This is a genomic window from Paraburkholderia phosphatilytica (assembly GCF_003443895.1).
GTDB classification, from domain to species: Bacteria; Pseudomonadota; Gammaproteobacteria; order Burkholderiales; family Burkholderiaceae; genus Paraburkholderia; species Paraburkholderia phosphatilytica.
Genome location: NZ_QQOA01000026.1, coordinates 56,870 through 108,019 on the forward strand (window position 1 = coordinate 56,870; position 51,150 = coordinate 108,019).

Annotated in this window: 38 protein-coding genes and 1 pseudogene (1 of these 39 running past the window's edge); 22 read left to right on the forward strand and 17 right to left on the reverse strand. The window is 66.7% G+C overall.

Features of this window, described 5'->3' with window-relative positions:
* The 8 genes from DVS29_RS24475 to DVS29_RS24510 form a co-directional block, all read right to left on the reverse strand.
* Positions 1-63: the start of a glycosyltransferase family 2 protein gene (locus DVS29_RS24475; protein WP_118183107.1), read on the reverse strand. 900 nt of this gene lie to the left of the window's left edge; 63 of the gene's 963 nt are visible here — the first part of the coding sequence; it begins with the start codon at positions 61-63; its stop codon lies beyond the left edge, outside the window.
* Positions 60-1,325: a glycosyltransferase gene (locus DVS29_RS24480; RefSeq protein WP_118183108.1), complete on the reverse strand. Its 1,266-nt coding sequence runs from the start codon at positions 1,323-1,325 to the stop codon at positions 60-62. Before DVS29_RS24480 ends, DVS29_RS24475 begins: the two co-directional genes overlap by 4 nt.
* Positions 1,326-1,332: 7 nt before the next feature.
* Positions 1,333-1,902: a methyltransferase family protein gene (locus tag DVS29_RS24485; RefSeq protein WP_118183109.1), complete on the reverse strand. Its 570-nt coding sequence runs from the start codon at positions 1,900-1,902 to the stop codon at positions 1,333-1,335.
* A gap of 1 nt (position 1,903) precedes the next feature.
* The gene (locus DVS29_RS24490; RefSeq protein WP_205962513.1) at positions 1,904-2,818 is read right to left on the reverse strand and encodes an alpha/beta fold hydrolase; all 915 of its coding nucleotides are present in this window, start codon (positions 2,816-2,818) and stop codon (positions 1,904-1,906) included.
* Positions 2,819-3,196: 378 nt separating this feature from the next.
* Entirely contained in the window at positions 3,197-4,411 is a 1,215-nt protein-coding gene (locus DVS29_RS24495; RefSeq protein ID WP_118183110.1) for a polysaccharide pyruvyl transferase family protein, read from the reverse strand.
* A gap of 72 nt (positions 4,412-4,483) precedes the next feature.
* On the reverse strand, positions 4,484-4,756 hold the full coding sequence (locus DVS29_RS24500) for a CppA family protein (RefSeq protein WP_118183111.1): 273 nt from the start codon (positions 4,754-4,756) through the stop codon (positions 4,484-4,486).
* A gap of 120 nt (positions 4,757-4,876) precedes the next feature.
* A complete protein-coding gene (locus tag DVS29_RS24505) occupies positions 4,877-6,007 on the reverse strand; it encodes an aminotransferase class V-fold PLP-dependent enzyme (RefSeq protein WP_240655782.1) in 1,131 nt (376 codons plus the stop codon).
* Positions 6,008-6,109: 102 nt separating this feature from the next.
* Positions 6,110-7,417 carry a dicarboxylate/amino acid:cation symporter gene (locus tag DVS29_RS24510; RefSeq protein WP_118183113.1) on the reverse strand — a complete coding sequence of 436 codons (1,308 nt, stop codon included), beginning with the start codon at positions 7,415-7,417 and terminating at the stop codon, positions 6,110-6,112.
* A 371-nt stretch (positions 7,418-7,788) separates the two neighbouring features.
* On the opposite strand from DVS29_RS24510, the gene DVS29_RS24515 reads away from it, so the two are divergent.
* On the forward strand, positions 7,789-8,598 hold the full coding sequence (locus DVS29_RS24515) for an IclR family transcriptional regulator (RefSeq protein WP_164707981.1): 810 nt from the start codon (positions 7,789-7,791) through the stop codon (positions 8,596-8,598).
* A gap of 13 nt (positions 8,599-8,611) precedes the next feature.
* Here the strand turns inward: DVS29_RS24515 and DVS29_RS24520 are convergent, their stop codons facing one another.
* Positions 8,612-9,577 (reverse strand): LysR family transcriptional regulator, encoded by a 966-nt coding sequence (locus tag DVS29_RS24520; RefSeq protein WP_118183115.1) that lies wholly within the window; start codon positions 9,575-9,577, stop codon positions 8,612-8,614.
* A gap of 140 nt (positions 9,578-9,717) precedes the next feature.
* Between DVS29_RS24520 and DVS29_RS24525 the strand changes: the two genes are divergently transcribed.
* The 3 genes from DVS29_RS24525 to DVS29_RS24535 all read left to right on the forward strand — a co-directional run bounded on the left by DVS29_RS24525 (position 9,718) and on the right by DVS29_RS24535 (position 11,074).
* The gene (locus DVS29_RS24525; protein ID WP_118183116.1) at positions 9,718-10,260 is read left to right on the forward strand and encodes a hypothetical protein; all 543 of its coding nucleotides are present in this window, start codon (positions 9,718-9,720) and stop codon (positions 10,258-10,260) included.
* A gap of 202 nt (positions 10,261-10,462) precedes the next feature.
* Complete coding sequence (locus DVS29_RS24530) at positions 10,463-10,675, forward strand: DUF1059 domain-containing protein (RefSeq protein WP_118183117.1); 213 nt, start codon at positions 10,463-10,465, stop codon at positions 10,673-10,675.
* Positions 10,676-10,780: 105 nt separating this feature from the next.
* The gene (locus tag DVS29_RS24535; RefSeq protein ID WP_118183118.1) at positions 10,781-11,074 is read left to right on the forward strand and encodes a GYD domain-containing protein; all 294 of its coding nucleotides are present in this window, start codon (positions 10,781-10,783) and stop codon (positions 11,072-11,074) included.
* A gap of 67 nt (positions 11,075-11,141) precedes the next feature.
* Here the strand turns inward: DVS29_RS24535 and DVS29_RS24540 are convergent, their stop codons facing one another.
* From DVS29_RS24540 to DVS29_RS24550, 3 genes are all read right to left on the reverse strand, one after another.
* Complete coding sequence (locus DVS29_RS24540) at positions 11,142-12,809, reverse strand: ankyrin repeat domain-containing protein (protein ID WP_118183119.1); 1,668 nt, start codon at positions 12,807-12,809, stop codon at positions 11,142-11,144.
* A gap of 223 nt (positions 12,810-13,032) precedes the next feature.
* Positions 13,033-16,353 carry a hypothetical protein gene (locus DVS29_RS24545; protein ID WP_118183120.1) on the reverse strand — a complete coding sequence of 1,107 codons (3,321 nt, stop codon included), beginning with the start codon at positions 16,351-16,353 and terminating at the stop codon, positions 13,033-13,035.
* A 163-nt stretch (positions 16,354-16,516) separates the two neighbouring features.
* The gene (locus DVS29_RS24550; RefSeq protein ID WP_118183121.1) at positions 16,517-17,368 is read right to left on the reverse strand and encodes a helix-turn-helix transcriptional regulator; all 852 of its coding nucleotides are present in this window, start codon (positions 17,366-17,368) and stop codon (positions 16,517-16,519) included.
* Between the two features lie 116 nt (positions 17,369-17,484).
* Between DVS29_RS24550 and DVS29_RS24555 the strand changes: the two genes are divergently transcribed.
* Both DVS29_RS24555 and DVS29_RS24560 read left to right on the forward strand, forming a co-directional pair.
* Complete coding sequence (locus DVS29_RS24555; protein ID WP_118183122.1) at positions 17,485-18,417, forward strand: helix-turn-helix transcriptional regulator; 933 nt, start codon at positions 17,485-17,487, stop codon at positions 18,415-18,417.
* A gap of 293 nt (positions 18,418-18,710) precedes the next feature.
* Positions 18,711-30,791: a LysM peptidoglycan-binding domain-containing protein gene (locus DVS29_RS24560; protein WP_118183123.1), complete on the forward strand. Its 12,081-nt coding sequence runs from the start codon at positions 18,711-18,713 to the stop codon at positions 30,789-30,791.
* 37 nt (positions 30,792-30,828) lie between these two features.
* On the opposite strand, the gene DVS29_RS24565 is transcribed toward DVS29_RS24560, so the two are convergent.
* The 4 genes from DVS29_RS24565 to DVS29_RS24580 all read right to left on the reverse strand — a co-directional run bounded on the left by DVS29_RS24565 (position 30,829) and on the right by DVS29_RS24580 (position 34,479).
* Positions 30,829-31,716, reverse strand: a complete 888-nt coding sequence (locus DVS29_RS24565; protein ID WP_118183124.1) for a lytic transglycosylase domain-containing protein — start codon at positions 31,714-31,716, stop codon at positions 30,829-30,831.
* Between the two features lie 102 nt (positions 31,717-31,818).
* Positions 31,819-32,478: a type III secretion system export apparatus subunit SctR gene (gene sctR, locus DVS29_RS24570; protein ID WP_118183125.1), complete on the reverse strand. Its 660-nt coding sequence runs from the start codon at positions 32,476-32,478 to the stop codon at positions 31,819-31,821.
* A complete protein-coding gene (sctQ, locus tag DVS29_RS24575; protein ID WP_118183126.1) occupies positions 32,471-33,613 on the reverse strand; it encodes a type III secretion system cytoplasmic ring protein SctQ in 1,143 nt (380 codons plus the stop codon). Before sctQ ends, sctR begins: the two co-directional genes overlap by 8 nt.
* Positions 33,610-34,479 (reverse strand): helix-turn-helix transcriptional regulator, encoded by an 870-nt coding sequence (locus tag DVS29_RS24580; protein WP_164707982.1) that lies wholly within the window; start codon positions 34,477-34,479, stop codon positions 33,610-33,612. Before DVS29_RS24580 ends, sctQ begins: the two co-directional genes overlap by 4 nt.
* Positions 34,480-34,710: 231 nt before the next feature.
* Here DVS29_RS24580 and sctV point away from each other — a divergent pair, with 231 nt between their 5' ends.
* The 13 genes from sctV (at position 34,711) to DVS29_RS24645 (ending at position 47,389) form a co-directional block, all read left to right on the forward strand.
* On the forward strand, positions 34,711-36,846 hold the full coding sequence (gene sctV / locus DVS29_RS24585; RefSeq protein ID WP_118183128.1) for a type III secretion system export apparatus subunit SctV: 2,136 nt from the start codon (positions 34,711-34,713) through the stop codon (positions 36,844-36,846).
* A 41-nt stretch (positions 36,847-36,887) separates the two neighbouring features.
* Complete coding sequence (locus DVS29_RS24590) at positions 36,888-37,166, forward strand: flagellar biosynthetic protein FliQ (protein WP_118183129.1); 279 nt, start codon at positions 36,888-36,890, stop codon at positions 37,164-37,166.
* Positions 37,167-37,267: 101 nt separating this feature from the next.
* On the forward strand, positions 37,268-39,178 hold the full coding sequence (sctC, locus tag DVS29_RS24595) for a type III secretion system outer membrane ring subunit SctC (protein ID WP_118183130.1): 1,911 nt from the start codon (positions 37,268-37,270) through the stop codon (positions 39,176-39,178).
* On the forward strand, positions 39,165-40,616 hold the full coding sequence (locus DVS29_RS24600) for an FHA domain-containing protein (protein ID WP_124800712.1): 1,452 nt from the start codon (positions 39,165-39,167) through the stop codon (positions 40,614-40,616). The genes sctC and DVS29_RS24600 overlap by 14 nt, the downstream gene beginning before the upstream one ends.
* 96 nt (positions 40,617-40,712) lie before the next feature.
* The gene (locus DVS29_RS24605) at positions 40,713-40,913 is read left to right on the forward strand and encodes a hypothetical protein (RefSeq protein ID WP_124800713.1); all 201 of its coding nucleotides are present in this window, start codon (positions 40,713-40,715) and stop codon (positions 40,911-40,913) included.
* Between the two features lie 109 nt (positions 40,914-41,022).
* Positions 41,023-41,469, forward strand: coding sequence for a hypothetical protein (locus tag DVS29_RS24610; RefSeq protein WP_124800714.1), 447 nt, complete (start codon positions 41,023-41,025; stop codon positions 41,467-41,469).
* A 61-nt stretch (positions 41,470-41,530) separates the two neighbouring features.
* Positions 41,531-42,346, forward strand: a complete 816-nt coding sequence (gene sctJ, locus DVS29_RS24615; protein WP_118183134.1) for a type III secretion system inner membrane ring lipoprotein SctJ — start codon at positions 41,531-41,533, stop codon at positions 42,344-42,346.
* Between the two features lies 1 nt (position 42,347).
* Positions 42,348-42,998: a SctK family type III secretion system sorting platform protein gene (locus DVS29_RS24620; RefSeq protein ID WP_118183135.1), complete on the forward strand. Its 651-nt coding sequence runs from the start codon at positions 42,348-42,350 to the stop codon at positions 42,996-42,998.
* Positions 42,980-43,594 (forward strand): type III secretion system stator protein SctL, encoded by a 615-nt coding sequence (gene sctL, locus DVS29_RS24625; RefSeq protein ID WP_118183136.1) that lies wholly within the window; start codon positions 42,980-42,982, stop codon positions 43,592-43,594. The genes DVS29_RS24620 and sctL overlap by 19 nt, the downstream gene beginning before the upstream one ends.
* Complete coding sequence (locus tag DVS29_RS24630; protein WP_118183137.1) at positions 43,591-45,018, forward strand: FliI/YscN family ATPase; 1,428 nt, start codon at positions 43,591-43,593, stop codon at positions 45,016-45,018. Before sctL ends, DVS29_RS24630 begins: the two co-directional genes overlap by 4 nt.
* Entirely contained in the window at positions 44,990-45,553 is a 564-nt protein-coding gene (locus DVS29_RS24635) for a hypothetical protein (protein WP_118183138.1), read from the forward strand. The genes DVS29_RS24630 and DVS29_RS24635 overlap by 29 nt, the downstream gene beginning before the upstream one ends.
* Positions 45,537-46,328 carry a type III secretion system export apparatus subunit SctT gene (gene sctT, locus DVS29_RS24640; protein WP_118183139.1) on the forward strand — a complete coding sequence of 264 codons (792 nt, stop codon included), beginning with the start codon at positions 45,537-45,539 and terminating at the stop codon, positions 46,326-46,328. The genes DVS29_RS24635 and sctT overlap by 17 nt, the downstream gene beginning before the upstream one ends.
* A gap of 32 nt (positions 46,329-46,360) precedes the next feature.
* Entirely contained in the window at positions 46,361-47,389 is a 1,029-nt protein-coding gene (locus tag DVS29_RS24645) for an EscU/YscU/HrcU family type III secretion system export apparatus switch protein (protein WP_118183140.1), read from the forward strand.
* Between the two features lie 133 nt (positions 47,390-47,522).
* Here the strand turns inward: DVS29_RS24645 and DVS29_RS24650 are convergent, their stop codons facing one another.
* Positions 47,523-48,824, reverse strand: coding sequence for a UDP-N-acetylglucosamine 1-carboxyvinyltransferase (locus DVS29_RS24650; protein WP_118183141.1), 1,302 nt, complete (start codon positions 48,822-48,824; stop codon positions 47,523-47,525).
* 578 nt (positions 48,825-49,402) lie between these two features.
* On the opposite strand from DVS29_RS24650, the gene DVS29_RS24655 reads away from it, so the two are divergent.
* The 3 genes and pseudogenes from DVS29_RS24655 to DVS29_RS24670 form a co-directional block, all read left to right on the forward strand.
* A complete protein-coding gene (locus tag DVS29_RS24655) occupies positions 49,403-50,158 on the forward strand; it encodes a hypothetical protein (RefSeq protein WP_118183142.1) in 756 nt (251 codons plus the stop codon).
* A 96-nt stretch (positions 50,159-50,254) separates the two neighbouring features.
* Positions 50,255-50,713 carry a hypothetical protein gene (locus tag DVS29_RS24660; RefSeq protein ID WP_118183143.1) on the forward strand — a complete coding sequence of 153 codons (459 nt, stop codon included), beginning with the start codon at positions 50,255-50,257 and terminating at the stop codon, positions 50,711-50,713.
* A gap of 222 nt (positions 50,714-50,935) precedes the next feature.
* Positions 50,936-51,150, forward strand: a pseudogene (locus tag DVS29_RS24670) (ISNCY family transposase); the annotation flags it as partial.

Below are 51,150 nucleotides of genomic sequence, written 5' to 3' on the forward strand. Positions count from 1 at the left end.
GTGTTCCGCGAGCGGACGAAACAGCACGACGAGCGCACCGATCTGCAAGACGTCGTCCGTCATGCCGACACCTTTTCGTGATGCGGGACGAACCGCTCGATATACCTTGCCGCTTCGATACACGCGTCGGGCGCGCGCTGCAACCGTCGCTTTGCTTCCTCGCATCGGATTGCGATTACACGGTCGCGGCTGACGTGATCGATCGCTGCCGCAAGCGCGTCCCCGCTCGCAAGCGCTTTCAGCCGCACGCCGCAACCGATGCGAGCCACGCGCGCGGCGTTGTCGAACTGATCGTGCGCGAAGGGTGTCACCACCTGCGGAATACCGCCCGCGAATGCCAGCGCAGCCGTGCCGATGCCACCGTGATGCGCGATCGCCGCGCAGCGCGGCAGCAACGTGCCGAGCGGCACGAAGCTGCGCGCGAGCACCTGCGGTTGACCGCGAAACGCAATGGCCGCATTGCGTGCAATGACGATGGCTCGCGTTTTCGTCCGCTGTAACGCGTGTTCGATCGAACCGAACCACGCGCGTTCGTCGAGCAGCGTCGAGCCCGCGGTGAAGACGACGGGCGGCGGACCGGACGACAGAAAGCGCTCGAGTTCCCGATCGGGTGCATCGTCGGCCCGCTCATCGTGCGCGAGCGGAAAACCGCACATCGCGCGATTGCGCGGCCAGTCGGATTGCGGCGGCGCGAACCATTCGGGAAAGAGACACAGCACGCCATCCGTCGAATGCAGCCACGTGCCGAGGATATGATCCGCGGGCGCGAGCCCGAGCTCGGTGCGCACGCCGTTCAGCACCGGCCCGAGCGCGCGGTCGAGCAGCTTCGTTTCCAGCAGATCCATCAGCGAAGCGCGCGCAACACGCGGCAGCCACGCGGGAATCGTCATGCGCGGATGCGTGGGCGGCGCATCGGCGGAGAGCAGGGTGGACGGCGATACCTGTACCGACACATACGGCGTGCCGCGCACCTCCTGCATCAGGCGCGCGGACAACGCCCAGAGCGAGCCGACCAGCAGCGTATCGCGCGTGGCGAGCGATGCGAGCACGTCGAAATGCGAACGGATCGTCGGCGCAATCACACTCCACAACACGCGAAAGGACGTGCGCGGATTCCATAGCGCAGGGTTCGCAATCGCGGATTCATACTCCGGTGCCGTGCCGATGGGAACGAATGCGAAACGTGCGTTCGTCACGAGCGGCTCGAACGGCGGATGCGTGCAGAACACGATGCGATGTCCGCGCGCGGCCAGTGCGCGACCGATGCCGATGAACGGATGGACGTCGCCGGCGGAGCCGATCGCGGTGATGACGATGTGTGCCATCGCGTGCTCAATAGAGACCGGGCACCAGCGCGCGCACGACGCGGCGGTACGCGTGATACGACTCGCCGAAGTGGCCGGACAGCCAGCGCTCCTCGACGCGGACCTTGTACGCAAGCGACGCGAAGATCAGCGCGAAGCCGATCACGCCGATCGGGCGCGCCTGAATCAGCGCTGAGCCCGCGATCGCTGCGAGACAACCGGTATAGATCGGATGCCGCACGAGCGCGTATGGGCCGGTGCGGATCAATTCGTGCGTGTCCTTGAGCGTGACCGACACGCTCCAGTTCGTGCCGAGATGCAGCCGTCCCCAGACCGAAAACGCAAGCCCCGCGATGACGATCGCGAGCCCCGCCCGTTGCGTCGGGCCGAAGAAAGAAGGTGACGCCGCGCTGTCGACAGCCACGGGCCATACGATCAACGCACACCCTACGATGAGCGGCACCGACTGCAACGTGCGCGACCAGCCGCTCTCGCGACAGATGGTCTGCTTCGCGCCGGCTGACGCGTGAATCCAGTACGCAAGCCAGAGCAGCCACGGCACGAGTATCGCAGTTGAACGGATCAGCGATGCGGTCATGTCAGGCTCCCAGAGGACTTGCGAGCATGGTGCTCGCAAACGTTTGCGCGACGGTGGCGGGAAAGGCCGGAGCCGGTTTTGCCACGCTTTCCAGCTCGCCGAAGAACGACAGGATTTCGCCGCGCACGGCGGCCGCCTGCTCGCGTCCTTCGAGTTCGAGGAAATGGCCGGTGCCCGGGACCGTTGCGAACTGCGCGTGCCGGACGTACGGCGCGATCTGGCGGATATCGCGTGCGCTCGTATGCTGGTCCAGATCGCCGTTGATGAACTTCACGCGACAGTCGATTGCGGCAAGCTTGTCGAGCCAGTCGCGCGGGTCGAGTGCGAGGATCTGCTCGGTGTGAAAAAGTATCTGTTCGTGATATTCCGCGCCGAGCGCCGTCAGATAGCGGTAGTTCATCAGCTTGACGATGCGCGGCAGGTGCGCGCCGACCGTGTCGTTCAGCAGTTGCGCGGCCGCCATGTGGTTGCCGGCCGCGAGAAAGTCTCGTGCGGAGCCGACGTAATCGAGCATCGCGACGTTGAGATGCGGCGAAAACGAACCGATCACCGCGCGCTCGATGCTGGTACGTTCGCGCGCCAGCGCGAGCAGCGCCGCGAGACCGCCCCACGACACCGAATACATGAACTTCGGTTCGAGCAGCCTCGCCACGTCGAGCAGGATGTCGATCTCGTCGTCCTTGGTCAGGACGAACGGTTCGCGATTGTGCTGCCGCGATTGACCCGCATAAGGCAGGTCGAAACAGATCACGTTGTAGCGCTCGCCCATGTACTTGACCGTCTGCCCGAACGACGCCGTCGTTGCCAGCGCGCCATTGACCAGGATCACGCTGGCGGCGTCCCGATGAAACCGGTGCATTTCCACATGCACTTTCAACTGCTTCGTCACACGAACGACAAGCTTTTCGACACTCATGCCTACCCCCGGAAAGCGAACGACAAAAAGATCCCCAGCCGCACGAAAAACGTGCAGCGACGTGACAGAACTCATGCAATGGAAGAGGGACGACGGTCTGTCGCGAGCCTTGCCGGGAGTGCGACGGAGCGTGGTGCGGTGCAGCGATGTGAGTGGACTATAGTCTGAGGAATAGAGAATTTTCAAGCACGCGATGAAAATTATGCGGGCTGATTTCTACCCTGATTTTCACGCTGTTTTTGCGTTAAATGCGTGTGAATCGATGCGCCAATTCAGTGCGGGAAGTCATGGAATCGACATTGCGAACCGAAAGAATCGGGAAGATGTTTGAATAGTTAGTACTACGGCGTTTGAAACATTTCTAACGAAGCATTCCTGCTAAAGACCGGATTCTTCGAATGCGTCCCGATAACGACATGCGAGACCGGCAGCCGTATCGCGCATCAGTGTCGCGTCAGTCTGCAATGCGGCGCCGATCGCGTCTGCGACGCCGTCCACGTCAGTTGTCGCCGCGATGTGTTGCGGTTCCCATGTCGCTGCGAAGGCCGCCTGTTTTAACGTGTGCTGCGCGCCGTTCATAGGGACGAGATTGACGCGCGGCCGCGCGAACGCCATCGCGACGATTCGTCCGTGCAGGCTTCCGCCGCAATAGACGCGAGCGTGTGCGATCAGCGCGCAGATGTCCCAGAGATTCAGCGAAAGGAACAGGTGAAACGGTATGCCATACAGGAGCGTGTCGAGCCGGCGGTAGACATCGAGATCGTCGTGCCACGGCGCGGCGCCCGCGCGAAACATCACGATGCCGAGTCCTTCTGTTTTAGCGGTGCGCCGGATCTGATGGGCGAGGGCGTCGAGCGTGGCATCGTAGCCGAAGGTGGCGTCGAATTGCAGGGCGACGTAGCCTCGCGGAAACGCGTGGAGCACCGATTGCACTTCGCCGTGTGCAGCCCGTGCGCGAATCTCGTCGCCGAACAGCTCGGCGACCATCACAGCGGAATCCGGCACGAGCGGTGCATCGATGCCCGCGGCGCGCAACTGCGCCTGCGTCTGCCGATCGCGCACGCTGATGTGGCTCGCGTGCCTGATTTTGTCGATCACTTCGTTGCGGAACGCCGGCTCACGCTGGTCCAAACCCGCGCCGCCAACGGCGTGAAGAGCGATATCCTGCACCCGTACCTGCGGAAACGAATCAGCCGAAATCACATATGGCGCACGCGATGCCGTACCGAACTTTGTTCGCGCCCATGCAAGCGGATCGCGTCGCCATTGATCCTCTTCCGCGATCACTGCGTGCACCTGCTCTGGCGGTGCGAGCATGACCGCGGCTTCCCACGCGTTGCAGGTGAGCAGTTCGCCGCCGGCATGAATGACGTTCAGCTGCTCTTGATGCGAGCGCGCGGCGAGATCGCCGAACGCGCAGACGGCGTGGCCACCCCATGCGCGCAGATCGCGTGTGACGAGTCCGGCATGAAGCACACGTCGACGCGTAAGCATCCGTTCGACGATATGCGGAAACAGCAGGTCGCCGAAATTGTGACGGTCGAATGCGCCGAACAGGACCGTGCGTGTCCGGCGGTTTGAATGATCGGGCATGAGGGGCGAGTGCGGCGCAACCACAGGAACTGACCGCATTCGATGGTACCGCTGCAAGCCAGCCCGCGTCGCTCAACGCGCGAGCGTCGAACTCACCCTGATCGCGAGAATCGCGCGGATCGCCGCGAGCGACTGTCTGGCGACATCCGTTGGCGTATGCGGGAGCACGTCTGGAAACGCGGGCGGCACGACACCCAGGCGTCGGCACACCGCGGAGAGCCACGGCTTGTCGGGCCCTTCGCATTGCGACACCGCGGCGGCGATCGCGGCATCGCCGACCTGCCGCCGCAGCCATTCGAGCGTCTGCCGATCCTTCTCGTTGACCACCCTGACCAGATGTTCCATGAACGTCCCCGGGTACCACGCACATGTCGTTGTTGACGTGGATGATCGGTCAGTAACGGGGAACGGCGATGGGCGGTAACGCACATTGCGAATGCAAAAGCGGCAGAAGGATCGGGCGCGCTAGTCGATCGCGGCCCTCGCCGCGGGCGTCTTGTCCTTGAGACCGGTTCGCACTATCTCGATCAGCCGGTCGACGTCATCGATCGTGTTGAACATCGCGAACGACACGCGGATGCCGCCACGCTCCGGCGTCACACGAACGTCGTTGCGCGCGAAGTAGTCGGCCCATTTTTCGACCGGCAGCGCCATCACGTAGATGTGATTGCGCCGGCCGCGTTCGCGCGGGCCCACGACCTTGACGTCGAGGTCGTCCAGCCGGGACAGCAGACGGTCGCCCAGTTCGTTCACGTGCGCCTGGATCTCCGCCACGCCGACGCTTTCGATCAGTTCGATCGCGGCCTCCAGCGCATGGAGATCCGGCAGGTTCAGGTTGCCGGTCTCAAAGCGCAGCGCGTCGTTGCGCGTCGCCATATCGTCCGCGCGAGCGATGTAGTCCGCGGGCGGATGCGCCATGCTCGACATCGCCAGATACGCGGGCTGCAGTTCGTCGAGACCGTCGGCCACATACAGCACGCCCAGCCCCTGCGGAACCAGTAGCCCTTTGTGCGTCCCCGCGGCCAGCACCGAAATGTTGAGCGCTTTCACGTCGACCGGAATCACGCCGACCGACTGCATCGCATCCACCACGAGGTAGAGGCCGCGCTCCTTGCACAGCTTTCCAATCGACATCAGGTCGTGCACCTGACCGGCGTGAAAGGTCACGTGCGACAAGGTCACGACCTTCGTGCGCGCATCGATGTACGGTTCGAACGTCTTCGCGGTCGCGATCTCGTTGTCCTTCAGCGGCGCGAAGCGCACTTCGACGCCCTTGCGGTGCAGGTTGAGCCACGCATAGGCGTTGTTCGGATGGTCGCCTTCGATCAGCACCACGTTGTCGCCAGCGGTGAGGGGCACCGCGTTCGCCGCGATATTCAGACTTTCGGAGGTGTTCTTCGTGAACGCAATCTCCGAAGCTGACGCGTTGAAGAAACGCGCAACACGCGCGCGGGTTGCCTCGGCGCGGCGCAGCCAGACGGGTTTAGGGCCGGCGTTCTGGAAACCCTCCGACAGAAACGCGGCAAGCGCGTCGCGCACCTTGAGCGACAGCGGCGTCTGGTGTGCGGAGTCCAGGTAGAGCTGGCGTCTCGTCACGGGGAACTGTTCGCGGAGGACAGTGAGTTTTTCGGGCGAAATCATGGGTAGTCTCACTTCAGGGTGTGCTCAATGAGCGATCGGCAAGTGACCAAAGCGCGCTCAACGGGCTTCCGGCCTCGGTTGATCGAGCACGACATCGACAACATGGCGTTCGATGACCGGCGCCGCGCCGCGAACGGCGGCGCGCTTCGCTTCCCACCTCGCGATGACCGCGGACGCGATGCTGTTGCCGACCACGTTCGTGACCGTGCGTCCCATGTCGATGAAGGTATCGGCCGCGAGCAGCAGCGCGACGCCTTCCGCGGGAATGCCGAACAGCGGCAGCGTGGCCGCGACGACGACGATGGACGCGCGCGGCACGCCGGCAATGCCTTTGCTCGATACGAGCATCACCAGCAACATGCCCAGCTGCTGCGCGAACGACATGTGGATGCCATAGGCCTGCAGCAGGAATACCGACGCGAACGCCTGATACATCATCGAGCCGTCCGCGTTGAACGAGTACGCAAGCGGCAGCACGAACGACGTGATCCGGTTCGGGATGCCAAATTTCTCGAGCTGTTCGAGCATCTTCGGAAAGGTGGCTTCGCTGCTCGACGTCGAGAACGCGATCAGCATCGGTTCCTTGACCATGCCGAGCAGGCGGAACACCTGCGGGCCGAGGAACGCAAAGCCGATTGCGATCAGCAACGCGATGAGCAGCAGCATGCCGCTGTACACGCCGCCGATGAACTTGCCGTAGGTGGCGAGCACGCCCAGGCCTTGCAGCGTAATGGTGGATGCGACGGCCGCGAATACGCCGACCGGCGCGAACCGCATCACGAAGTCGGTCACTTTCAGCATGACCTTGAACGCCCCTTCGATGGTGACGGCAAGGCTCCGGAGAGTCGGCTCCCTGTCGCCGAACGTGGCGATCGCGAAGCCGAAGAACAGCGCGAACACGAGGATCGCGATGATGTCGTTCTGCGACATCGCGAGGAAGATGCTTTGCGGCACGATATGCGACACGAAGTTCTTCAGGCTGAACGCGGCCGTGCTGACTTCCGGCGCGCCGGCTTCCGCGTGTGGCGGCGCGACGCCGAGGCCAAGCCCCATCGCGTTGGACAGGACGAGACCGAGCACCAGCGACAGCACGGAAGCGGCGACGAACCAGAGGATCGCGCGCACGCCGATCCGGCCCACGTTGCCGGATCCTTCGCCGTGGCCCATTCCCGCCACGACCCCGGTGAACACGAGCGGCGCGATGACCATCTTGATGAGCCGCAGGAACACGTCGGTCAGCATCGACAGGTAGCCGGCGACCTGCTTGTTGACGTCGGGCCCGGTGGTGCCGTGCACGATCGCGCCAACCGCGAGCCCCGCGACGAGGCCAATGAAAATCCAGGTGGAGAGCCGATTGCGCTTCATGGTGCGAATCCTGCGTCGAGAGGTTGGTGTGGGCCGAACCAGGCCGATTAATCGAGAGGCTGGCTTGTTGGTTCCGATTTTTGGTTCTTAAAATTCCACTGTCAAGGACTCTTCCGGGACGCGAGCGACGGTCCGCATTTTCGCGATTGCTGCGAAGAAGCCCGAGGAATAAGCGAATCGAGCGGATTTCGATGTAACGTCACCCCACCGATCGCCAGGGATAACACCTGGCCCGATCGCTGGAAGAGCCAAATTAGCAAGTTCCATTTTTCGGAACTAACCTGCTACCATACGGCTACTGCCCAAAAACTGGAACCGTGCAAACCGCCATGCGCAAGTCAGACTCCCCAGCTCCGGATGCCTCAGAACCGATGGAATCGCCGACGGAGCGCGCGTTTCACATCATCGAAATGACCGCGCAGCTTGGCCGTGTGTCGACCGCAGACGTCGTCACGGCGCTCGGCATTCCGAAGACCACCGCGCATCGGCTCGTGAGCAATCTCGAAGAGTTCGGATTTCTGGAACACGGCATGGAGCGGGGCCGCTATCAGGTCGGGCCGCGTCTGCTCGAGCTGGCCACCCACATCTTCGCGGCGTCGACTTCGCAAGGGCCGATTCATGCGCTGCTGATGGACCTGTCGCGCCGCACCGCGGAGACGGTCAGCCTCGGCGTGATGCGCGGCTCGGAGGTCGTGTATATCGACAGCGCGATCGGCAATTCGCCGCTCACGCTCAATTTCCAGAAGGGGCATCGGGCGCCGGTGCACTGCACGTCGAGCGGACGCGTGTTTCTCGCCAACATGGACCGCAAGCAGCTGGACGCGTACATGATGAGCGGGCCGTGGGAGCCGATCACGCCGTTCACGATCGTCGATCCGGACCGTCTGCGTCAGCAGATCGAAGCGGTGCGCAAGCAGGGTTACGCCAGCAACGATTCCGAGTTCGCGATCGGCGTGGTCGGGGCGGCGGTGCCGATTGCCGGTCCGAGCGGCCGCGTCGTGGCCTGTCTCAGCATCTCGGCGCCGAAGGCGCGCAAGTCACTGGAAGAGGTGACGATGCTCGTACCGACGTTGCAGGCCGCTGCAATGCGGATCACCCGCATTCTCGGCGTGCTGGATGAAGACACAGAAGAGGTGGCGCCTTCGAACAAAGGCTCGCGTTCGAGCAAATCGCACGCGTAGAAACCCGCACGCGTTATCGCGTCTCCGCGTGTCCCGAATCGTTCCGTGCCGGCATGCTGCGAAGATTCGCGGGCGCGTGCTGCTTCACGTGATCGATGAACGCGCGCAGCTTCGGCATGACCTGCCGGCGGCCCGGATAGTAGAGAAACACGCCCGGTATCACGGGCGCGAACGGCTCGAGCGCCTGCGCCAGTTTCCCCGTTTTCAACCCGTCGGCCACCATCGGCTCCGGCAACTGCGCGAGGCCGATGCCTTCGGTTGCCGCGCCGAGCATCGTCGGAAAGTCGCTCGCGATGAGCGGTCCCGACGCGGCGATCTCGAGCGTGCGCCCCTGATCCTGGAACGACCACGGCGCGAGCGCGCCGCCGGAACGCCGCCAGCGCAGACACGCATGCTCGCGCAGATCGTCGATCTGATCCGGCACGCCGCGTCGCGCGAAATACGCGGGGCTGCCGACTACGACAAGACGGAACGGCGGCGTCAGCGGTACCGCGACCATATCGGCATCGATGAACTGACCGAGCCGGATGCCGGCGTCGAACCCTTCCGCGACGAGATCGATCAGCTTCTCGCTTGCGGCGATTTCCACTTCGATTTCCGGATACGCGTCGCAGAAAGACGCGAGCAGCGGTTCGAGCAGGATCGGCACCACCGCGCGCGGCACCGCGAGACGCAGCAGGCCCGTGGGCCTTTGGCCGAGTTCGCGCGCCACCTCGCTCGCGGCGACGAGTTCGTCGAACGCAGGTTGCGCGCGCGACAGAAAACGCTCGCCGGCTTCGGTCAACCCGACACTGCGCGTGGTGCGCGTGAACAGCGCAGCGCCGATGCGCGCTTCGAGCACCCGCACCGCCTGGCTGATGGCCGACGGCGTCACCCCGAGGTCCGCGGCCGCGCGGCGAAAACTGCGATGCCGTGCCACGCTCAGGAACGCCTCCACGCCATCGAGCGCACCCTGTCTGACTGTGAAGTTCTGCTTCATAGCCTGTCAACGTTGTGAGGAATAGTCGCACGCCGCTCACGATGGTACACCTGTCATCCTGCGGCGCGCGCCTGCGCGGCCGCATCGTGCGGTGCTCATTCCGGCCGTCAATGCGACAGCCGACACTGACAGGAGGCGACATGCCGGTGGTCCATCTTTTTCAGTTGCATCTGGTGCTGGGGTACGTGGCCTGGCTGCTGTGTTTCCGCGTGTATATGTGGCCGAAACTCCGGTCGATGGACGCGTTCGACGCGCAGCGCGCGATCGCCACGCTGCACAGCTTCCGTTTCTTCGGGCTGGTCTTCCTGGTGCCGGGCGTCGTCAGTCCGGATCTGCCGGCGAGCTTTTCCGTATTCGCCGCTTACGGCGATTTCGCCACGGGCGTGCTCGCGATGCTAGCATTACTCGTCGCGCTGCTCCTGCCTCGGCAACGGCCGCTTTTCTGGCTGTTCGTGGTGGCGTACAACGTGGTGGGAATCGTCGATCTCCTCGTCGACTACTACGATGCGATCGCCGCGGATGTACCCGCGCACGCCGGCCAGTTCGCCGCCACGTACGCGATTCCAGTGATCTACGTGCCGCTGCTGATGATCACGCACGTGGCCGCGTTTTATCTGCTGCTGCGCCCTCAGCTGAAGACGGCGTGGCGGCGAGCGACGCCGGGCCCGACGTCATCATTCTGATGAACTTCGGATGAACGCGCGGCTGCCAGCTAACGCTATGTAGTTCAGCAAAGTGAACCTCGGATTCACTAGCCGCGACCTATACTTTCAGCGTGTTTTCACTCGCGGAAAGGAGGCGCAATCGTGTTCGTCATCCACCGCGCGGGACGCCGCGCGGTCGTTCATTGAAGTCATGTGACTGCTTTCATCCGAGGAGAACATCATGACGCGCAAATACATCGATTGCCGTGAATTCCCGAGCGAAATGAACTGCTCGATCGCGCTGTCCGCGGATTCCGACAAGGAATTGCTGGAGGCCGCCGTGCAGCATGCGGTCGCGGTTCATAAGCATGCCGATTCACCTGAACTGCGCACGCAACTGAAGTCGCTGTTTCACGAAGGCACGCCGCCCGTCGATACACCGCGCCCCGCGTGACGCCCGCTTCAACCCGACTGGCTGGAATGAACCTGCGTGCGGGCGAGTTGCGATCGCGCCGGCACGCGTGAATCCCGATCCGAAGCAAACGTAAGGGGAATCGACATGGCGACTTATGTGGTGCTGGCGCAATTCACCGATCAAGGCATCCGTGCAGTGAAGAACAGCGCGCAACGCGCATCGCAGGCAGCGGAAATGGCCAGATCGTTCGGCTGCGAAATGAAGGAGATCTACTGGACGCTCGGTGCGTACGACATCGTCACGGTCATCGAAGCGGCGGATGAACAAAGCTTCATGCAGTTCGGCCTCGCGCTCGGCTCCGCGGGCAACATCCGCACGCAAACGCTGCGCGCATTCGACAGGAAGGAGTTCACCGCGCTACTCGGCAAACTCCCGTAAGCAGACCGTTCAGTGCGGTCATCTCAGTGCTTCCATCTTTGCGGGCGCGACATGACTGCCACGCCGATCAACTCGACCCAGCGGTTGCGCCCCCCGCATCGAGCAACACCTCCGTCACCGCTTCCGAAAACCGCATCGGCCGGCCGTCGATGAAAACCCGCTCCGGGTTCGAAGGATCGCGCTCGATCACCGGCGCTGCGTGCGCGATCAGCGCGCGGGCACAACCGTTCCAGTCGGGATCGTCGTATCCGGCGGGCTCGTTCACCGAAGCCCAGCTGAGCGTGCCGAACGCATCGCTGCCAAAGCCATGCTGTGCGCTCCAGCTTGCGCCGTGCGCGAGCAGAAACGACGTCAGTTCCGCGTCACCGCGAAAGATCGCGTGATTGAGCGCGCTCGCATCCCAGTCGCCGCCGCGCGCGTCGATGGGCCAGCCGAGTTCGACCATCGCCATCACGGCGTCGCGCGATCCCCATGCGGCCCCATCGGGCAGCAGGCGCAACTGTTCCGCAGGTAACGACCCCGGCAGCGACGGATGCCGCGCCTGAATGCGGTGCGCTTCCGCCGCATCGGCACGGGCGCAGGCCGCGACGAATTCATCGTCCGCGCTGAGCGCGTCCTCCGCGCCGGCCGCGCGCAACAGCGCGGCGACTTCGGGCAACCCGACCTGCATCGCGAGCCGATAAGCGCTGATGCCAGCGGCGGTGCGTGCCGTCGGATCCGCGCCGGCCGCGAGCAGCGCCGCGATATGGCGGGTGGACCGGCTCACGGCGATTGCGCGCAGGAGCGGCGCCCCCCACATTTTCGTGGGGCCTTCGCCCGCCGGTTCATTCGCATCGCCGCCATGTGAGAGCAGCAGTTCGAGGCCGGTTGCGTCCGCCATATCGAGCGCGCGACGCACCGCGTTCGTGCCGGGCACGCGCGCGCCGTGACGCAGCAGCACACGCGTGCAGTCCGGATTTTCCAGCGAGTGATACAGCGATTCGCCGTCGTCGGGATGGGCGCCGGCGTTCAGCAGCAGTTCGGTCAGCGCGGGATCGTGGTTGACGCCCGCCGCGCCGTACAGCGCGGACAGCCGTTCGGTCTCGGCGGGCGCGGCAAGCGATGCGGGCGGAAAGCGGTTGCCGATGCTCTGGTTCGGATCGGCGCCGGCCGCGAGCAGATGGTGCGCGCATTCGCGCAGCCGCGCGGCGAACTCCGGCAACTGGCCCAGACGCGAATGCGTGACCGCGACGAGCGGCGGCAGTTTCAGCGGTCCATCCGCGCGGTTGACCCAGGCCGGATCGGCGGCCGTGATGCGCGTCAGCACGTCGAGACGTCCCGCCGCGCAGGCCACCTGAACATCGCCTTCCAGAAGATCCGCATGCGTGTGCAGCAACTGCGCGGCGACGCGCGGACGCGCCGCGTCATAGCTGCCGGTGACGTCGCCGCCATACGCGAGACCGAGCCAGCGGCGAATCAACGCCGCACGTTCGCGCTGCGCGAGCGCGCTTGCTTCGACATACAGCATGAGATCGGCCCACGAGGCGAAACCGTATTCGCGCGCAATGCAGGACTGCGCGTCGTGCAGGCGCAATTGCAGCGCTGCGATTTCATCGGGCGTGCGGCGCGCGGCGGCGGGAAGCGACTGGGCGAAACGCGCGATCGCACCGGCGTCGCCGGTTCGATAGAGGCGCAACAACTCCTTCGCCTGCTTCTTCAGATGATCGGGGTGAGCCCTCGAGGGGAGCGTAGTCATGGCGGATCCTCGTGCATAAGTGGCTGAAGGTCCGCAATACCGCCAGCACAAAGGATGGGGAGAGCAAGCTGGTTTGCTGCGACAGGTGGGTTCAACCCTTTCCGCGGACCCGGAAGCGGCCTGCACCGCTAGTCCGCATGCTAGGCGAACGCGTGTGCCTGCGCAACTCCGCGCGTATCCGCTTGCCATGCTCGCGATCCGCGACTCAGGAGGCGAGAGTCGCTCACGTGAGCTGGATGGGCGGCATCACGCCGTACTGAAAGAGCGCGTTGTCGAAGCTCTGCGCGAGCTTCTGCATCGGAATGTGCTCCCAGTCGTCGCCGAGCCCCTTGATCGCGCTCGCGATCGCATCGGCCTGTTTCGGCGTCAGCCCATTGAGCCAGTTCACCATCTGCTGCTGCGACTGGTGCCCCTCGCGGAAGTACGCGGCGAGAAACGGACCGGCGCTGGGCGGCTGGCCATCCAGCGACGTCGCGTGCTTCGCGAGTTCCGCCGCGACATTGCTGTGCACGCCCATCCCTTCGAGAAACTGCTGGTCGTTGCCGTCGTACGCGTGCGAATGCGAGTACGCGGTCGCGGCCGTATAGATCGCCGCGCCCGCCAGCACCAGCACCGCGCCGATGCCGGTCCAGCCGGTCGCGTCGAGCCCGAGCACGGTCGCGCCCGCGGGCAGCTCGGACGCATCGATGCCGGGGCCCGTGAGCAGCGCCGCGTAGCCGAGCGCGTTCAGCGTGTTGCCGACGCCCTGCAGCGTCTCGCCGCTCGAATACTCCTGGCCGGCCTCGACCGCGCCGAGAATCATCGACGCGAGGTCGGACGTATCCTGCATCGCCAGATGGAGGCCGATCTTCAGCGGCGACGCGGCGGCTGTCGGCAGCCCGAGCTCGTCGATCTGCGCGGCGAGGCTCTCGTAGCCCTGCGCGAGCGGCGTCGAGCCGGAGCCCGGCCGGATCGACGACAGCATGTTGCCCGGAATCACGGTGGACATCGCGTACGACACGCCCGCGAGTTCCTGGCGGATGCCCGACGCGCCGTTCGTCAGCAGCGACGAGAGGCCGCCGTCGGCCGCTTCGCCGAGCGAGTACGCGGCATTCTGGAAGTACAGCACGGTGCCGAGGCCCTTGTTCACGCGGCTCCACACCTTCGTCACGAGCTTCGCGCCGCCCGGCGTCAGCACGCTGTCGGCGCCATCGGCGGCGAGGTTCGCGATCAGCTTCTTGCCGACCTGATCGACCACCTTGCGCAGCGATCGCTGCAGCCACAACGTGTTGGTCGACGGCTGCGTGGGTGCCGTGCTGCCCGGCCTGCCGGCGCCGGCCAGTGTGGGCAGCGCGGCCAGCGCCTTCATCACGCTCGGCGTGTTCGCGACCTGCCAGTCGTACTGACCGGGCGTGTACGACGTCGGCGCGTCGACGTCGAAACCCGTCACGCCATGCAGCTCGCCACTGTATTCGGCGACGGCCATCCGCACGCTGTCGGTGGTCTCCTGCATCTGCGCGATCTGGTTGCCGTCGTCGTTCAGCTTGCGCGCGTCGGCGGGGTTGTCGGCGAGCAGCTTCTGGATCAGCGCCTGCTGCTGTGCGGCCGTGCTGTCGCCGCTCCAGTCGCTGATCGGCACCGACAGGAACGCGGCGTCCTGCGCGGTCTGCCTGTCGAGCCCCGACACCGAACTCGAGAGTGTGTCGAGCCCCTGGCGCACGCCGTCGAGCGCGGCGCTGCCGTAGAGCGGATTCAGGTAGCGGTTCGCCTGCGATGCCACCGCGAGCGCGAGCGACACGTTGCCCTGGCCCGCGGAGTCCGCGAACACCTGCTGCGTGAGGCGCGTGTCCTGAAAGAAGTCGAGGCCGTCGCCGGGCGGAATGCCATCCGCTTCCGCGACGAAGCAGGTCGCGATCCGGTCGACGGCCGCCTTGCCGAGTCCCGGTTGCCCCTGGTCGCTTTCGGTCGCGTGTTCGCACGCGGCCGAAAGATATTTGATCACCTGCGACGGCGCGTTGCTGTCGTCGCCCTGATAGCTCGCGAGGCCGTGCAGCACCTGCTTCACGAGCGTCTGCACGCGCGGATCCGCCATGATCTGCGCGACCTGCGCGGGCGTCGCGGTCTGCGGATCGGTGACGTTCGCGAGCGTCTGCATCGCGGCCGCGGCGCCGCCGTGCTGGTACGCGGCGAGCACACTCGCCACCGGCCGGTCGATCAGCACGCTCTTGCGCGCGTCGCCGATCGCGGCCTCGATTGCCTGCGCAAAATGTGGGTCGCCGCCGGCGTAGGTCAGATAGACGCTGCCGCGCGCGGTGATGTCGCCGAGCGCCGTCGAGCCCTGATCCTTGCCCACGGTGGCCGTGATCTGCTGCGCGGCGAGCGCGCGGACCTGCGCCCAGTTGCCCGCCGCCGCGGCCTGATCGATCGCGCCGAGCTTCGATTTCGTGCGGCCCTGGGCATTCAGCGTGCCGTCGTACAGCTTCACGGCATCGTCGACCGCGTGCTGGAGCGTCGCGTCCTGCGGCGCGCGGGCGCGGATGCTCGCCGCGAGCGCCTGCGCGTCCGGCACCGACTGACGCGTGCCCGCATAGGTCAACTCCTGATAGATCGTCGCGGACAGCGTCGCGACGCTCGAAGAACGCTGCGCCGCTGGCGCCTTTTCAGCGGCGCTGAGCTGGGTGCGCTCCTGTTCGAGCAGCGCGAGCCGGGTCGGGTCGAGCACCGTGATCTGCGTGCCGGGCGGTAGCGAGTAGACCGCGTTGACCGGGTTCGCGGGACGCGTGCCGAACGGCTCGCGGTCGAGCGACGGCGTCGCGGCGAGATTCGCATCGAGCAGCGGGGTGTCGTTGGCGAGCGTTGGTTGCGCGAACACCTGCTGCTGTTGCAGCACGTCGTACGGACTCGAACCGGTGACGAGCGGCGTCTGCTGGATGCCCAGCTCCGGCGCGCCCGGCGCGAACACGCCGATCGCACTCGACGACAAACCGTCCGTCTGCGGCGCATCCGCCGTCTGTGGCAGCGGCGGCAGCGTGCCCGGCACTTCGGCGAGCGGCGGGCCGCTCGACCACAGGTCGTGACCGGCCTGCGCCGCGCCTTGCGGATATACGACGACATTGCCGTCGTTCTGCACCGACAGCCACGCGCCTGTGTGTCCGGACGTGCTGCTTGACCATACCGCGTGATCGGCCGCGCCACCTGTGCCGCCGCGATAGAGCAGGAGGTTGCCGTCGCGCTGCATCTCGGCATAACTCGCGCCCGAGCCGTTCGTACGGCTCGACCACACGACGACGTTGGTGGTGAGATCGGTCTCGACGAGATTGCCGTCGCGCTGCATCGTGAGCTCGAACCGGCCGTTGGCCGAGCGCACGCTCTGGCCGGCGGCGAGGCGCGCGCCCGCCGCGAGCTGACCGGGCGTGGGCGTGGGAGTCGGGGTGGGAGTCGGGGTGGGCGTCGATGCCGCCGTGGTGGACGGACGCGCGGTTGGCGACGACGAAGGAGACGTCGTCGGGTGCTGGGTGGGCAGGACGGGAAGGGGGCTGTTGCCGCCGTCGATGCGCAGGATCATGAGGTGCCGTCATCCGTGTTTCGATGAACGGCAGGCTCGCGGCTGGCAATGACAGCGCCATGTCATCGGCGCGGGAACGACGGAATTCCGTAGTCAGGTTTGACCGTTCGAATCCGGCACTACGGATTCGCAGCGCGTGGCGCGGGTGACTCGACCGCAGCGCTCACACCAGCCCGAGGCGCGCCGATACGTACGCGAGTTCGACGCGGTTGCCCGCCTGGAAACGCTCGCGCAGGCGGCGCAGGTGGTAGTCGACGTTGTGCGCGGTGGTGTCGAGACGGCGCGCGATCTGCTTGTCGGACGAGCCCGCGGCCACGCCCGACAGGATTTCGCGTTCGAAACGCGACAGCGCGTAGGGCGTGCATTGCTGCGCGGCGACGGACACATGCGGCGACGCGAACGCGTGCACCGCGAGCGCGACGATCAGCGCCTGCTCGACGTTCGAACGCTGCATCCAGTCGCGCGAAGCGCGCGGCGCGGTGAAGCTCGCGAACGTGGTGAGGTCGGTGCCGGGCAGCGGCAGCTCGAACATCACGCCGCTCAGCATGCCGTCGTCGCGCATCGTGCGCAGGAAGTCCGGCAGGCCGTCGTCGGCGCCGTGCCGGCTCGCGTCGCGCTGCAGCGAATGCAGGTCCCAGATCAGCGGCGTATGCCGCTCGCGGACGGTCATCGTGCGCGGATCCACACGGTCGTGACGCTTCTGCACGTAGTCGCCGCGATATTGCTGCGGCACGAATGCATCGTGCAGGAAGAGGCGCGGGCGGCCGTGCTCGTCGGTATCGAGCGCGAAGTACGAGAACGTGGCGAAGCCGGTGAGATGCAGCAGGCCCGTCATCAACCGGCGCCGTTCGATGGAACTGGCCGCCGTGCGGAACGCCTGCGCGAGCCGCGGAGGCGCGCCGCATGGCGTGACATGCGCTGCGCGCGCGGCACGGTCGTGCACATCGATCCAGACGACTTCGGGTTCGCACATCGTATCGGACGCAACGGGTTCGAGCAGCTCGGACATAGTCATTCACCGTCGACAGCAGAGAGAATCCTACGAGATTTCGCCATTGATCTTACCTAAGAAAAATAGGCAAACTAAATTCTTACCTCCAGTTACATCTCTGCACTCCTGCTAACCAGATCATGGAAATGTCCTGGGACAAGTACACGCAACACGACGCGGCGTTAGGATCGTTGTGCTGGTTTTCGCTCGCGCAGGCGGCGGGTGGAAGCGCGCAGCCTGCGGGCGCTGCGGCGGATGACGCGGGTGTGTCGAACACCGCATCGAACAGTGCGTCGACCGCCGCATGCAAAGTATTTGAAAGCGCATCGACCCAGGCACAGATTGCAGACGATCTGCGAGCGGCAGGTTTCAACGTGCTGGTGTACGCGGCGTTTGAAACGGCCGGCCGACACCGGCTGCGAACGTTTGCACTACGGGATTTCGTACCCACGGGTTTCCTCGAACGCTACCTCGCGGCCGATCTCGATGGCAGCGATCCGTGCCTTGCGTCCGTCGAGCACACCGGTCTGCCATGCGTGTGGGATCTCGAGCGGCTGCGCGAGGATGCGGGCAATTCGCCGCAGGTTGCCACGCTCGTCGAGCTGCTGCGTCAGCATGGTCTCGGCAGCGGGGTCACATTCGGCATGGCCTTGCCGTCACTGGGGCTGCGCGTGCTGATCTGCGTCGGATCGACACAGACCGAAGCCGGATGGATCGACGATCGCGCCGTGAGCCAGGCGCTGATGACGGGCCTCAACGTGCATCGCATCGTGCAGCAGCATGTGGAAGCGCTCGCGGCCCCGGCGCGCGAACCGGAACTCGACGCCGAAGAGGCGAGCGTGCTCGATCAGCTGGTGCTCGGTCTGTCGACGCGCGAAATCAGCGAGCGTCTCGCGTTGAGCGTGCACCAGGTCAATCATCACGTGCGCACGCTGCAGCGCAAGTTTCACGTCGTCAACCGGATGCAGCTCGCGTATGTGGCGGGCCGGCGCGAGCGGCTCTCGGCGGCGCAGCCGCTGACGGCGACGGATACGTCGGCGCCGATGGCCGATACCGCATCCAGCGCGGGATGAGGCCGCGCGATCGCGACCGGTGGTTGCGGATGCAACGCGTCGGTCGCCGCGCGTGCGCCGCATTCCCTCTGCCGGTGGACGCGACACGAAAATCATCGGTATTTCATGCATGCTGCGGCTTCAGTCCGCGCATTTTTTTCCTGCAGCGCGCGTCGCGCTGTCGAATTCCGTAGTGTTTCAGTACACTGCCTCGCCTGCCGCGAGAAACTACGAGATTCGCATATGGACTAGTACATGTCCCTCCCTTAGCCTCGATCTGTTGATCACAGGCGGACAGTCGAGGGAGGCCCATCATGCTGATCGGACCGGATGGCAGGGCCGTACCGATTCATTACCAGCCGCCTCCGCCCCCACCACCGCCTACCGCCAGCGACGTATCGACCGCGAAGCAGGCGCTGCAGAAGCAGCTCGGCAACAACGCGCCCGACAATGGCGCCGCACTCGCGGCCGCCATCCAGAAAATCCAGCAGGAAAACGCGGCATTGACCCAGGAAGCGCTCGCGCGCGCTGCCATCCTGCTGCAGGAACAGTACGACGCGGCTCACCATCAGGCGCAGGATGCGGACGTCGATGTCATCAAGGAAGCCGAAAGCCAGGTCGGGCTCACGCATCAGTTCGACCAGACCACACTCGACGCTGCCGCGGCGTCGCTCTCCGGCAGTCCGCTTGCCACTGTAGCCGGCGGCACGCCATCCAGCACGCCGACGGTATCGCTCGGCGACGCGCGCAATGCGATCCAGACCGGGCTCGATAACGGGATGACATGGCAGGAAGCCGTCAACGCCGCGCGCGTACAGTTTGGCGGCCTCACGCAGAACGAGACCGTGCTCGACGAGGCGGCGCTCACGGTCAAGGGCGATCAGCTCGCGAGCGGCAGCGATGCCACCGGCGGCAACGTGCTGGGCGATGCGTCGCAGCAACTCGCGGGGCTGCATCTGTTCGACGATGCGAGCAACAAGGCCGCGCTCGCCGCGCTGACGGTCACCGTGAAGCCTTCGAGCGCGCTGGCGGGCGACGCGAAGCTCGCCGACACCGCATGGGCGACGCTGCAGCAGGACGAGGCCACGCATGCGAGCGCAACGGTCATCAATGAGGACTGGCAGGTCTATCACACGGCACTCGACACCGAACTGAACGATGCGGCGAACCAGCCGGCGGGCACGTCGATGGCGTGGCTCAACGATCCGTCGAAGAGCGATCTGCACTGGCTCGCGCAACAGTCCGTGATCGATGCGAACACGGCGACCAGCCTGAAAGGTGCGCCGTCCACGAGCGATCTGCTGACGTCGCTGCGCGCCAGCGCGATCGTCGATACGGCCGCCGCCGCGCGCGGCACCGGCGCGTCGACCCCGGCGGGCAACCTGAAGGCCGCGCAGACGCTCACGCAGCTGCTGCAGGGCGTGCCCGCCAACAGCGCGCTCTACAACGAAGTGATGGGCGACATGCGGGTCGCCGCGCTCCATGACGCGGCGCTCGCGGACATCACCGGCGCGCACGGCGACAACCCGCAGGACACGCTGATCGCCGAAGGCAATGCGCTGTCGGGCTACCGCAACACGGTGCTGTTCCCGTCGCTGCTGAAGGAGACGCTCGCCTCCAGCGCGACGCAGCACAATCTGCAGGCGGTCGGCACGCCGGGCAGTCTCACCGATATCGCGAACCTGCTCGATGCGGTCAAACAGGCTTCGCCGGAACTCGCGCAGGCGCTCTTTTCGCAGCTGCAGGGCAAGATCGTTTCGCTCATCGGCCAGGGGCCCGATTACATGCCCGTGGCCGGAGAGTCGATGCAGCAGATGGACAGCTACTACGGTCCGCTCGCGCGCATCGTCGATGACGCGGGCGGACCGCAGAGCGCGCAGACGCAGCAGGTGATCGGCGCGCTGAAGACGCAGATGCAGCAGCAGCTGTCGACGATGACGAACGAGCAGCAGCATGGCGAGTATTCGCCGAGCAACCCGTTCCAGCCGCTCGCGTACCTGAACAATCCGCAGCTCAACGATCCCACGTCGCTGTACCAGACGCTGATCAACCAGGACCCGAATAGCGCGCTCGGCAAGACGCTCGCGCAATACACGGGGCTCAAGGCGCAGCCCGCTCCGGTCAAGCCGGCGGCGGATGGCGCGGCATCGCTCTCGACCGCGGAGAACGCGCTGGACGCGCAGTTGCCGACCAGCGGGCAGGTCGATGCGGCCAGTCTGCAGAAAGCGTTGGCCGCGGCGCGCAAGGACAATCCGACGATCAGCGACAAGACCTGGGCGGAAGCGGCGATCGCCGCGCAGGCGCAATCCGATGCGCGCGCGATCGACGCCGGCACCGCGAAGGCGCCGCAGGATCTGATCGCCCAGGCATCGGGCGAGGTCGGCGCCGATCAGGTGTTCGACGCCGACTCGCTGAATGCGGCCACCACCGCGTTGCAGAAGGGCACGGTGGCCGACGGCGGACAGGCACCGCTGACGCCCGCCGCGGACGGCACCGGCCAGCCGACCCCGGTCCAGTATCTGAACACATGGATCGCCGAAGGCGCGACCCCGACGGAAGCGCTTATGCTGACGCGCGCGTGGCTCGGCGGTTCGGCGAAGTCCGAGCTGACGCTGACCCAGGCCGCGCTCACGGTGTTCGGCGAGCAGGCGCTGCCGCAGTATTACAACGATGGTACGGATCCGATCGACACGGCCGCGCAGACGCTCAAGTCGCTGAACGTGATCGATCCGTCGATCGTGGACGAAGCGGTGAACGGCGCGCCGGCCACCAAAGATCACCCGGCCGTAATCGGCATGAAGCAGCAGGTCACGCCCGACCTCAAGGCGCTCAACGGCGTAAAGGGCAAGTCCGGCCTGATCGACGCGGTCAACACGGCGTACACGGCGTGGCAGGCCGCCAAGACCACAGCCAGTGCGAAAAACAGCACGCCGGCGCAGAAACAGGCCGCCACGACGGCGCTGCAGCAGTATCACGCGGCGCTGGCCGCGGCGCTCAATGCAGCCGCGGGACGCGCCCCCGGCGACTCGAGCTGGCAAAGCAACCCGCAGTACATCGACACCGTCTGGCAGGCGGAGAACGAACTCGAACTGACCGCGCTGCAATCGCAGATCGATGCGGCCGCGGGCGCCGCGAAAGGCTCGCCGCAGTACAACGCGCTGATGGATGCGTTCCAGCAATGGCAGACGGGTCTCGACGCGTTGCAGATCATCGGGCAGGTGCAGTACGCGCAGCAGATCAACACGCCGGCCGACACGGATCCGTCCGCCGGCGACGTGGCGGCCGCCTACGCGCTGACCTATGACGTCGAGGGATTGTCGTCCAGCACGAATGCGACCGATCAGGACCTGTACCAGCAGGTGATGGGCGACACGACGATCACGAACCTGCAGTCCTCCGCGCTCGCGACGATCACGGGCGCGGCGGGTGCGCCGAAGGGCGGCAGCAGCAACGCCGATCTTTCCGCGCGCCTGCATCTGCTCGGCACCCGGCTGCAGAGCTATTCGAACACGATATTCGGCGCGCAGCTCATCGATGCCGCCGCGAACGATCCGGCCACGCGCCAGCTGTTCGCCGCGATCGCCGCGAGCGTGAACGGCCAGAAGACCGACGAGGGCAAGCTCACCACACTCGCCGACACGCTCGAAGGCACGAACCCAACGGTCGCCACGATGCTGCTCGAGTACATGTTCCCGGGCAGCAGCAAAGCGCATCCGATGTCGACGACCCAGCTCGTCGCGTGGACGGAAAACGCGAACGACATGACGCAGATCTCACGGATCTATTCGGCGGCGGGCGACGCGGATACGACCGACATGACCGATCTGCGCCATGGGCTCGAGCAGATGGTGAACAGCGACGGGAATTTCGGCAATGTGAGCTACAGCTCGCGGTTCCACGAGCAGACGGTGGTCGACGAGGGCGGCGCGGTGGTGTGGGGGCAGGATCTCGGTTTCGGCAACGTCAAGAAGAATGGCGGGCAGCCGCAGCTTGCGCAGGACATGCTCGACGATTCGCCCGACAGCGATCTCGGCGTCGAGATCGCGCGCGAGACCGGCTACTCGAATCTCGGCAAGCCGGCCACGCCGATCGACCTCGCGAACCCGGGCAATGCCGCGCTGACGAACGACGCGTCGTACACGCCGCAATCCGTGTCCGGCCCGTTCGTCACCGCGGACGGACACGTGGCGGGTCTGCAGTGGCAGGACGGCATGCAGACCGTCACGAGCTACGACCAGCTGCTGAATCAGGTCGGCGAGGACGAGGGCCTCACGACCGACTACACGCCCGCGACGCTCTCCGACCAGCAGTTGCTCGCGGACGGCCAGTTCGCGCTCTTCAACCCGAACGACACGGTCTTCGACCAGAACCACCACAAGACCACGCTCGGCCAGGTGGTGCAAAGCCTGATGCATGGCGAAAACGTCACGACGCTCGACGGGCTCGCGCCGATGACCGTCGCGTCGTTGTCGGGCAGATGGTGGGATACGCGCACGCCGTCGCAGGACGATCCGGGCGAAGCGTTCTCGCTGCTCGAAGGGATCGACGCGAACGGCCGCATGATCGACGTCGGTCCCGCGGACACGACGGCGCGTTACGGGTATTCGAACTGGCAGTCGAACACCGGCTTCGACAACGGCTTCATGGTCGCGCAGCCGCACTGGGTCACGAACGCGGCCGGCATCGTGCAGACGGGCAGCGCGTATCTCGTCGACTACAAGCCCTACGACCACTGGTACAGTTGGGACAACCTGAAGTCCGATCTCGAGATCGCGGGCATGGTCGTCGCGGGCGTGATCGCGCTCGTCACCGTGCCGGAAAGCGCGCCGTTGTGGATGGTGGCGCTGTCCGAAGCCGCCGATGCGTACTTCGCGGTGACCTCGGCGATCGGCACCGTGAACGCGCTGCAGCAGCTGGGCCAGAAAGGCGGCGCGGGCAACTGGCTGAACTGGCTGAATCTCGCGGCCAACATGTTCGGCGGGGCCGCGAGCGGGCTCGGCGCGCTGGCGCGGGCCGGCACCATCATGGACCGCGTCGGGGTGGGTTCGGAGGCGTTCGAGAACGCGTCAGGCGTGATCGTGGTCGCGCACGATGCGCCGGAGATCGAACTCGCGCGCGCGAAAGTCGCCGCGCAACTGGCCGGTACCCGTGCGGTGCGCGTGTTCGACGACTCGCGTCTGTCGGGCTTTTTGAGAGACCACTGGTTCGCGAGCGGCGGCCGGCTCTTCGACACCGTGGGCCAGACGCGCGCGCTCGATGCGATGCAGAAGTCGGTCGCGTTCAGGCTGACGGGGCTGTTCGCGGCGGGCACGAATGGCGTGTCGATGCTCGCGCAGGGCGCCCAGTTGCTGAATTCGCACGGCCAGGCGACCGCCCAGGACTGGCTGAACTTCTTCACGTCCGCGGGGCTGATGGCGTCCGGGCTCGGGCTCGAGAATATCCGCAACGGCAACCCGGAGGAGGCCGCCGCGCACCTTCAGGCCGTCAACGAAAATCTCCCCGCGGGCGTCCGGCTGGTGGCGCCGCGCAAGGTGGATATCTCGGCCGATTCGCTCAGCCAGTTCGACGAGAAGACCTCCGCGCGCGTCGCGCTCCTGACGCAACGCAAGATCGCGGGCTTGAGCCGCCTCGCGCCGGTGCAGCGTGTGGCCGGACTGCTCGACGGCGAGGGCGATGCTGCCGACGGCACGCGCGCGACCTTGACCGCCGACGAGGTGCGGCAGATCAACGACGCATTGCCCAAGGGGGTGCGAGTCACGCTGCCGGATACCGGAACGGAAGAGACAGAAGAGACAGCAGGCACGACCGGCACGACGGCCGTGGACGCTGCATCGGTGCAGCAGAGCGGCACGCAGCCCGCAGCCGCTGAACCGCTCGTCGGCAAGGTACTGTCGGCCAGCGAATGGTCGGCGCAGCAGCAGGCGCTGCCGTCCGCCGAACCGCTGACCGGCGTGGTGCTGACGGCGGATGAAGTGGCCGCGCAGCAGGAAGGAGACGACGGCCTGTCGGGCACCCCCACGGTCACCTACCGCACGAACAGCGCCGTGTATACGACCCGGGTGGCGCTGCCGAACGGCGTCGGTGTGATGTCGACCCGCGACGGCAGCGACACCACGATATTGAGTCCGACCTACGACGACGTGACCGGCGTGCCGGCGAGCGAGTCGCCGCAGTTCCTGCGCCCGGCCGATACCTTGCTGATGCCCGAGAGCGACCCGCTGTACCAGCGCGGCGTCGATGGCCTGATGTCGCCGCCCGGCCAGCACGTGATCTTCGGCCACGGCATTTCCGCCGACGAGATGCTGGGCCCCGACGGCGAGCCCGTCAGCGTCGATACGGTCGCTGCGCTGGTCGCGCCGCGGCTCGGTCCGGACGAGGACGTCACGCTGTACTCGTGCTATGCGGGCTCGGACGACTCCGATCCTCTGCGGGCGACCGGCTCCAACAGCACGGCGGGCGCGATTTTCGGCCAGCGTCTCGCGCAGAACCTCGCGGATCTGACAGGCCGCCCGGTCACCGTGTGGGCGCCGCCCGACGTCCTCATCATCGATGGCGACGGCACCGCGTCCGTACACATCACCAGCACGATCACGCATGAGGTGCAGGACGCGCGCGTGCCGATGAAAGCGTTCCAGGCGAATCCTTCGGATGCCGATGCAAGTGCGCCGTCCGGCACGACGCCGGGCGCACGCGATGCCGCGGCGGGAATGTCGCCGCCGCCGCGCGCGCAAGGCGCGGCCCGCCTGCCGTTGAGCAACCCGGACTTCGATTTCGCGCAGCTCCCCGAACGCGCCTACGGATCGGCCGACCTGCAGCCGGGCTTCGCGCCCGCGCTGACGCAGCGGCCCGGCGTGCTCGCCGACGTCGCCCGCGTCGTGCGGGCGGGCGGCATGGTGAACTTCGAGCAGGCGAGCGGCCTGCTCGACGGGCCCAATCCCCGCGCGGCCATCGCCGCGACGCTGCGCGCGTTTCATGAGGCCGGACTGCAGCGCGTGCAGGCGGTCTTCGCGTTCGGGAACGAAGACAGCGTCGACGTCAGCGATCCCGCGTTCGACTTCAGTACGCTGGATCCGGAATCCGGTTTCTTCCGTTTCAGCGGGCAGGTGCCGCCTTCGGTCGAAGACGACGTCGCCGCGGAGCGCACCAGCGCGGACGCGGAGGAAGAGGAGGCGCTCGAAGTCGTCGACATGACGCTCACCGAACCGGACGTCGTCACGCTGTTCCTGGCCGGCGGCCGTACCATCGACGCGCAACTGCTCTGCATGAAGACGGGGGCGAAACCCACGCGTGTCGAAGAGATCCGGATGCCCGGTCAACGCGGCCGGCAGCCGTTCGAACTGCTGCGCGACTCGCAGGGCTGGGCCATCGTTCGCCGCGTGCGGGGCGGCTCGGGCGAGGAGGAGGACGAAGCCGGCGGCAACGCGAAGCGCGGTTCCGGCAACGGCGCGGACGACGGGAACGACGACGCGGGCGAGCGCGATTCGCGCAGCGCCGGTCAGCAACGCGTCGCTCAGGCGCGCGTCGCGCTGCGCGACGCGCAGACCAGCGCGGACGACTACCGCGTGCTGCTCGACGACGCGCGAAGCCAGGTCGACAGCGCGGTCCCGTCGAGGTCCGAGTACGTCGGCGTGCTGGGCGATCTCGTGGAAGGGGTACTGGCCGACGAACCGCAGGCGCCGACGGGCGCGCGCGGACGCCAGGAGGGCACCGGACCGGCGCACGATCGCGCGGTGCGGGAGGTCGTCAACCAGGCGATCCTCGTCGCGCGCAGCGCGCTCTCCGACGATGCGCTCGATTCGGCCGCACCAATCGACGTGCATGCACGCGCGCTCGATTACGTCGTCGGACTGCGCACCGCGAACTGGCGCAACAGCCACAGTCTCGTGCTGCGCGACGCGGACCACTACCTGTCCAACCTGACGCAGGAGTGGCAGCTTCCGCTGGAGCGGCGCGGCGCATCGGACGACTCGCCGCGCGCACCGTCCGCGCGTCTCGCGAAGCTCTCGGGACTCGTCGCGTGGGGATACGACTTCAGGAAAACGTGGCTGCCGCGACGCGGCACGGAAACGGCGGATACCGTGGACGCCAGCGTCGATCTGTCCCACGTCGAGCCGCGCAGAATCGCCGCGGCTGCGCCTGGCGGGCGCCGCTGGGCGGCACTCGGCACCCGCGATTTCCTGCGGCTCGCGCAGCAGGCGGATGAGCAGGATCCGTTTGCGCTCGTTACCGGGATGCCGTCCGCGACGGACGCATCGGCCGTATCGCCTGCCGCGATGCCGGTGGCGCAGGTGGACGGTGTTGCGCTCAGCGACCACTCCTCCAGCGACGGACAGGCGCTCGCGGCCGCGCCCGGTCTGCTGGCCCATGCAACGAAAGCGGCGAATGTCGGCGAGCTGGGTTCTATCGTCGATGAAGTGCGGATCGTCGACGGATCGAGCAGCTTCGCCGTGACCGCCGATGGGCGCCGCGTGCTGGCGCTGAATCGCGACGCCGTGACAGCCGATCGCGAAACGAGCCTCACCGAAGTCCTGCACGAACTCGCCCATGCGAAACGCCATGCCCGGATGATCGACGTGCACGGCAGCGGGTATACGGACGACCTCGGCCTCAACGAGCGCGTCGCGATCCGTTACGCGCGGATCGCGTCGAAGGCCTATCTGGGACGCATGGACGGTCTCGACGAAGCGACCATCGTGAACTCGCTGCGGCACGACGCGCAGTACGACGCGGAGCTCGAGGAAGCGGGTCGCGACGCGCACACCCATGCGATCGACGAAGGCAATGCGCGGCAGTGGTTCAAGCCCAAAAGAACCGGCAAAAGTTCACGCGCGAAGTCCAGTGGCGGCGCCGACCCGAACAAGACGGGTAAGCCGTCGCAGGCCACCCACGCCGACCGCGGCATCGGGATCATGGCCGCACTCGCGAAGCGCGGGCTGGTGGAGGTGTGGAGCAAACCCCGCGGCCTGTGGCCCGGCAGCGTCGTGATGGACGTCGCAGGACGGTTCGGCGCGGAGAACGGCCTGTGGCTCGTCAAGCAGTTGTGGAAGTCGGGCGCGGCGGCCGATACCGGCGAAGCGCGCGCGCGCAACACGGTGGCGACCAGCAAACTGATGCGTGCGATGTTCGGGCAGGGCAGCGCCGCGGACGTGCGTCTCGCCAACTGGAAAGACCCGAGGACCGGCGTCGTGCATTACGGCATCATGACGCGCTACGAGGAGATCGACGTGTCGTCGGCGCAGGCCGAGGCGATGCTGACGGACGCCGGCCAGTCCCGCGAGAACGGCGTGTTCGCCGTCGCGGCCGGCCACCTCGCGCTGCAGAATACGGCGGTGGTGGGTAACGTCGACGTGCTGGGCGGCAAGCAGACGTTCGGCAACGTGGGGATCAGGACGGCGCCGGATACCGGGAAAGTGTCGGCGTTTTTCATCGACCTGGACTCCGCGATGGGCTTCGATTCCGACGGCAATCCGGTTGCCTTCGAGCGCATCGCCGACGTGCAGGCGGCGTTCGACGCGCTGCGGGGGTCATCGGAAACGTCGGCCGTCTACCAGGGAATGACGAAGGAGGACTACTGGCGCAGCGTCGACCATCTGAAAGACCAGATGGACAACCACGACCTCGAAAAGCAGATCCGCACGATCATGCGGCAGCACGGCGCCGGAAGGATGGCCGAGCGCGATCGCAACGCGCGCGTCGTGATCAGCAACATCAAGGCACAGATTGCGTTCCGCGATAGCGAGAAGTCCTATGCAACCGATCCCGTCGATCCGGCGACGTTGCCGGACTCGTACGGCAAGCTGCCGGAACACAAGATCGGCGACGGCAGCAATCCGATTCCGCGCGACTACAGCAACCGGGTCGAGGCGCCCAGCGGCCTCCGTCAGCAGGTCAACCGCGCGACACGCGCTGTGCAGCGGTGGCGGCACGGCGATGACGGGAAGGCGACCCGCGGGCTCGTGGCGGCGGATCCGTTCGCCAGACCGGAGGACCTGAAACCCCGGCAGAAGGTCAAGGTGCCGGGCAGCGGGCGCGCGGTTGCGGGCGCAAGCGAATTCGGCAGGCTGCGGTTCGTCGCGCGCGGCGAGTCGCCGAAAGAGGGCATGACGATGCCCATCGACGGCAATGCGACGCAGAAGTACGCCGAGGTGAAGCGCGCAGTGTCGCAGGCGCAGGCGCAGGCGGCGGCGAACGAGGCGCAGGGCGGCAATGCGCCTCGCAACGAGCGTTACTACGCGTACGCGCCGGGCGACGACAGCAAGCCGGTCGGCTATTTCGAGGTCGCGGGCGACGGCAATCTCATCTGGCATCGCCCGAGGGAATCGATGCAGTCGCAGATCACCCGCGCGGTTGCGAAGGCGGCGACCCTGCGGCGTGGCGGCAAAGGCGCGGTGACGGCGGGTGGGGCAGGCGCGGCAACCCGACCCGCGCTCAACCTGCCGGAGAACGGCAGGCCAGTCGTGCTGACGAGCGACTTCGGCGCGCTGCATTTCGCGAAACGCAGCGACCCTGTCAAGGCGGCGCTGGAAATGCCGCTGGGTCGCGACGAGGAGCTTGCACGCTCGGGGCTCGACGCGCAGCTCGGCAAGGGCCTCGACGCAAACGAGCGGATCTATGCGTACGCACCGGATCGCGGCGGGCCGCCGCTCGGCTACTTCGAATCGGATGGTCATGATGGACTGACGTGGTATCGCGCGTCGCACCGCTCGCGCGAGCAGTTCTGGCAGACCACCGGCCGGGCCGCCGTGCACTTCGCGACTGCGGCGGGGGCGGCCTTCGGATACGATCACCTGCGCGCGCTGCACCCGGCGTCGCCGTGGATCGGACCGCTGACTTCGGAGCTGCGGTATCTGCTGAACACCAGCAAGTTCATCACGGACTTCCAGCTGCACGCGCTCGACGAAATCCGCGAGGGCAGGCTCGACAAGGCAACCGACACGATCAGGCTGAGGTTCGCGGGTCTGCGCGGAAGCATGAGCCGGCGCGGTGTGGCGGATGCCACGCTGGCGCGCATCGAAGGGTATACGGGCACGCTGCTCGGCATCATCCAGCGCGCGCAGAGCGAGTCGTCGCAGGACGTGAACCATATCGTGGTCAACACAGCGCTCGACGACTACTTCGACCTGATCCGTCAGGAGACCGGTATCGGCGCGGACGATTTCTACCCGACACACCCCGCCACGAAGCTCGGCGGCCGCATGCGCCGCGTGCTCATCGCGACCTGGGGCGGCAGCCTCATGATGACGCTCGCGAAGGTGGTGCCGTTCACCGGTCTCGCGTCGGTGGGCGCGATCCTGAACGGCATCGGCTACGGAGCAACGATCGTCGATGGTGCGCTCAGTACCGCGAGCGCGCGCTCCGGCAGCGTGCCGCACGAGCCGGGCCGCGTCGTGAAGGCGATGTCGCGATGGCTGCAGCCGATCAGCAACTGGACGTTCGTTGGCGGGTATACGAGCGGGGCGGTGAACCTGCTGGTCACGCACGGTCTCGGTTCGCTGGGCTCGGACGCCTCGTTCGTGACGGATATCACCACGAGCGCGCTGAACGTCTGGATGTGGAACTACCAGCGGGGCGCGCGTACGAGCGACGACCATATCTACGTATTCCGTCCCGACACGCCGTCGGCCGGTTCCGGCGCGGCCGGCACGCCGGAGACGACGAAGCTGCTGGGCTACGCAACCTATACCGCGGACGGTGGAATCTACTGGCACGAGGCCGACGGCAAGGGTGGCTTCCAGCAGCGGGTGAGAGTCGATCAGTCCGATCTGCGGGCGTGGACGAAGCAGAAGTTCGAGCGGACGGACACCCGCGTGGCATCGCGCAAAGGGCCCGATGACTTCTCCGCGGACCAGCTCGCGAAAGCGCGGGCCACCAGCCGGGCCACGCGTAGCGCCCGCTGGAGAGCGCGCAAGCTGGAAAACGACGCCCAGCTGATCCGGCGCGTCAAGTCGCATGCCGGACAGAGGAAGACGGGGTGGAAGAGCCTCACTCTTGGCGGCGTGCTGCTGCTGTCGAGCGCGATCGGTTCGGCGGCTTCGCTGCTGCCCGGCAAGAGTGCGTCGACCGCGCCCGCCGTTACGGGTACGCCGCCCGGCAAGAAGAAAAAGCCGGGCACGTCGCCAACGGTGCCGGGAAAGCAGGTGACACCGAAGCCCACGACGCCGAAGCAGTCGACTACGCCGAAGCCCGGCTCGCGGGTCGTCGTGGTCAGGCGCGGCGATACGCTCTGGGGTATCGCGACGGAGAACGGCGACACGCTGCAGCAGCTCGAACCGCTGAATCCGGAATTCGACTGGGCGCTGCTCGACGGCAATCCGTTCACGCCGCGCGAGCCCGGCGAGGGCCGCGATCCGGACCTGATCTATCCGGGCGACAGGATCAAGGTGCCGACGAACTAGCGCGACGGTGCGCGCATCGTTCGATTGCGCGCGTCGTTCAATGCACGAGCGTGAGTCCGCCGTGCGCGGCGACCGACGTCGTGTCGAGGCTGCGGGTGCACCAGCGGTGCGGGTTGCCGGCGCAACGCACCGTGACCTGTTGCCGCGATGCGGTGCGCTGACCGGCGTTCGAGTTTGCGTTCGAGGGGCGATGTTCGTCGAACGTGCTGGTGCGAGTGGGCGCGCTCGCAGGCGTAGCCGCGGCGGGCGCGCGCAACGACGTCGCCGTGACGAACCCGCGGTTATGCAGCGTCGCGTTGCCGGGGACCGGACTCGAACCGGCAACCGGTGCAACCGGAGCCGCGGGCAGCGGCGGCCTCACGCGCCCATTCGCGCGCAGTTCTTCAGCATGCGCGAGCCGCCAGTTCGTGTACGCGCTCGCGAGAATCCGGCCGACGTATCCCTGCCGGTAACCCGTCATGAAATTGCCGCTGTAGTAGCACGACAGCGCATCGCGCAGCGCGCCCTGACTGTCGCCGGCGCGCGCGCTGGAGCGCGAGAAGCACTGCTGCAGGATCGCGCTGCTCGCGCGCAGGTTGCGGCATGGATCGAAAATCGTCGTGAGACTTTCGCCGACGCGCGCGAGATTGCGCACGTTCACCTGACCGAGCCCGACGCTGAAATCGTAGCCGCGCGCGACGAGCGCGCGCGCAGTGGCCAGCGCCTGCTCGTAGCTGTGCGGTTGATACTGCAGCCGCGCGCCGACCACACCGATCGCGTACGGATTGAAACCCGACTCGACGCGCACGAGCGCAGCGAGCGTCGTCACGTCGACATGCGGCGCGCACACCTGTGCGAGCGCGGTGAAACTCGCGGAAGCGGGTGGTGGCTCCTGCGCGCGTGCGCCGCCCGCGTGCATGCCGAACAGCATGAACGCGAGCAGCATCGCCAGTTCAATACAAGCGCGCCCGCCAGGCGCCCAGCGCGCACGAAGCCCGCCCGCGAAAAACGAAGCAGCGTGCAGGAAGGCGCGCATCGCCCATCGCTCCTAGCGATACGACAGCACGAGCCCGTGCACCAGCACCGACCAGCCGTCGAGCATCACGAACAGCAGCAGCTTGAACGGCACCGAGATCACGGTCGGCGCGATCATCTGCATGCCGAGCGCGAGCAGCACGTTCGCGACCACGAGATCGACGACGAGAAACACCACATACAGCACGAAGCCGATCTGGAATGCCTTCATCAGCTCGGACAGCGTGAAACTCGGCACCAGCACGATCAGGTCGTCCTGCTGCAGGTTTTTCGCGCGCTGCGCGGGCCACATCGCGGTGGCCGAGCGCACGAAGAAACTGCGCTCGCGCTCGGGCGTGTGCTGCATCATGAAGGTCTTGATCGGCGGCGACGCGGCATCGAGCAGCTGGCTCACGTCCTGCATCGTCATCTCGCTGCCGAGCGTGAAGCTGGTGGCCTTCAGGTTGTCCATGATGTCCATGCCGACGGGCGCCATGATGTACACGGAGAGAATCAGCGCGATACCGTTCAGCACGATGTTGGGCGGCACCTGCTGGATGCCGAGCGCGCTGCGCAACAGGCCGAACACCACCACGAGCTTCGTGTAGCTCGTCACCATCAGCGCGGCGAACGGCGCGATGCCGAGCGCCGCGATCACCGCCACCATCGCGGCGGGATTCGGCAGATTACCCATCGTCGCGTTCCGGCTGCGGGCCGTGCGCGTTGCCGCCGAGCGTCGAGACCCGCACGCCGAGCTTGTTGCCGACCGCGATCAGATGACCGGTGCCGACTTCCATGCCGTTGGCGAGAATGCGGATCACGCTCTGGTTGAGGGGCTGGTCGAGCTCGATCACGAAGCCGGGCTGCATCGCCTTCAGCTGCGCGAGCGTCAGCGTGCGGCGTTCGAGCTCGAAGCACGCATCGACTTCGAGCGCATCGAGCACGTTCGGCTTCGCGCTACCGGCGCCGCTCTGGTCGCGGTCTTTCGGCGGCTCGGGGGAAGTGGGGTCGTTCATCGGAGCAGCCTCCGTGGTCTGGATGTCGTCGATCGTGATGCGGGCGCCAAGCACGCGCGCGCCCAGCGCGAGACCGGGTGTGCCGGGCGTCGTCGCGCGGCATACGAGCCCCGCGCCCGCGGACTTCCACTGCCCGATCGCAATGATGTCGCCGTACTCGAGGCTCGCGAGTTCGCGTTGCGTGAGACGCGTCGAGCCGAGGCGAAAGCCGAGCGGCACCGGCAGCGCGTCGAAGTCGCGCGCGTCGAGCGTGGGCAGCGGCGGCGGAGCAGGGCAGGCGAGCACGAGATAGCGCGGGTCGTCGAACAGCAGCGCGCCGTGCGCAAACCATGTGCCATCCGGTACGCCGAGCACGAAGCGCAACGGCGAACCGCTTTCGGCTGCGTCGGGGTCCGGTGGAGCGATCGCCGGTGCTTCTCCGGGCTCGGGCGCGCTGAGACTCAGCGTCTGCCGCGTCGCCTGTTCGAGCGTGGCCGCGAGCGGCGCGAGCGCATCGGCGACGAGCGCGCAGCGGATCGCGTCGGGCACCGCATCGTCGGCGCCGTCGCCGATCAGCGCGCGCTCGGCGCGCGGCTCCAGCAGCAGCCAGCCGGCCGCGGGTCCGAAACGGAAGCGATAGCGGCGCGGCGTGCCGGACGCGAGTTGGGCGGTGTAGTCCCAGCGCACCGTGCGGCGCGAGCCGCCGGCCTCGAATTCAAACGTGCGCCGCCATGCGTACGCGCGGCTCGCGGCCTGCGCGGCGGGCGGCGACAGCGCCGGCAGCGGCAGGCTGTCGCTCGCGGACAGCGGGTCACGAAGCAACGGACCGTTCACCGCAGCTCACCTTGCCCGGCGAGATACGCGAGATGCACGCGGTTGGCGGCGCCGAAGCGCTTCTTCAAAAGGCGCAGGTGATAGTCGACGTTGTGCGTGGACATGCGCAGCGATTCCGCGATCTGCCGGTCGCTCAGGCCGCGCGTCAGCGCGTCGAGAATGCGCTGCTGGACCGGCGTGATGGGCTTGCCGTGTGGCTCGTCGTGTTCGTCGACGAGCGGTGCGGCGTGATCGATCAGATACTCGTGCAACGCGAGCCCGAGCGCGTACGCCTGCCCGACGATGCGATCGCTGATCCAGTCGCGCGACAGGTTCGCGCAGCTGAGCGACAGCACGCTTTGCTGCGCGCTGCGCGGGCTTGCGAGGCTGAACGTGATGCCGCTACGCATGCCGGCGTCGTGCGCGTCGGCGAGGAGCCGCGCGAGCCGTTGTGCCATGTTGCTGCCGTTGCGCGGGTCTTTTGGGGCGCTGCCCGAATCGCCTCCGGTTTGCCGTAGTGTGTCGAGATCCCACACGAGCGGCCATTCGCGCCGGCACGCGAACGCGATGCGCGGGTCCACCTCGAGATAGCGCTCCTCGATATAGCGTTCGGGCCAGCCGGGCGCCGCGTAGTCGCGCACGTACCATGCACGCGTGATGGTGTCGTCGACGCAATTCAGGCGCCAGTAGCAGAGCCAGTCGAAGCCGATTGCCCCGAGCATGGTGCGGATCAGCAGGCGCCGCTGCTCGGGCATGCGCGCCTCGTTCAGTTCGTCCGCGATCGCCGCGCGCGGCGCCGTGGCGCGCGCGGGCGGAACGTCGCCCAGCCCGATCGGGCAGCCATCCAACAGAACGAAGCTGTGATCGATGCTGTCTCGCGGTCCCAACCCTTCCTCCTTCATACGAACGTCACCTGCACTTTAGCGGCCATCGCGCGCGTGGGGCACTACCGCGTTTCGTAGTCGCAGGTACAGGAATCACGTGCGCGCGGGCAAAATCCCACGAATCTCACGCATGACCGCGCGATGCGCTTTATCTAAACTGGTTGCACGATCTTCAACCAGCAGACGGCCCTCGGTGCGCGGCATGCCGCGTACAGTGCGCGGGCCGTGCCCCGCATGCCTTTCGATAACGTCAACCGGCTCTGGCAGGAGAACTTGAGCGAACGCTGGCACTCACGGGTGCCGCGCTTCGCGCTCGCGCGGCAGTACGACCTTGTGCTCGCGCTGTTCGTGGCGGCGGTCGTCGCGCTGTTCGTGCTGCCGCTGCCGACGATGATGCTCGACGGGCTCATTTCGCTGAACCTGTCGCTGTCCATCCTGCTGCTGACGGTCTCGACCTACCTGCCTTCGGCGGTCGCGTTCTCGTCGTTTCCCGCGCTGCTGCTGTTCACCACGCTGCTGCGGCTCGCGCTCAACATCGCGTCGTGCAAGCTGATCCTGCTGCAGGCGAATGCGGGCCATGTCATCGATACCTTTGGACGACTGATCGTCGGTAACAATTTCGTGGTTGGTGGCGTCGTGTTCCTCGTGATCGCGATCGTGCAGTTCATCGTGATCGCGAAGGGCTCGGAACGCGTCGCGGAAGTCGGCGCGCGCTTCTCGCTCGACGCGATGCCGGGCAAACAGATGAGCATCGACGCCGACCTGCGCGCGGGCATCATCACGTCGGACGAAGCGAAGCGCCGCCGCGAAGGGCTCGAGCAGGAATCGCAGCTGCATGGCGCGATGGACGGCGCGATGAAGTTCGTGAAGGGCGATGCGATCGCCGGCATCATCATCGCGTTCATCAATATCCTCGCGGGCATCGCCGTCGGCACGCTGATGCACGGAATGAGCGTTTCGGCCGCGCTGCATCGGTATGCGGTGCTGACCGTCGGCGACGGCATGGCGTCGCAGATTCCGTCGCTGCTGGTCTCGATCGCGGCCGGCGTGGTGACGACGCGGGTCGCGTCGCGCGATGCGCAACAGCGCCATCTCGGCGAGCAGATCGGCACGCAGATCACCAACCATCCGCGCGCGGTGCTGATCGCGGGCGTGATAGTGCTGGCGTTCGTGTTCGTGCCGGGCTTTCCGAAATGGTCGTTCCTGCTGCTCGCGTTCGCGCTGATAGGCGGCGGCGCGATGCTGATGCGGCGGCGCAAGAGCATTCCGACGCTGAACCTGATCACGCTCGCCGATGCACCGGCCGATGCGGAAGCGAGCGTCGCCGCCGCGGGTTCGCAGGTGCATCCGCTCGGCATGACGGCGCTGCTCGCGGTGGTGTTCGCGCAGGACCTGCGCGCGCATCTGAACCTCGTGCAGCTGCAGGCCGCGCTAACCGATGCGAAGGCGCGCGTCGACGTCGATCTCGGCCCCGTGTTTCCGCGCATGAACCTGCGCTTCAATCCGGAACTCCCGGCGCACACCTACCGGATCCTGCTGCAGGACGTGCTGGCGTCGAGCGGCTATCTGCGGCCCGGGCGCGTGCTGTGGGACAGCACGTCGGCGCTGCCGGCCGGTCTCGAACGCGAGGCCGGCGAGCCGTTCGGTCCGTTCTCGCAGCCGGTGTGGCTCGCGCCGTCGGCGCCGGCCGCGCGCGGCCACGGCGGCAATCTCAGTCTCGAACAGGTGCTCGCGCAGCATCTGGAAGCGGTGGTGCGCGCGAATCCATCCGCGTTGATCGGCATCCAGGAGACCCAGGCGCTCGTGCATCTCGCGCGCCGCGATCACCCGGAACTGATCGCGGAACTCACGCGCATCGTGCCGCTGCAGCGTATCACCGAAGTGCTGCGCCGGCTGCTGCTCGAACACATCCCGATCCGCAATTTACGGGTGATTTTCGAAAGCCTGATCACGTGGGCGCCGAAGGAACCGGACGACACGATCACGCTCGTCGAGCAGGTGCGCGTGGACCTGAAGCGGATGATCACCGACCGCTATTGCGGCACCGCCCGCAATCTCGAAGCGATCCTGTTCGAACAGAGCCTGCAGGACCGCGTGCAGTCCGCGATCCAGAAAACGCAGCAGGGCGTGTTTCTCGGCCTTGCGCGCGAGGTGAAGGACAACGTCTGCGAGCAGACCCGCGCGATCGTCGAATCGCTGCGCGGCACCGAGCGCGCCGCGCGCGTCGCGGTGCTGGTGCCGATGGCCGTGCGCTTCTACGTGAAGTCGATCGTCGAGCCGGTGCTGCCGGAACTGCCGGTGCTGTCGTATCAGGAGATCGAGGAAGACGTGCGGCTGCAGACCATCGGCTGGGTGAAAAACCCGGCCTGAGCGCGCGCGATTCGTCAGATTCGTCAAACGGAGGAGACCCGGTGAGCGACGTAGCGATTCTGGATATCACGCGCGAAGCGCTGCTGCTGGTGCTGATGCTGACGCTGCCCGTGGTGGCCGTCGCGACCATCGCGGCCGTGACGGTGGCGGTCATGCAGGCGGTCACGCAGGTGCAGGACTCGAGCATCGGCCTGTCGGTGCGGATGATCGTCGTGATGGTGACGGTGATCGTGCTGTCCGGCTGGGGCGCGAGGCAATTGATGATGTTCGGGCGGCAGGCGCTCGAACGGATCTTCGGGCTGACGCCCGGGCTCTTCTGACCCAACTATCGAACCATCGGATCTTGTCCAGGGACGCAAACTTGAGAACGATAATCCAGTCGATCCTGACACTACGGAATCTGCGCACGCGCGAGTGGCTGATGGTGGCGGCCGCGCTGTGCATCTGCGCGCACGCGGCAAGAGTGCGCGCGGCGGAACTGCAATGGCGCGGACGCGCGTACGAGATCGTCGCGAACGGGCGCGCGCTGCCCGACTTCCTGCGTGAACTCGCGGCGTCGCAAGGCACCACCGCGATCGTCGACCCGAAGGTGACCGGCACCATCAGCGGCCAGTTCAACGGCACGCCGGTGCAGACGCTCAATAGCGTGTGCACGACCTACGGACTCACGTGGTATTACGACGGCTCGTTTCTCTACATCGAGCGCGCGGCGGATACGCAGACCCAGGTGATGCGGATCCCGCCGGGCTCCGCATCGCGTCTCGCGCAGCTGCTGCAATCGATGCAGGTGCCGGACAAGCGCTTTGCGCTCAACATCAGCGACCGCGACAACTCGGTCTACGTGTCGGGCCCGCCGCGCTACGTCGAACTCGTGCGCGAGGCCGCGGATTCGGTCGTGAACGGCGGCGGCAGTTCCGAAACCGCGGTGATCCGCTCGTTCCCGCTGCGCTACAACTGGGCGGCGGACGTCACGATCAACCGCTCCGGCAAGGACGTGACGATCCCGGGCGTCGCGACGATCCTGCGCCAGCTGTTCGGGCAGCAGAACCCGAGCGCGAATCCGTTCGGCAACGCGATGCGTCTTGGCGGCCCGACGCGCGAAGTGAAGCTCAGCTCCGGCGACACGATCAACGTGCCGCGCATCGAGATTCCGCTCTCCGGCGACGTGGGCAGCAGCGCGTCGATCAGCGGCCCAGGCGGCGGCGGGGGCACTCAGGGCGTGATCGGCTATGGCCAGAGCGGCGGCATGGCGCCGGGCCTCGGCGCGTACGCGAATCCGGCGGCGGGCGCGTTGGGCAACAACCCGAGCCAGCAGCTGCCGCAGATCGTGCCCGATCCGTCGATCAATGCGGTGCTGATCCGCGACCTGCCGGAGAACATGGCGCGTTACGGTCCGCTGATCCAGCAGCTCGACGCGCGTCCGCGCCTCGTCGAGATCAACCTGACGATCATGGACATCAACCTGAATTCGCTCGATCAACTCGGCATCGACTGGCGGCTGCATACGTCGCACGGCGACTTCCAGTTCGGCAACGGCGCGAACCCGCCGCTCACGTTTGCGGTGGGCTCGACCGAATCCGGCCAGACCGGCACCACGACGCCGACCGGCATCGCGCTCACGGCATCGATCGGCGGGTCGCTGCGCGACTATCTGCTCGCGCGCATCAACGCGCTCGCGCAGAACGGCGACGCGAAGCTGTATTCGAAGCCGAAGGTGCTGACGATGGACAACAGCGAGGCCATCCTCGAAAACCTCACCGAGTTCTACGTGCAGGTGGCGGGCTTCCAGGATGCGTCGCTGTACGGCATCACGACCGGGCAGAGCGTGCGCGTGACGCCGATGATCGTCGACGACGATAACGCGCAGCGCGTGATGATGTCGCTCGACATCCAGGACGGCGAGGTGACGAACCAGACGGTGTCGAACGTGCCGGTGATCCAGCAGCGCAACATCGTCACGAAGACGATGATCGACGAAGGCCGCAGCCTCTTGATCGCGGGCTTCAACGACGACGAGCTGAACATCAACAAGACGGGCATTCCGTTCATCTCCGACATTCCGATCATCGGCAACCTCTTCAAGTACAACAGCAAGACCGGCACGCACATGGAGCGGTTCTACCTGATCACGCCGCGCGTCGTCACGCCATCGGCCGTGTATGCCGCGGACGGTACGCCGGAGAACTACACGTCGCCGCTGATGGAAGGCGTGGTGCAGCCGCCGGACAACACGATGCTGATGAAGGAAGCGCAGCCGCTCGCGCCGAAGCCGGCACCCGCCGCACCGGCCGCGCCCGCGAGCAGTCCTGGAGTTCAAGGTGGTCACTCCTAGCCACGAAGGCTCCGGCTGGAGCCTCTGCTTCCTGAGCGGCCCGATGTCGGGCCGCACGCTGTGGCTTGCGCCCGGCGAGAACTGGGTCGGCACGGGCGCCGACTGCGAGGTAATCCTGCCCGACCGCGAGATCGCCGCGCGGCAGATGTGCCTGCACGTCGGCGCGATCGCGGCTTCGGTGCAGAACCTGGGCGGCGCGCCGGTCACGCTGAACGGCACGCCGCTCGGCGAGATGCGCCGCACGCTCGCGGCGGGCGACACGATGACGGTGGGCTCGATCCGCTTCGGCGTCGAGCACGCGGCGGGCGCGGTCGCGGCGCCGACGGGCACGGGCGGCACGCTCGCGGCGCGGCGCGGCGAAGACCGGCCGTCGTGGCTCGTCGCGTACGCGCCCGCATGGCTCGCGGCGCTCGGCGCGCGGCGCCTCGTGCTGATGCTGCTCGCGCTGTGGAGCGCGTTCGCGCTGGCGGCGGGCGGCTACGTCGCGGTCGCGACGCGCGGCGAGTTCTGGTGGTCGCACGAGAGCCAGTACGAACGCATCCGCGAGGTCGAGGCGGCGCTGCGCGCGTATCCGGAACTGACCGTCGCACCGGGCGCCGGCGACGCGATCGTGATCGCGGGCTATGTGCGCAACGCGGACGAACGCGCGCACGTCACGCAGATCGCGGGCGGCTTCGCGAACGTGTCGGTCGGCACGGTGTACGTGGTCGATCAGCTGCTCGCAGCGACCCGCCAGACGCTCTCCGACACGTCGCTGAAGGCGCAGTACGCGGGGCGCGGGCAGATCGTGCTGACCGGCGTCGCGAGCCGAGCGGTCGCGCAGCGCGTGCAGAACTTCAAGCGCGACGCGAAACCGGCGATCGACGTGATCGACCGCGTGAGCTACGACGACAACGCGGCGGGCGCGTTCATCACGTCGACGGGCGGCGCCGTGCCGGAGGACATCGCCGGCATGTACGGCGACGACAGCGGCACGCGTTACATCGTGACGCGCGACGGCCGTCATTTCTTCGAAGGCGCGACGCTGCCGAACGGCCTCACGATCGCGTCGATCGAACCGAGCCGCGTGGTGTTCGAGCGCAACGGCGCGCGCTACATCGTGAAGCTCGGGCCCGATGCGGGGCCGGCGACGGGCACTCCCACTGCGGCGACTGCCGCGGCCGGTGCAAGTGCAGCAGCGCAGGCGGCTTCGCCCGCAGCTTCCGAGGCACCTGCTACGCCGCGCGAGACGGGCGCGGCGACCGGCGTGGCGCCGCCGGCCGGTAGCGCGGTGAGCGTGCCGGACAGCGCAAGCCACGCATCGGGCACGGCGACGACAGGCAACGCAACAGGCAACACGAACGGCGCGAGCTGCGCCACGGACGTGCAGGACACGGTGAATGCGGCAGGCGGCGCGCTGGTCGCGCGCGCCCGGCAGACGGCAGCACCGCATTCATGAAGGTGTTGGCGCGCCGTCGCGGCAGTATGCGGCGGCGCGTCAGCAAGGCAGCCGCGCAAGCGGCGTATTTCTCGGCGATGAGCAAAGGAGCAGATCATGGCATCCACGACCCCAGTGTCGAACCTTCCGGACAACACGGCGGAAATGCAGGCATTCGAGGAACAGTTGTTCCAGCAGCAGATGCAGATGCAGTCGATCGGTATGGTTGGTCAGTCGCATGCGCAGACCGTCAGCGTGATGAACAACATGAGCACTTCCGAGGCCGGCGCGAATTCCTCGGCGGGACGGCTTAACTGAGCGTTCCCGCGGCGGTCTCACGCGCATGCGATCCATGCGGCGCGTGTGGCTCGCGCCTGGCCGGCCGCCGCGCACGGGAGGTGCACAACGTTTCCATGGAGTACAGATCATGACTGGAACACCCGTGACCGCGGTGGGCGCGGACGCCGCGCTGGCGACCGCGCCCGCGCAGCGAACGCCGGACGCGCAGTGGGTTTCGCCCGGCACGACGCAGACCGCTGCGCCGTCGGGGGATGACGCGCAGGCGTTCGCGCAGCAGCTCGCCGGCAACCTGACCGGCACCGCGGCGAACGGCGCCGGCGCGGCAGGCGGCGCGAGCGAGTCGTTCGTGAACATGTTCGGCTACCTCGACGATCTCGGCCAGCGCTTCACGAAGCTCGCCGGGATGCGCCACCAGGTGATGAAGCCGACGGGCGACTGGGGCATGGATATGGCCCGGATGATGGAATACAACTGGGACCTGTCGATGACCGCCAACGGCTGCGAGTTCGCGCTGTCCGCCGCGCAGGCGGCCAACAACTGCTCGCGTTCGGTGCTGTCGCCGGACAAGGGCTAGACACGCGATCAGTGGCGGCGGGCGACAGGCAGCGCGGCACCCGCCGCCATCGGGAGTGGCCATGACGAAAACAGGCAGATGGGTTGGAGCGACCCTGCTGCTGGCATGCCTTGCCGGCTGCAACCAGGAGCTCTATTCGGGGCTCGAGGAGCGCGACGCGAACCAGATGATCTCGGTGCTCGCGGACGCGGGCATCGGCGCGTCGAAAGAAAACGTCGAAACGCGCGACGGCGGATCGAGCTGGCAGGTGGACGTGGACGGCAGCCAGGTGAGCGAGGCGCTCAACGTGCTGCGCGCGCACGGGCTACCGCATCAGCAGCTGGAAAGCCTTGGGCAGATCTTCCAGCAGCAGGGGCTCGTCGAGACGCCGGCCGAGGAGCGCGTGCGTTACATCTACGGCGTGCAGCAGGAACTGTCGCGCACGCTAGACGACGTGGACGGCGTGGTGGTCGCGCACGTGCAGGTGGTGATTCCGGAGAACGATCCGCTGTCGGACAAGGTGAAGCCTTCGTCGGCGTCGGTGTACATCAAGTACCGGCCGGGCGTCGACCTGCAGGCGATGGCGCCGATGGTGAAGGACCTCGTCACGCACAGCATCGAAGGCCTCGCGTACGACAACGTGTCGCTGTTCCTGCAGGCGGAGACGGCGCCACCGCAGGCGGCGGGCGGTTTCGCCGGCAGTGCGCTGCCGGGGCTGCTGCTGATGCGCAGTCCGTTTGCGTGGCTGCTCGCGGCACTGCTCGCGCTCACGCTGTGCGTGGTCGCGCTGCTCGGCGCGCGGCGTGGCGTGTTCGGCTCGCGCATCGCCACCGCACTGGGCGGCGGCCGCAACAGCGAACTCGCCGCATCGGGCGGCGGGCCCACCGGACACGGCTGACATGCACGACGCCCGCATGCACCGGCTCGCGGTGGAGTTCAACCTGCGGCCGGACCGCTACATCGGCGCCGACTGGCTGCCGGACGAGTGGCCGGCGCGCTATCGCGATCTCGACCGCTTCGGCGAGCGCGGCCGCGCGGTGCTGGCCGCGGTGCTGCTCGCGCGGCTCGGTTCGGGCGGCGCGCCGGTGTTCGCGTTCGGCAGCCGCATTGCGCGCATCGCGCTCGTCGACCGTGCTGCGCTCGCGACGCTCGGCGCGTACTGCGGGCTGATGCTGCATCGCGCGTGGCTGCGCGAGGCCGCGAACTGGCGTGCGCAGTCGGTGCTGGTCGAAGCGTTCGGCCATAGCGCGATGCCGTTCGTGCTGGACCGCGCGCCGCCGTTCGAAGCGATCGGCGAAACGCTCGAACCGTACCGGCGTGCGCCGCTCGAAGCGATCGATGCGATCCGCCGGCGCGGCTGCCGGCTGCTGTTCGATCTCGTCGCGGCCGAGCATGCGCAACTGGCGCCGCGGTTCGCGCTGAAGTTTCCGCGCTCGCTCGTCGCGCAGCCGTCGTATGGGCTGAGCGTGCTGCATCGGCAGCATCTGGCCGAGCTGATTTTCCTGTGCCTCATTCCGGAGCGACTCGCACAATGGGACTGGCTTTTCTGATCACGAGCGAGAACCTGCAGATTCTCTCGGAGCGCAAGGTGCTCAAGCAGCACGAGTACTCGGCGCTGCTCGACGCCGGTTCGCTCGTCACGAGCGCGCAGAACGAACGCGCGCGGATTCTCAAGGAAGCGGAGCGCGTGTTCGAGGAGAAGCGCAACGAAGGGCTCGCGCTCGGGCTCGAGGAAGGCCGCCGCGAGTACGCGCAGAAAGCCTGCGGCGCGGCGCTCGACGCGGCCCGCACGCTCGATGCGTTGCGCGAGACGATGGCGCGCATCGTCGTGAAGGCGGTGCGGCAGATGGTGGGACCGGTCGATCCGCGTACCTTGCTCGAACAGTCGCTGCGGCGTGTCGATGCGCTGGTGCGCGACGAGTCGCTGCTGGTGATGCGGGTGCCGCCCGCGCAGCGCGAAGCGGCCGGCGCGGCGCTGGCGCGCGCGTGGCCCGACCGCGCGATGACGCACAAGGTGCGCGTGGTGCCGGACGATACCTTGCGCGACGACCAGTGCGTGATCGAGACGCCGTCGGGCAGCATCGACGCCGGGCTCGATGCGCAGATCGAGGCGCTGGCGGCAGCGATCCGCCAGCGTGCGACATGAGCGACGCGGACGATCTCGCCGGTCGGCTCGCGCGTTTCGCGGGCGAATTCGACGACCTCGCCGAATCGTTCGACAGCGACGCCGCGCAGCGCGCGCTCGCCGACGAACTGGATCAGAGCGTCGCAGCGTTCAATCCGGTGCGGATGCGTGGCCGCGTGAGCCACGCGGCGGGGCTGCTCGTCAACGCGTCCGGGCTGCACGCGAAGCTCGGCGAGATCTGCGAGCTGCGCACGCCCGGCGAAGCACCGATGCTCGCGGAAGTGGTTGGCTTCGCGCGGCAGACCACGCTGCTCACGCCGCTCGGCGCAACCGGCGGCCTGTCTCCATCCACCGAAGTGATCCCCTCCGGGCGCGGACATCGTTTCGCGGTCGGCGCCGCGCTGCGCTCGCGCGTGCTCAACGGGCTTGGCGCGCCGCTCGACGACCGCGGCGACGTGCCGGGCGCGGTGCTCGTGTCCGCGCACAACGAGCCGGTGAACCCGCTGCGCCGTCGCACGATCGACACCGCGCTGCCCACCGGCGTGCGCGTGATCGATACGCTGTTGACCGTCGGCGTCGGTCAGCGCATCGGCGTGTTCGCGCCGTCCGGCGTCGGCAAGAGCACGCTGCTCGGCATGATCGCGCGCGGCGCGGCGTGCGACGTGATCGTGATCGGACTGGTCGGCGAACGCGGCCGCGAAGTGCGCGAGTTCATCGAGCACAACCTGTCGCCGGAAGCGCGCGAGAAAGCGGTGATCGTCGCGTCCACGTCCGATCGTCCCGCGATGGAGCGCGTGAAGTCCGCGCACGTCGCAACCGCAATCGCCGAGTATTTCCGCGACCAGGGGCTGTCGGTGCTGCTGCTGGTCGATTCGCTGACGCGCTTCGCGCGTGCGCAACGCGAGGTCGGCCTCGCATCCGGCGAACCGCCGACGCGGCGCAGTTTTCCGCCGTCGACATTTTCCGTGCTGCCGCAACTGCTGGAGCGCGCGGGGCAGGGCGAGCGCGGTTCGATCACCGCGTTCTACACGGTGCTCGTGGAAGGCGACGAGGAAACGGACCCGATCGCGGAAGAAGTGCGCTCGATCGTCGACGGACACATCGTGCTGTCGCGCAAGGTGGCGAGCGCGAACCGCTACCCGGCGATCGACGTGCTGGCGAGCCTGTCGCGCGTGATGTCGCAGGTGGTGCGCGAACCGCATCTCGCGGCCGCGGCGCACGTGCGCTCGCTGCTCGCGCGTTATCAGGAGATCGAACTGCTGGTGCAGATCGGCGAGTACCGCGCGGGCGCCGATCCGCTTGCCGATGCGGCGCTCGCCGCCAAACCGGCGCTGGAGGCTTTTTTCACGCAGTCCGCGCGCGCGCTCGAACCGTTCGACGCGAGCGTGGACGCCTTGATCGACATGGCCCGACGACATGGACCGGACACTGGACACCACGCTTGATGCGTTGCGCTGCGTGCGCGACGCACGTCAGCGCAAGGCCGCGATCGAGAAGATCCGGCAGGAGCGCGTGGCCGCGCAGAGCGCGCAGAGCGTCGCCGATGCGCAGTCGCGCATGATGCGCGAGATCGCCGCGCGGCTCGCGCTCGCGCAGCGCGTGAACCGCGAGGCAGGCACGGGCGACGTGACGCCGCGCGCGCTGGCCGACACGTTTTCCGAGGACATGTCGCGCACCCGCGCGGCAGGCCTCGCGCGCCTCGACGTGATGCAGGCGGGCGAAGTGCATCGCCGCGAGCAGGCGACGCTCGCGGAACTGCAGGAGCGGCTGGGCCGCGCGCAGGCGAACCTCGACAAGATCGACCGCGTGGCGGACGAAGCGAATCGCGTCGCGCAGCGCCGCGCCGATGCGCGCGAAGAGGACGAGGCGGATGCGGCCGCGTTGCGCCGGGGCGGCGCGGGTGGCTCGCGTGACGAGCACGGTGGTGTGTCGCTCAGGGAAGGCGGGGCTTTGCGGATGCGCGATGGCGATGGGTCATGACGACATCGCGGCATTACAGGCCACGGTGCGCCCGCTGCTGATGGTGATGCCGCGCCTGCTGCCGATGATGCTCGTGATGCCGGCGTTCAGTCCGCAGATCATGACCTCGCTCGCGCGCAACGGGCTGATCGTCGTGCTCGCGGCGTTCACCGCGCCGCTGATCGATTACTCGACGATGGCGACGGTGCCGTACTCGATGTGGATCGTGCTGTGTGCGAAGGAAGCGCTGATCGGCCTGCTGCTCGGCTTCGCGTTCAGCGCGATGCTGTGGGCGATCGAAAACGTCGGACACCTGATCGATTTTCAGACCGGCTCGGGCAATTTCGCGTTCTTCGACCCGGTGTCGGGCGACCAGAGCGGCCCGACCGCGGTGTTCCTGAATCTGCTTGCGTGCACGCTGTTCGTGACGGGCGGCGGCCTGCACGCGATGCTCGGGATGTTCCTGCAGTCGTACAAGCTGTGGCCCGTGGCGTCGCTGCTGCCGAACGCGCATCAGGTGCTCGACCAGTTCGCGATGCGCGCGACCGATTCGGTGATGCAGGCGAGCGTGAAGCTCGCGGCGCCGGTCATCATCGTGCTGGTGCTGGTTGAGCTGGGCCTGAGCCTGATCGCGCGCTCGGTGCCGCAGCTGAACGTGTTCATGATCTCGCAGCCGGTGAAAGGGCTGATCGCGGTGCTGATGATGGCGCTCTTCCTGTACTTCGTGTACGGCTCGCTGCACGCGTTTCTCGCGCCGGACGGGCCGTTGTTCGCGATGCTGCGGGCGACGCTGTAGCGTGTTGATCACATTCGAGGAGGGCGGTCCGCATGGCCGAGAAGACCCATCAGGCCACCGCGCGGCGGCTGCGCGAAGCGCGCCGCCAGGGCGAAGTCGCGCGCAGCGCCGACGTGATCACGACGGTGCAGTTCATCGTGATGCTCGCGCTGATTGCGGGCGCGGGGCCGTTCGCGCTCAGCCTGCTGCATCAGCTGTTCGATGCGGCACAGCAGGTGATCGCCGCGCAGGATCCCGGCGAGCAGATCGACGCGCTGCTCGGCGCGGCGCGTCATGTGCTGCTGCTCGTGTTCATCGCGCTCGGTGTCGCGGTGGCGCTCGCGGGCATCATCGCGGGCATCGTGCAGGTGGGCGGGCTCATGGCGTGGGCGCGGCTCACGCCGCAGCTTTCACGGCTCAATCCTGCGGCGGGTCTCAAACGGATCGTGTCGATGCGCGCGCTGATCGATCTCGCGAAGCTGATCGGCAAAACTGCCGCGGTCGGGCTGATCCTGTTCGCGGTGATCCGCGGTTCGATCGGCGCGGCGGTCGAAGCCGGCTTCACGACGCCCGCGCAGATCCTTTCGCTGACAGGACGCATGCTGTCGATGCTGTTCGGCTGGGCGGCGGTCGTCTATGCGGCGATCGCGGCGATCGATCTGATTCACCAGCGCTGGGAGTTCGCGCGCAACCACCGGATGAGCACCGACGAGCTGCGCCGCGAAACGCGCGAAATGGAAGGCGACCCGCACGTGTCGTCGCGGCGCACGCAGCTGGCGCGCGAGGCGCAGTTCGCGTCGATGCAGGACGTGCTGCGCGGCGCGTCGGTGGTGATCTGTTCGTCGCGCGTCGCGGTGGCGCTGCACTACGCGGGCGAGCCGACCTTGCCGCGCGTGATCGCGAAAGGGGAAGGGGAGGCGGCGGCCCGTATCCGCGCGGTGGCGGAGGAACTGTTGCGCCCGGTGGTGGCGAACACCGGGCTCGCGGAAAAACTCTACGAGCAGGTGGCGCTCAACCGGTATATCGATCGCGGGCATTTCCGCGAGGTCGCGGATGCGTTGCGCTGGGCGGGCGGTGGTTGAGCGCGTTTTCGCTTCGCCAACGCCAGCTGTCGAGCAACCGGCCCGCGATGTACGCGAGCTGCACGCGGTTCCGCGCGTGGCAGATCTTCTTCAGCTGGCGCAGATGGGCGCGCACGTCGCGCCTGGCTCGTTGTTACTCGCTCGCGGTCCACTCGACGTTCGCGCCCACCGAGCGCAGGTTTTCGACGAAGCGCGGATGCGCGCGGCGGATCGGCAGCGCGTTCATGATCTCGGAGCGCCCTTCGATGCTGGCCGCGACCATCAGCAGCGCGATCGCCACGCGGATGATGTACGGGCTCTCCACCCGTGCCGGACGCAGCGCGAGGCCGCCGAACGTGACGAGCCGGTGCGGATCGGACAGGAACACGTGCGCGCCGAACTTCGACAGTTCGCTGGTCCAGCCCATCGCGCCGTCGTAGACCTTGTTCCAGAACATCGCGCTGCCTTCAGCCTTCACGCCGAGCGCAATGAAGATCGGCAGCAGATCGACCGGCAGATAGGGCCAAGGCGCGGCTTCGACCTTGGTGAGAATATTTTGAGTGAACGGCCGGCGCACCTTCAGTGAACCATCACTGATCGCACGCGACCAGCCATTTCGGTGAACGACCTCGATGCCGAATTTATTGAACGTGCGGTCGATCAGCGGGAACTGCTCGGGCGCGGAATTCTTCACCACGATTTCACCGCCGGTGATCGCGCCGAGCGCGAGGAACGTGGCGATCTCGTGGAAATCTTCATCGAAGCGGAACTCGCCGCCGCGCAGCTTCGTGCCGCCCGTCACGCTCAACCGCGACGTGCCGATGCCGTCGATGCCGACGCCGAGCATCGCGAGGAAGCGGCAGAACTCCTGCACGTGCGGCTCGGACGCCGCGTTGACGAGCGTCGACGTGCCGACGGCGGACGCCGCGCACAGCGCGAAGTTTTCGGTGGTCGTCACCGACGCGTAGTCCAGCCAGTGATCGTTCGGCGTCATGCCGCCGTCGTTGCGGACGATCAGCGAATCGTCGGTGCGCTCCATGCGGGCGCCGAACCGTTCGAACACTTCCACGTGCGGGTCGATTTCGCGCACGCCGAGCGTGCAGCCTTTCACGTCGCTTTCCAGCCGCGCCACGCCGAACCGCGCGAGCAGCGGCGGGACCAGCATGATCGACGAACGCATCTCCTCCGGCAGCCGGTGCGTGGCCGGATCGAAGGTGGTGGCGTGGTGGTGCAGATCGAGGATGCCGGTCGTGAAATTCACCGACACGTCACTGCCCAGCGTGCGGAAGATGTCGAGAATCTTCTTGACGTCGGTGATCTCCGGTACGCCGATCAGGCGAACCGGTTGATCGGTGAGCAGCGTGGCGCAGAGGATGGGCAGGACGGCGTTCTTGTTGGCGGACGGCGCAATTTCCCCGCGAAGCGGAGAGCCGCCGTGGACGATCAGGTTGGACATGTCGGGTCGGATCGGGACGGGAAGAGGGCACAAGGGCGATATGATGCCATCGCTTCGCGTGGGCCGTTTCGTTTGGCCGCGCGTACAGCCACGACGTCTGTCGCAGCGAGATCGCGGCAGCGACCCTGCATCGAACTGACACTTCCTTACGGTGGCGTCGGGCCCGTCGGGTGGTTTTGGACGGGTCGTGGCCGGTTCCAGGTGCAATTGCAATTTGCATTGAACCACCACGCATTGTCGACTACTGTAGTAGTGATCTTTTCGTGTTCAGACCGGTGAACACACAATCGATTTGCAAAACAGTGATCCTGGCAAGCGAATGTCGGCGCTGCGAAGACAGAACACGATAATCGTGCGGCGCAAGAGCGTGGCTTGACGCCACGCGATACTCGCGCATTACCGCTCCATCGTTGTCGGCGTTGCCGAACGCGACGCAGTCGTTCGTCCCGTGCGGCAGGGCGACAAAAAACATTTCCGTCGTACGCTTTGTCCACTTTTATATGCATTCCTAACATAATAAGTTTCGCAAAACATGATCCGATCGATACCTGCACGAATTGAACGTTAAGGAATACATATTGAATTGCGTCGATTCATTCGATCCGACGCGCGCCACGATGGCGGCCAGCGCCGAGGAACATATCAATCACTGCAAGGAGAATGTCATGTCACGAGTGCGATCGGGGCGCTTTACGCCCACCGACATCACAACGGGATTAGGACTGCTGGCGGGACTGGCCGGGACATGGAAGGGGCACGGTTTCAATCTGATCGCCCGCCCGGACTTTCACGACAAGACGGACCTGTACCTGCAGTTGAACCATACGCGCGAGACCCTGACGTTCGACCCGATTGGTTCGCCGGTGCCGAATCGGGGCTTCGGTCAGGACGATATCGAGCTGTTCGGTCTGACCTACCTTCAGAAGATCGTCGACGCGGGACACGATGGCGCGTTGCATATCGAACCCGGCATCTGGATCACGCAGCCGAATACGTCGTTTCCAGCGGACGGTGTGCCGAACCCGCCAAACCAGCTGGTGGCGCGCATGGCCACGATACCGCACGGCAATTCGGTACTGGCGCAAGGTGTTGCTTCGCCGTTCGACGGTACGCCGCTAGTGAAAACCGGAAGCTTCGAATACGCGTTCTCGCAGTTTCCTTCGTTCAACAGCACGCCGTTCGCTGTGCCGCCGACGGCGTCGGGAATAGTCTTCAACGCCGCAGGATCTTCCGAGAAACTCACGGCGGCAACAATCCCCGCAACACCGTTCCCACAGTACGACCTGAGCATACCGGCCGCGCCGGCGCCGCTTCCACCAGCTTTGCAGCAGTAGTTCAATCTCAACACACGCACACCGTTCGAGACTTCGCCGCCGGAGCCGGCGTTTCCGGATAATCCGGGCAATCAGGCGCTCGTCAACGACCCGATCGTGCTGCTGCAAAACGACGTCACGAAGCTGGTCGACGAAGGCTACTCGTTTTCCGGATTCACGCTCAATGTCGCGACGCAGGCCACGATCACGTTTTTGCAGAATGCCAACAGCAAGGCAGTGGGACCGACGCAGACCGTAACGTTGCCGCAACTGGGCGGTGGCGTTGAGAACATCCGTTTTCTCGATGGCCAGCCTGTCACCGTCGCGGGCGCGCTGCAGCCCGCGGAAAACGCGCAGACGGCCATGGTCTATGCGACGTTCTGGGTTGAGACCGTGAAGAACAGCAAGACCGGCGACGAATTCAGCCAGCTTCAATATGCGCAGATGGTGGTGCTCGACTTCCCAATCTTTCACCTGCTGAACCCGGCGGAGACGAATCCGCCAACGCCACCGGCTTTCGTGAACCTCGGATGGCCGCACATCACGGTGGCAACGCTAAGAAAGAGCTTTGGCTGATCGAAGAGTGCGCGCGCGACACGCATCCGGCGGTGCGTGTCGCGGCTGCGTTCGCGCTAGGGGCTGTCGTGAGAGACACGAGTTTTATTTGACATAAGATAAATTATCGATGTTTTTATTGTGAGAGCTAGTTAGTAATGTCTGGTTTGAGCCAGTTAGAAATGTCTGGTTCAGGCCTGCCCGAGGCGCATGCTGGTCGTGCGCGATACGGCGGAGCCTGTCATGAACGAACCCGGACTGGTGACGATCAGCATGAACGAGCTGCGACGCGTCAAGATCATCGAAGCGGTCGTCGAGGGACGCCTGAGCGGCGTTCGCGCGGCTGAGCAACTGGGTCTGAGGCCGATGAACCTGCGGGGCCGCGTGATCGCCATCATCCGTGAGCGCTACGCGGATTTCGGGCCAACCCTCGCGCGTGAGAAGCTGGTCGAGTGCCA

Coding starts and splice junctions, on each gene's coding strand:
- DVS29_RS24480 (WP_118183108.1), bottom strand. CDS start 1,325: ATGGCACACATCGTCATCACCGCGATCGGCTCCGCCGGCGACGTCCAT.
- DVS29_RS24485 (WP_118183109.1), bottom strand. CDS start 1,902: ATGACCGCATCGCTGATCCGTTCAACTGCGATACTCGTGCCGTGGCTG.
- DVS29_RS24490 (WP_205962513.1), bottom strand. CDS start 2,818: ATGAGTGTCGAAAAGCTTGTCGTTCGTGTGACGAAGCAGTTGAAAGTG.
- DVS29_RS24495 (WP_118183110.1), bottom strand. CDS start 4,411: ATGCCCGATCATTCAAACCGCCGGACACGCACGGTCCTGTTCGGCGCA.
- DVS29_RS24500 (WP_118183111.1), bottom strand. CDS start 4,756: ATGGAACATCTGGTCAGGGTGGTCAACGAGAAGGATCGGCAGACGCTC.
- DVS29_RS24510 (WP_118183113.1), bottom strand. CDS start 7,417: ATGAAGCGCAATCGGCTCTCCACCTGGATTTTCATTGGCCTCGTCGCG.
- DVS29_RS24515 (WP_164707981.1), top strand. CDS start 7,789: ATGGAATCGCCGACGGAGCGCGCGTTTCACATCATCGAAATGACCGCG.
- DVS29_RS24520 (WP_118183115.1), bottom strand. CDS start 9,577: ATGAAGCAGAACTTCACAGTCAGACAGGGTGCGCTCGATGGCGTGGAG.
- DVS29_RS24525 (WP_118183116.1), top strand. CDS start 9,718: ATGCCGGTGGTCCATCTTTTTCAGTTGCATCTGGTGCTGGGGTACGTG.
- DVS29_RS24530 (WP_118183117.1), top strand. CDS start 10,463: ATGACGCGCAAATACATCGATTGCCGTGAATTCCCGAGCGAAATGAAC.
- DVS29_RS24535 (WP_118183118.1), top strand. CDS start 10,781: ATGGCGACTTATGTGGTGCTGGCGCAATTCACCGATCAAGGCATCCGT.
- DVS29_RS24540 (WP_118183119.1), bottom strand. CDS start 12,809: ATGACTACGCTCCCCTCGAGGGCTCACCCCGATCATCTGAAGAAGCAG.
- DVS29_RS24545 (WP_118183120.1), bottom strand. CDS start 16,353: ATGATCCTGCGCATCGACGGCGGCAACAGCCCCCTTCCCGTCCTGCCC.
- DVS29_RS24550 (WP_118183121.1), bottom strand. CDS start 17,368: ATGACTATGTCCGAGCTGCTCGAACCCGTTGCGTCCGATACGATGTGC.
- DVS29_RS24555 (WP_118183122.1), top strand. CDS start 17,485: ATGGAAATGTCCTGGGACAAGTACACGCAACACGACGCGGCGTTAGGA.
- DVS29_RS24560 (WP_118183123.1), top strand. CDS start 18,711: ATGCTGATCGGACCGGATGGCAGGGCCGTACCGATTCATTACCAGCCG.
- DVS29_RS24565 (WP_118183124.1), bottom strand. CDS start 31,716: ATGCTGCTCGCGTTCATGCTGTTCGGCATGCACGCGGGCGGCGCACGC.
- sctR (WP_118183125.1), bottom strand. CDS start 32,478: ATGGGTAATCTGCCGAATCCCGCCGCGATGGTGGCGGTGATCGCGGCG.
- sctV (WP_118183128.1), top strand. CDS start 34,711: ATGCCTTTCGATAACGTCAACCGGCTCTGGCAGGAGAACTTGAGCGAA.
- sctC (WP_118183130.1), top strand. CDS start 37,268: ATGGTGGCGGCCGCGCTGTGCATCTGCGCGCACGCGGCAAGAGTGCGC.
- DVS29_RS24605 (WP_124800713.1), top strand. CDS start 40,713: ATGGCATCCACGACCCCAGTGTCGAACCTTCCGGACAACACGGCGGAA.
- DVS29_RS24610 (WP_124800714.1), top strand. CDS start 41,023: ATGACTGGAACACCCGTGACCGCGGTGGGCGCGGACGCCGCGCTGGCG.
- sctJ (WP_118183134.1), top strand. CDS start 41,531: ATGACGAAAACAGGCAGATGGGTTGGAGCGACCCTGCTGCTGGCATGC.
- DVS29_RS24620 (WP_118183135.1), top strand. CDS start 42,348: ATGCACGACGCCCGCATGCACCGGCTCGCGGTGGAGTTCAACCTGCGG.
- sctL (WP_118183136.1), top strand. CDS start 42,980: ATGGGACTGGCTTTTCTGATCACGAGCGAGAACCTGCAGATTCTCTCG.
- DVS29_RS24630 (WP_118183137.1), top strand. CDS start 43,591: ATGAGCGACGCGGACGATCTCGCCGGTCGGCTCGCGCGTTTCGCGGGC.
- DVS29_RS24635 (WP_118183138.1), top strand. CDS start 44,990: ATGGACCGGACACTGGACACCACGCTTGATGCGTTGCGCTGCGTGCGC.
- sctT (WP_118183139.1), top strand. CDS start 45,537: ATGGCGATGGGTCATGACGACATCGCGGCATTACAGGCCACGGTGCGC.
- DVS29_RS24645 (WP_118183140.1), top strand. CDS start 46,361: ATGGCCGAGAAGACCCATCAGGCCACCGCGCGGCGGCTGCGCGAAGCG.
- DVS29_RS24650 (WP_118183141.1), bottom strand. CDS start 48,824: ATGTCCAACCTGATCGTCCACGGCGGCTCTCCGCTTCGCGGGGAAATT.